Origin of the sequence: Tardiphaga robiniae (assembly GCF_001618955.1) — a bacterium.
GTDB classification, from domain to species: Bacteria; Pseudomonadota; Alphaproteobacteria; order Rhizobiales; family Xanthobacteraceae; genus Tardiphaga; species Tardiphaga robiniae_A.
Map to the genome: position 1 here is coordinate 1 of NZ_LVYV01000054.1, position 56,410 is coordinate 56,410.

A 56,410-nucleotide genomic window follows, 5' to 3' on the forward strand; every position below is an offset into this window, starting at 1 on the left:
ATCTTCAACCACTGCGCCTCGTTCAATTCGTAGCGCTTCGTCGCCATCACATGCTCCGTCCAAATCACGGAACCCTATGAATCAGCGATTAGACCTCTTGGGAATCCTCAATGTCGATTGGCCCTAGGCCAGATTTCTGGACCGCCGGATCGAACCGGCGGTCTTATTTCCTCAACAAACCTTCAGCAGACTCGACACGGTGAAGTGCGCGCCGAGCCGGACTGAACCACGAGGAAATGGATTTGTCTTTTCGGAACGACGACACATCGGGGGACGCGGAACGCCCATCAGGGATCCCTACGGTCAACCCCTGGGCCGCACGTCCCGCCGAGCCGCCTGCCCCATCGCAGCCCCCGCCGCCCGAGGCACCGCGCAGCAAATGGTTCAACTGGCCCTCGGTCGCATTCGCGGTCGTGATATTCGGCGGCATCGGCACGCAGGCCTATCAGGAGCTCTCCAAACCGGAGGCCTGGGCCTATTGGAAAGACCTCTATATCTCGCCGAGCATGGCGTCTTCGGAGGTCGCAAGTCTTGATCCGGGCAATTCGGGCCGTGGCCGTCCGGCGCTGGCGATCACGGGTGAAATCGGCCCGGCCACTGCGAGCTGGTTTCGCGAAAAGCTCGATGAAGCCAAACTCGCGCCCGGCGATACCGTGCTGCTGTCGTCTCCGGGTGGAAATGTCGGCCAGGCCATCATCATGGGCGAGATCATCCGTGCGCGCGGGCTGACTACGGCGGTGGGCACGGTGGATTCGGCGGGCCGCATCAAACCGTCCTACTGCGCCAGCGCCTGCGTGATGACCTATGCCGGCGGCAAGGCCCGCATCGGCGTGGAAGGCTCGCGGCTGGGCGTTCACCGCTTCGTGTCGCCCAAGCCGGGGGCAGATCCTGTTGCGTCCGCGCAGCGCACCATGGGCTATGTGCTCAGCTACATGACCAAGATGGGCGTGGCCTCGTCGGTCGTGGAAGCCATGTCAGCCACCGAGAAAATCCGCTGGCTCGGCACCAGCGAGGCCGCCGCCATGAACCTCGTCACCGATCCGGCCAGGAAGTCGTGATACCCCCGGGCCTGCGCCTGGCCCAACAAAATTTACCACCTTGAAAGGTGCATCATCGGTAGAGGCGGAAAACCGCGCCTTTACCGAATTCTTTAATCCCATCAACGGACGATATCGTCTAAGACGAGGACGCGGCTCGCAATCCGCGCCGCCTCCAGAACCACGCCATGAGCGGTTTCGGCCCAACTCAGGGCCAGAATTCCGAAGCGAACGCGCGTGCAGCTGTATCTCCCGATCGCCGACATTCCGATCAATGTGTTGCTCATCCTGGCGATGGGCGCTGCAGTCGGCTTCGTCTCCGGCATGTTCGGGATCGGCGGCGGATTCCTGATGACACCGCTGCTGATTTTCGTCGGCATCGCACCTGCAGTCTCGGTCGCCTCGGTGGCAAGCCACATTGCAGCCTCGTCTTTCTCCGGTGCGTTGTCCTATTGGCGGCGCCGCGCCATCGATCCCGCGCTTGCGAGTGTGCTTCTGACCGGCGGTGTGGTCGGCACGGCGCTCGGGGTGTGGGCCTTCACGCAGCTGCGCAATCTCGGCCAGCTCGACCTCACCATCTCGCTGTCCTATGTGATCCTGCTCACCGCCGTCGGCAGCTTGATGTTCTGGGAGGGCCTGCGCGCGCTGCTGCGCATACGGCGCGGTGATCCCGTGAACTTGCGCCGGTCCGGCAGCCATAGCTGGGTTCACGGCCTGCCGCTCAAAATGCGGTTCAAGCGCTCCAAGATCTATCTCTCGGTGATCCCGGTGATCGCCGTCGGCCTCCTGATCGGCTTCATCGGCGCCGTGATGGGCATCGGCGGCAGCTTTATCCTGATCCCGATCCTGATCTACTGGCTGCGTATTCCAACTTCGACGGTCATCGGCACATCCATGGTGCTGACGCTGGTCACCATGATGATCGCGACATTGCTGCACGCCGTCACCAATCATCTGGTCGATGCGGTGCTGGCCCTCATCCTGATGGTCGGCGGCGTCACCGGCGCACAATTCGGCGCCCGCGCCGGGCAAAAGATTCGCGGCGAGCATTTGCGCCTGCTGCTGGGCCTGCTGATCCTGGCGGTCGGCGTCCGCTTCGCCGTGGAACTGGTCGTTCGCCCCGCAGATCTGTTCACGATCCGCGAGACCGGAGGCGTCGCTCCATGATACGCGCGCTCCCGATCATCGCCGCACTCGGCATCGGAATGCTCGCTCCGGCCCGCGCCGAACAACTGATTGTCTCGGTGTCGAACCATCGTGTGACCGTGACGCCGAATTATGCCGGCGAGGAACTGGTGCTGTTCGGCGCTGTCGAGAAAGACGACAAGACACCGCCCGGCCGCAACAACTACAATCTCGTCGTCACCGTCAACGGGCCGCGCACCGACCTCATGACCCGGCGCAAGGAACGTCGCTTCGGCATCTGGATCAACACGGATTCGCGCCAGTTTCTGCAGGTGCCGTCCTATCTCGCTGTGTTTTCCAACCGTCCTATGGACGCCATCGCGCCTGCCGACGTACAGCGCCGCCAGCAGCTCGGAATCAACAACGTCCTGCTGACTCAGCGCGTCGGCACCGACTATGCCGACGTTGTCGCCACTGACCCGTTCCGGAGCGCCTTTGTGCGACTGCGCAAGGAACACGGACTGTATCGTGAGGAGACCTCAGCGGTGACATTCCTGACACCGACGCTGTTCCGAACCAGTATTCCCCTGCCCGCCGAAGTCCCCATCGGAACCTACGATGTCGAGATCAAACTGTTCGCCGACGGTGCGCTGATCTCGAAAGCGGAGACGGCCTTCGACATCGTCAAGGTCGGCTTCGAGCAGTTCGTCGCCAATGCCGCGCGCAATCACGGTTTCATCTACGGGCTGCTCACCGCCGCGATGGCACTGATGTCCGGCTGGGCCGCGTCGATTGTGTTCAGGCGGGATTAAAGAAAGATTCCGGCGACCATCGCCACCACACTGATGGCCATTGCTGCAGTCGACAACCAACCGAGCCAGTGCAACGGCCCCTTGATCACAAAATCACCCATCACATCCTTGCGGCGTGACATCACCATCAGCAGCACCATCACCGGCACTGCCAGAACGCCGTTGATGACGGCGCTCCAGTACAGCGCCGAGATCGGGTTGATCGAGGTGAAATTCAGCGCGATCCCGATCACGGCGGACAGAGCCAGCACCGAGTAGAACGCCACAGCCTCGCGCGGTTTACGATCAAGACCGACCAGCCAACGCTGGCCCTCGCCCACGGCATAGGCAGTCGAGCCCGCAAGCACCGGAATCGCCAACAGACCCGTGCCGACAATGCCGAGCGCAAAGATCCACTCCGCGAATACTCCGGCGATCGGACGCAAGGCTTCAGCCGCCTGCGCCGAACTCTCGATATCCGTCTTGCCGGAGGCATTGAGCGTAGCCGCAGCCGTGATGATGATCGACACCGCGATCAGGTTCGAAAATGCCATGCCGACGATCGTGTCGGCGCGAATGCGCGAAAACTCCATCGCCGCACCAATCGGCCTCTCGAGCAACGGAGCCTTGGCGGGATCGATACGTTCGTCCTCCGCCTCCTGCGAGGCCTGCCAGAAGAACAGATATGGCGAAATCGTCGTCCCGAGAATGGCGACTATGGTGGTGAGATACGAGCCGCTCCAGGTGATTTGTGGCAGCAGGATGCCTGTGAGAGCCGCGCTCCAGTCGACCTTCACCACCGCAAGCGCGGCGACATAGGAGAACAGGCAGAGCGTCAGCCACTTCAGCACAGAAACATAGCGCTTGTAGTCGAAGAAGATTTGCGCGCCCACCGAGAGCACGCCGAACAGAACGACATAGACGATGCCGTGACCTCCAACGAGCAGCTTGGTGGCGTCGGCCATGGCGCCGAGATCGGCTGCGATGTTGACGGTGTTGGTGATGAAGAGCAGCGACACGATGAGATGAAGCAGCGATTCCGGATAATGCCGGCAGACATTGCCTGAAATGCCACGGCCTGTGACGCGGCCAACGCGTCCGGAAATTTCCTGAATCGCGACCATCAGCGGAAAGGTCAGCAGCATGGTCCAGCCGATGCCGTAACCAAGTTGTGCCCCGGCTTGGCTATAGGTGCCGATGCCGGAAGGATCGTCGTCGGAGGCGCCGGTGATCAGACCAGGGCCAAGCCGTTTCAGAAAGCCTTTCGGACCAGTAGCCTCTGCCTCCTGATCATCAGGCTTCTCGCTGGACTGGTCCGACATCTGATCCCTGCCATCTCACCGCTCGGCAACGTGCCGTCGCAGCTAACGTTCCGAGTCAGGAACTGGCAATGGGCTAGATGAAGGTCCGCACACCCGGCTCGAGGATACGCAGACGGGCACCGAAGCCGAGCGTATCGAAGGATGCGCGCAGGTCGCCGGCGGTCTGTTTGAAATGCGCCCATCCATCGGTGTGGACCGGCACAATCGTCGCATCGGGAAACGCGCGCGCCGTCTCGATCGTGTCGTTGGTGTCCATGGTGAGGTGGAATGGCCCGCGGGTTTGCGCCGCGCCGGCAAAGGGCAACACCACGCCGGCTGGAAAACGCCGCGCGACCTCGGCGACGCCATCGAACCAGACAGTGTCGCCTGTAATGTAGATCGGCCTGCTCCCCGGCGCATTCGAGCTCAGCACGAATCCGATGACATCGCCTGACAGCGGCTCGATTCCGGCCGGGCCATGACGCGCGGGCGTCGCGGTGATCGTCAGCGATCGACCATCCTTGCCTGTAAGCTCGGTGCTGTCCCATGGCGCGAGACCTTTGACATCCCCACCGAGGCGCCTGGCGCCCGCAATGGTTGTCAGCACGCGCGGCGCGTGGCGCAGGAAATCGCGCCCGGAATTATCAAGGTTGTCGGAGTGCTGATCGTGACTGAGCAGCACCGCGTCAACCGCGCCGACTTGCGCGGCGGAGATCGCGGGACCGACGAGTTTTTCCAGCGTGACATGCGGCAGCTTGTAAGCGCCCGGATGATCGAAAGTCGGATCGGTGAGCAGCCGGAAGCCGTCGAATTCAATCAGCGCGGTGGGTCCGCCAATCAGAGTGATGGTGAGAGACATGAGCTACTCCTGTCGCAGGGGTGCTGGTGAAGCGGCCGGTCTGGTGACGAGATAGATACCGAGGGCGACCGGGACGATCCCCAGGAGATCACGACTTTCGACATGCTCGCCGAGCACTATCCAGGCGAACAGCATGCCGAGGGGCGGCATCAGGAAGTGATAGGCGCTGGCAGCGGTGGCGCCGCAGGTCTTCAGGAGGTGGAACCACAGCAGATAACCGAGGATAGAACCGCCCAATGTCAGGAATGCAAACGAACCGATCAATCGCGCACTCGGCACGATCGCGCCAATATCGGAAAACGTGAGCGCCACCGGGATCAGCACCACGCCGGCCACCAGATTCTGCACGCCATTGCCGAGCCACAGGCTGCCCTTCGGAGCCAGCAGCTTGAACAGGATCGTCCCGGTCACGATGGACGCGAGCGATGCCAGCGTGAATACAATGCCGTGCGCGCTGTCGGTGCCCACCGATATGCGGTGCCAGACGATCGAGGCGACGCCGGCGATGCCAAGCAAGAGCCCGGCGACCTTGCGTCCGGTGAGCGGCTCCTTCAGCAACAGCGCTGCGAACACAGCCGTAAACACCGGGTTTGCGCTGACGACCAGACCGCCGAGACCGGCGGAGATGGTTTGCAGGCCGGTATAGCCGAGGCCGAGATACAGCGCGTTATTGGCCAGGCCGATGACGGCGTAAGCCGCGACATCGCGCCAGGACAGCGACCAGGCACCGCGGCGCAGGGCGGAAATGCCAAGGATCAGAACACCAGCGAGCGAGAACCGCGCGGCGAGCAAAATGAGTGGCGGGCAATCGGTGACAGCGATCTTCCCAGCGACAAAGGAGAAACTCCAAAGCAGACAGAAGATGCCGATATAGATCGGCAGCGGATTGAAGGCGGCACGGGGAACCGCGACTGACGGCGCGAGGGACATCGGAAATCTCCTTTTCCGCTGGTCTATGCGCCCGCCTTCCCATTTGGAAATTAAATGATATACTTGTTATCAGTTGAAAAACGAATGGACGGCCGATGCTGGATCTCGAACTCCTGCGCAGCTTCGTCTCGGTGGTCGATGCTCGCGGCTTTACCCGCGCCGGCGAGCGCGTTCACCGCACCCAATCCACCGTCAGCCAGCAGATCAAGCGGCTGGAAGAGGATATCGGCCAGCCGCTGCTGAACCGCAGCGGCAAGGACGTGACGCCGACCGAAGCCGGCGAGCGGCTGTTGTCCTATGCGCGCCGGCTGCTGGCGCTGGCAGAGGAAGCCCGCGACGTACTGGCGCGGCCGACCAATGAAGGCGCTGTCAGGCTCGGCATCCCCGAGGATTTCGCGGCCTATCGTCTGACCGAATTACTGGCGAATTTTTCGCGGTCGCGGCCCGGCTTGCGGCTCGACGTGCGCGCCGACCAGAGCACGTATTTGCGCCGCGATCTCGAACGCGGCGAACTCGACCTGGCACTGTTCAAGCGCGCCGCTGGCGAGAAAGGTGGCATCGCAGTGTGGCCCGAGCGGATCCATTGGGTCACGAGCAAGGCGCATCCGATCGACCCCGCCATCCGGTCGGTCCCGTTGATTGGCTTTCCCGCCGGCTGCCTTTACCGGACCCGCGCGATCCATGCCATCGAGGCGGCAGGCCGCAGTTGGCACATGGCCTATACGAGCTCCGGCCTCGCCGGGATCCAGGCCGCGGTCGCCGCCGGACTTGGCCTCAGTATCCTGTCCGACATGGCTATCCAGGCCGACCATCGCATCTTGACGGCGAAAGAAGGCTTCGCGCCGATCGACCAGACTGAAGTGACGCTGATGGCCGCCCCCGATGCGAGCCCGGCAACGCTGCGGCTTGCCGACCACCTCGCCGAGTTCTGCGATACGGTGCAGGCGAAGGCGGCGTAAGGCCGCTCTTTCTTTTAAATACTCGTCGGTTTGCAAGGCCATGGAAGCCATGCTTCAGACACGAGCCTAAGGAGCCCTCCATGCCGGCATCCAACGCTGTTACTGTCGAGGCTCTGAGTCCCACTTCGTTCGAGCCCTTCGGATGGGTGCTCGGCAAAACCGATCCGCTCAAAAAAGACGCGGTCGGTTTTCGAAGCCCGGCGAGCGATTTCTAGCACGAACACTTCTTTGATCCCGGCACGGGAGGCGACACCGAGGTCTTGTGGGTGGAATACCGTGACAACAATCCGCTTGTCTCAAAGCTCGAGGTCCATCACATGACCCAGCAGGCCGTCGTGCCTCTCACGAAAGAGATCGTTCAGGTCCTTTGCTTGAGTGACGTAAACCAGCGGCCGGATTTGTCGACCCTCCGAGCGTATCGCTTGTCTCCCGGCGTCGGAATCTGCATGCGCGCCGGCGTTTGGCACGCAACACGCGCCGACGATGCGACGTGCCTGATGCTGACCCGTCGCTCGACGACGGAGGATCTCATTGACCATCTCGTCAATGATCGCCCGGCGAAGGAGTCCACCATCTCGGAGATCACACCCGTTCACCTCGACACAGACGGCTAGGCGACTGCATCGACACGCATCGCGTGTTCGCTAACAGCAGCGCGATGCGGCGATGGCGTGCATGCGCCGGTCGCCGAGCACGTGAGCGACGAAGCCGAGAGTCTGGAAGATTCGCGCAAATGCCGCATCGCGGATGTTGAGCCCGCCGGTATAGGCGCCGAAGGCCGGCATCACCGCGCGGGTGCCGTCGCTCGCAAAGCAACGCCGTTCGACCGCGCGACCGCGCGTGCTGACGCGCGCCTTTGGATGCAGGTGACCGGCAATCTCTCCGGCAGCACCAGTCGGCTCATGACGGAAGGTGATCGGGCCGATGGCGACTTCTTCAGCGACGGTGCCGCCGAGATCCGGCGGCAATGCAGGATCGTGATTGCCTGAGATCCAGATCCAGTCACGGCGCATCTGCAATGCGGTCAGCAGGTCGCGATTGGCCCGTGACAACCTCTCATGGGCATCGCGATCGTGGAAACTGTCGCCGAGCGCGATCACCGTGCGCGGATCGTGACGCGCGATCACCGCACCAAGGCGGCCGAGTGTCGCGATCGTATCGTAGGGCGGGAGCAGCACGCCGCGATTGGCATAGCTGGATCCCTTTTCGAGATGCAGATCGGACACCACGAGAAGTTTCTGCTCTTCCCAATACAAAGCACCCGACAGATCCGCAGCCAGCGTGACGCCGGCGATGCTGACGGTGCTCATGTCGATTGTATGGGTCTCAACGCGCATGATGTCTTTTAGAACGGATGCGAGATTCGCAAAACCCGTCCTACGATCCCGTCTCTTCGAATCCCGCGGCTTCCCTCACGAGTTCCTCGGCAGCTTCCGCCAGGAGCTCGTCCGAAGCTTCGCCGTATACGGCTTCACGGCCGATTTCCAGCATCACCGGCACCGCAAGCGGCGACACGCGGTCGAGTTCCCGGTGAACGATACGGCCCTGGATGCGCGTCAGCATGTCGCTCAATCGCCGAATGTCCAGCAATCCCGTCGCGGCGTCGGCCCGCGCGGCGCGCAACAGCACATGATCGGGCTGATGCTTGCGCAGCACGTCGTAGATCAGGTCCGTGGAGAACAGCACCTGACGGCGCGACTTCTCCTCGCCGGTGAAGCGCGTATGGATCAGCCCCGAGATCACCGCGCAGGTGCGGAACGTCCGCTTCATCAACGCCGATTCCGCGAGCCAGGCTTCGAGATCGTCGCCGAGCATATCGGGATCGAACAGAGCGGCGAGATCGAGCCTTCCTTGGCGGATCATATGCGACGTGTCGCCAAGGCCCCATATCGCCAGCGCATATTCATTGGCGACGAAGCCGAGCGGCCGTGCGCGGGCGCGTTCAAGACGGCGCGTCAGCAGCATGCCCAATGTCTGATGCGCGAGGCGGCCCTCGAACGGATAGCAGACGAGGTAATGTTTGTCGGCGCGCGGAAACGTCTCGACCATCAATTCGCGCGTGCCGGGCACATGCGAGACATGGGCCTGCAGCGACAACCATTCGCGCACCTGGTCGGGCAGGCCTTTCCAGGCGCGTTTATCATCCAGCAGCTTGCGCACGCGTTCGGCGAGATAGGTCGAGAGCGGAAACTTGCCGCCCATATAGGACGGCACTTTCGCGTCCTTGTCATTAGCGCGCGACACATAGACCTGATCCTCGACCAGGGATTCATAGCGCACGACTTCCCCGCCAAAGACAAAGGTATCGCCGACGACCAGGCCTTCGATGAAATACTCCTCGATCTGGCCGAGCATGCGTCCCCCACGCGCCAACGCACCAGTGACACCCTTTTTGCCTTTTCCGCTGCCTCCGCGCACCAGCCGCACCTTCAGCATCGTATCCTCGACGATGGTGCCGACATTCATGCGATACATCTGGCGCACCTTGGGATTGGTGACGCGCCATCTCCCGGAGGCGTCCTGCTTGATGCGGGCGAAGCGCTCGTAGATTTTCAGCGCATAGCCGCCGGACGCCACGAACTCCACGGTATCGTCGAAATCGATACGCGACAGTTCGGCATAAGGCGCCGCCGAGCGCACTTCGTCATAGAGATCGTCCGCGCGAAACGGTGCCCCGCAGCCACAGCCGAGCACGTGCTGCGCCAGTACATCGAGCGAGCCAGTCCGCAGCGGCGGCGTGTCCTGTGCATTCTCGGCAACAGCATCGATGGCGACGCGACATTCCAGCACCTCAAAACGATTGGCCGGCACCAGCACGGCGCGCGAAGCTTCATCGATGCGGTGATTGGCGCGGCCGATCCGCTGCATCAGCCGCGAGGCGCCCTTCGGCGCGCCGACATTGACGACGAGATCGACATCGCCCCAATCGACGCCGAGATCGAGCGACGAGGTACAGACCACACCTCGTAGTTTGCCGACCGACATCGCGTCCTCGACCTTGCGGCGTTGCGCGACGTCGAGGGAGCCGTGATGCAGCGCTATAGCAAGACCGTCGTCATTCATGCGCCAGAGATCCTGGAACAGCATCTCGGCCTGGCTGCGGGTGTTGACGAAGACCAGCGTCGTCTTGTTGGCCTTGATGAGATCGTAGATCTCGCCGAGCGCGTGGCGCGCCGAATGCCCGGCCCAGGGCAGACGTTCCTTGGTGTCGAGCATCTCGACCACCGGCTCGGCGGCCCCACCGGCGATGACGATATCGGCAGAGACGCTTTCACCAACGGCCTGCGGCACCAGAAAGCGTGCCAGCGATTCAGGCTCGGCGACCGTCGCCGACAGGCCGATGGCCCGCATGTCGGGCGCAAGTTTCCACAGCCGCGCAAGGCCGAGCGACAGCAGATCACCACGCTTCGACGTCACCAGCGCATGCAACTCGTCGAGCACGATGCGCTTGAGTGACGAGAACAGAAACGGCGCGTCGTCGGACGACAACAGCAAGGCCAGCTGTTCCGGCGTGGTTAGCAGAATATCCGGCGGATAGCGCCGCTGCCGCGCCCGGCGCGACACCGGCGTGTCGCCGGTGCGGGTCTCGACCTTGATCGGCAGCTGCATCTCCGCGATCGGTGTTTCCAGATTACGCGCGATGTCGACGGCGAGGGCTTTGAGTGGAGAAATGTAGAGCGTGTGCAGGCCACCGGTGCGCTGAACGGTGCGGCCGGTGGAAACGAGTGTAATCGCGCGCTGTGCCTTCTGCTCCCCTCCCCCTTGCGGGGAGGGGTCGGGGGTGGGGGTGCCACGAACTCCGACCTCGCTTGTGGACCCCCCTCCCCGGCCCTCCCCCGCAAGGGGGGAGGGAGCAGACCGCGCGTCGCTCATGCTTCTGCTCAATTCCACCAGCGTCGGAAGAAACCCAGCCAGTGTCTTGCCCGCGCCGGTCGGTGCGATCAGCAGCGCCGAGCGATCGTCGCGCGCCTTTTCGAGCAGCGCCAGCTGATGCGCACGCGGCGACCAGCCGCGCGTGGCGAACCAGCGCAGGAAATGATCGGGCAACAGGTCGGGTTTGGCGACGGATTTACGGGGCGGCACGCATTAGAACTAGGCACTCTCAGCCGTCATTGCGAGGGCAAGGAAAGTTGCCGTGCAACTTTCCCCTAAGCCCTTGCGACGAAGCAATCCAGAAAACAGCAAGGGAAGACTGGATTGCTTCGCCCGAACGAAATTGGCTGCGCCAATTTCGCCGGGACTCGCAATGACGTGGAGAGACCTGTGGTCTTATTGCGTCACCGACTTGTCGGAGATGATCCAGTCCTTGCCGTCGAACCTCTGGGTATAGAGCGTCGCCATCGGAACATAGGCGTCATTGGTATAGCTGTAACTCACCCCCGGCAGCATTTGCGGAGCGCGGAAGCCGTTCAGGCCGATGGCCTGTTTCAGCACGTTCTCATGGGTGAGCTCGTCGCCGCAGCGGCGCAGGATTTCGGCCATGGACACGGCCTGGCCGTAACCGAAGAAGGCGATCGAATTATCGGCAGACACCGTGGGCAGATATTTCGCGCGTAGCGCTTCGAACGCGACGATATCCGGATCCTTGGCGTAAAGCGGCGAGCCGATATCCTTGCCATAAGCAATCGAGACGATGCCCTTGGCATTTTCCAATCCAGCCGCTTCCAGGATCGATCGGCCGGTGGAGCCCGCCGACAACAACTGCAGCGGTTTCCAGCCGAGTTCGACCACCTTGCGAATCGACTGCGACGTCGCCTTGCCGGTGGTGATGTTATAGAAAACATCGGCACCGGATTTGGCGAGATTGATCAGCTGCGAGTCGATCGTGGGATCGGTGAGATCATAGGTCACCTCGGCGATCACCTTCGCGGTGCCGCCGGCTTTCGCGAGTTCATCCTTGAACGGCCCCAGGAAATCCCGGCCGAAATCATCGTTCTGATAGAGGATGCCGACTTTCGCATTCGGATTCATGCTGACGACGTACTTGGCGAGAATACGCGCCTCGGTCGGATAGAGCGGCAGGCCGGCCATGGTCCATTTGTTGTTCTTCGGATCGTTCCACTTCGACGCGCCGGTGTTGAGCAGCAGCTGCGGCACGCCCTTGGAATTGAGATATTTGTGCACGGCGGTCTGCGGCGCTGTGCCGAGCGAGCCATAGAGTGCGAGCACTTCATCTTGCTCGACGAGGCGACGCGTCGCCTCGACAGCCTTCGGTGCGCTGTAGGAGTCGTCCATCGTGAGGAACTTGATCTTGCGGCCGTTGATGCCGCCCTTCTCGTTCAAGCTCTGGAAATAGGCTTCGCCGACGCGGCCGAGCACGCCATACAGCGAGCCGGGTCCGCTATGCGGAATGGTTTGTCCAATCTTGATTTCAGTGTCGCTGGCGCCCGGATCATATTTCTTGTCGGCGGCGACAGCGGCCGTCACAGTCAGTGGCAACACGACGACGGCGACCCGCGCCGCAGACGCAAATAGTCCCTTGTTCATAGCGTTTTCTCCCTGATGATTTTTGATCCGGCTCTTTGCGAGTCCGATTGGTCGTCTCCATCCCCGGCCTATCACCGGGGATGGTCGTTACTTCTAGAATACGCGCTTACTGGCTGACGGGTTTGTCCGACAAATCCCAATCGGTGCCGTTGAAGGTGCCGACATAGAGCGCCTTGATGGTGGTGTAGTCGGTCGGCGTGAAGCCATAGGTGATCCCCGGCAGGAACACCGGCGCGCGATAGCCTTCCAGATTGGTGGCGTGCTTGAGCACGTTCTCGCGGGTGAGATCGTCGCCGCAGCGGCGCAGGATCTCCGCCATGGTTACGCCCTGCGAATAGCCCTGGAATGCGATGGTGTTGTCGGGGTCGACATTCGGCAGATACTTCTTGCGCAGCTCCTGGAAGGCGATCACGTCCGGATCGTCCTTCCACTTCTCACTGCCGACTTCCTTGGTGTAGGTCATCGCCACGATGCCCTTGGCATTCTCGGCGCCGGCGGCGTTGATGATCGAGCGGCCGCTCGAGGTCGACACCAGGAGGTGCAGCGGCTTCCAGCCGAGCTCCGCGACCTTACGGATCGATTGCGACGTCGCCTTGCCGGTGGAGATATTGAAGAACGTATCCGCACCGGATTTGGCGAGATTGATCAGCTGGGAATCGATGGTCGGATCGGTGAGGTCATAGGACGCCTCGGCGATCACCTTCGCGGAGCCGCCCGCTTCGGCCAGAATCTCCTTGAACGAATTCATGAAGTCCTTTCCGAACTCGTCGTTCTGGTAAAGGATCGCGACCTTGGCATTCGGCCTGGCCTGCATCAGGTAGCGCGCGATGATCCGCCCCTCGGTCGAATAGATCGGCAGGCCCGGCGTGGTCCACTTGAACTCTTTCGGGTTGTTCCAGCGCGATGCGCCGGTGTTCAGCAGGAGCTGCGGGATCTTCTTGCTGTTGAGAAACTTCTGCACCGCCGATTGCGGCGCGGTGCCCAGCGAGCCGAACAGCGCCAGCACCTCGTCCTGTTCCGCCAGCCGGCGGGTGGCCTCAACGGCCTTCGGTGCACTGTAGGCATCGTCCAGCGACATGAAATTGATCTTGCGGCCGTTGATGCCGCCCTTTTCGTTCAGCATCTGGAAATAGGCGGCCTGGGTGCGACCAATCACGCCGTACAGGGAACCGGCGCCGCTATAGGGGATGGTCTGGCCGAGCTTGATCTCGGTATCGCTGGCGCCCGGATCGTATTTCTTGTCCGCCGCAAAGGCCGAATGGGCCAGTATGGAGACAACTGCAGCGAGTGTTGCGGTCCTGAAGACGGACCTGTGGCGCGAAGGCATCTAGTGTTTTCTCCCTGAGACCCGCTTGTGCGGGCGTGTTTTTGTGACCCGCCGCAGCGTTGATCGCGGCTTTGCGGGCTTGCCCTCATCCTCTGCGGGCGCGGCAGGGTTGGCAATCCCTCGCAGGTTGCGTCATGTTTTCCGTGGGTTGGGATATCGACAGGGCCTCGGCGCACCCAAACGTGACGAAATACGCACTGCGCCACGGGTATCTAAACGCTTATTTAACCGGCTTTTTCTGACCGGAGCCCTGCGGTTGCAATGTCGGACAGTGTGGCCGTCCGGATACAGCCAATATGACCCGACTCCCCTATTCTAACGGTTCAAATCTGAATTGGGGTCGACCATGAAACGTATTCTTCTTGCCAGCGCCGCGATCATCGGCACCGCCGTCAGCGCGCAGGCCGCCGACATGGCCGTCAAGGCCCCTTATTACAAGGCACCGCTCGTCTCGGTCTACAACTGGACCGGCTTCTACATCGGCGTGAACGCCGGTGTCGGCATCGGCCGCGACCGCACCACCCACAACCTCAACAACGACTCGCTGTACATCTCGCCGCAGGGCGGCTTCGGCGGCGGCCAGATCGGCTACAACTGGCAGGGCGACTCGCTGCTCGGCCCGATCGTTTACGGCCTCGAAGCCGACATCCAGGGCGCAGGCCTCTCGGGCGGTGGTGCCAGCGTGTCCCCGGGCGTGACTTACGGTCAGAAGTCGGATTGGTTCGGCACCGTGCGCGGTCGCGTCGGCCTCGCGACCGGTCCGGTTCTCAGCTACTTCACCGGCGGTTTTGCTTACGGCAACATCAAGAGCACGATCACCGAAGGCGGCGTGACGGCGTTCTCGGAGAACCGCACTGCAACGGGCTGGACCATCGGCAGCGGCGTCGAAGCAGCGCTCGGCGGCAACTGGACCGGCAAGATCGAATATCTCTATCTGAACCTCGGCAACAAGACGAACGCCTTCGGTGCGCCGTTCGCTGGCCAGTTCACCAACAACGAACTGCGTGAAAACCTCTTCCGTGTCGGTCTGAACTACCGCATCGGCGGCAATAGCGTTTACACCCCGGTGGCCGCGGCCAACTGGACCGGCTGGTATCTCGGCGGCAACGTCGGTTCCGGTACCGGCCGCAACTCGACCACCCTCGGCGCACCGGGCTTCATTCCGGAACAGTTCAGCCTGAACCCGGATGGCATCAATGGTGGTGGTCAGATCGGCTACAATTGGCAGGCTGCCAACTGGGTGTACGGTCTCGAGACCGATATCCAGGCGTCCAGCCAGCGCGACAACAAGACTGTGGTTGTTCTCGGCACCGCCGCTTACGATCAGAAGCTGCCCTGGTTCGGCACAGTTCGCGGCCGTCTCGGCTACTCGGTTGGTTCGAGCCTGTTCTACGTCACTGGTGGTTATGCTTATGGCGGCGTGAAGACCAAGATCAGCTCTGCTGGTGTCGAGCTCGCCAACTTCTCGACCACCAAGAGCGGCTGGACTGCAGGTGCCGGCATCGAGACCCCCTTCAAGCTGCTCGGCCTCTTCGGACCGAACTGGACCTCGAAGACCGAATATCTCTACGTGGATCTCGGCTCAACGTCAGGTTCGTTCCCTGTCGTCCTCGCTGGCGCTGGCGCTACTACACTCACCTCCAGCAGCAAGGTCACCGAACACATCTTCCGCACCGGCCTGAACTATCACTTCAACAGCCCGGTCGTTGCCAAGTACTGATCACGGCGACATCCGCTAAAATCGAAAACCCCGGCCTCGCGGCCGGGGTTTTTGTTTGTGTCTTCGAACAATGCTGTTTCGGGAAAATTAACCACAAGGGAGGCAATATCTAGGTACCGCAATTTTTGCGTCGCGCGGCTACAGACAGCATCTAGTTACCGCTTCATAATTCGACCAGAAATCTGAACTGGATCCCCTTCATGAAAAGCCTCTGCCTCACGACCGCCGCGCTGTTGTCCCTGACCGCCGGTGCACAAGCCGCCGACATGGCCGCGAAGGCGCCGTACTACAAAGCGCCGGTAGTCGCCGTTTATGACTGGACCGGCTTCTATCTGGGCGTCAACGCCGGCATCGGGCTAGGCCGGGATCGCGCCATCCACAACGACGGATTTCTGGGCACCGAATCGACCTACCTGTCACCGCAAGGCGCGCTCGGCGGCGGTCAGGTCGGCTACAACTGGCAGACCGGCTCCACGCTCGGCCCGGTGGTCTACGGCCTCGAAGCCGACATCCAGGGCGCCGGCCTGAGCGATGACCGCACCAATCTGGGCAGCCCGTTCGTGTCGACCACCTACAACCAGAAGATCGACTGGTTCGGCACGGTTCGCGGCCGCATCGGCCTCGCCACCGGCCCCGTGCTCGGCTACGTCACCGGCGGTTACGCCTACGGCAACGTCAAGACCAGCATCGCTTTCGACAATGCCGGGACCGTCTTCTCGACCAACAAAATCCAGAACGGCTGGACCGTCGGCAGCGGCGTCGAAGCGTCGCTGGGCGGCAACTGGACGGGAAAGATCGAGTATCTTTACCTGAATATGGGCAACAACAGCTACGCGTTCGGCCCCCAGACGCTCAACACCGAAGTGCGCGAAAACATCTTTCGCGTCGGCCTGAACTACCGCGTCGGCGGCAGCGCCGTTTACACGCCGGTCGTCGCAGCGGACTGGACCGGCTGGTATCTCGGCGGCAACGTCGGTTCCGGCACCGGCCGCGATCGCAGCAGCATCTCCAAACCAGGTGATCTGCCTGGCGACCCGGCCACGAGCCTGATCTTCAACCTCGCTCCCGACGGCATCAACGGCGGCTTGCAGCTTGGTTATAACTGGCAAGCCGCGAACTGGGTCTACGGTCTGGAAGCCGACATCCAGGCCTCCAGCCAGCGCGACAACAAGACCGTAATCGACTTCGGCAGCCTCGCCTATGACGCCAAGCTGCCCTGGTTCGGCACCGTTCGCGGCCGCCTCGGCTACTCCGTGGGATCGACCCTGTTCTATGCCACCGGCGGTTACGCTTACGGCGGCGTAAAGACCAAGATCAGCGAAGACGGCATCCAGGTGTTCAATGTGTCGACCACCAAGAGCGGCTGGACCGCAGGCGCGGGTATCGAAACCCCGTTCCGGCTGCTCGGCCTGTTCGGACCGAACTGGACCTCCAAGACCGAATATCTTTATGTCGATCTCGGCACGGCCTCGAACACCGTCAACACCACGACCGTCACGACCAACGTCACCGAACACATCTTCCGCACCGGCCTGAACTATCACTTCAACTCGCCGGTTGTGGCGAGGTACTGATCACAGCGACATCTCCGATAGGCAAAACCCCGGCCTCGCGGCCGGGGTTTTTATTTAGTAGGACGCCTGGCGCTCACAGACGTTATTGCCCGGCCGTCATTGCAAGGAGCCCTTGCAACGAAGCGACCGTCTTTTGGCTTCGATTTCTGGATTGCACCAGCAAACTTGCCCTGGCTGACCCCGACGGCGTTAAAGCCGAAGCTTGATCGCGACGGCCACCAGTCCTGGTGCGGCAACGCCGCGTTCCGTGCGAGACGAAACGTGCTCAAGATGAATGAGCGCCAGGCCGGCAGCTGCGATCAGGCCACGCAGATGATCTTCGCTCTGCGCATAACGCAAGCCCGCGCCGAGAGCGACACCGTCGCCGTCATGGGTCTCGGCCGTAAAGGCGAGCAGCCCGTCTGGAACCAGCACGCGCGTAGCTTCTCGCAAAACCGGCGCAAGGTCGTGCAGATAGATCAGCACGTCGGCTGCGATGACCAGCTCGACACTGCTATCTGACCGGCGGCACAAACCCTCGACGATCTCGGCCACTTCAAGCTCGGCATAAAGCCCGGTGGCATGAGCGCGCTCGATCATGCGCGGCGACAGGTCGATGCCGATGACGGCGCCGGTGCAGGCGGCAAAAGCGCCGGCCGCCAGCCCGGTGCCACAACCGAGATCGATGGCGCGGGGGAAGAGCATCGCCCTATCCGTCGCAGCGCATGCGGCATGCACGGCGCCCAACAGGACCGCTGGTCCGCGATAACCGAGCGTATCGACCAGAGCGGCGTCGAACTTGGGCGCGTATTGATCGAACAGCGCCGTCACATAGGTCGCCGGCATGGCCGAGAGATCGTCAGCGCCGAGCCGCATCAACCGCAGACCAGCACCGTTGCGATCACCGGGATCGCTGGCCTGCGCGCGGCGAAACGCGGCGATGGCGGCGGCGGTGTCACCCAGCTGCTCCCGGACCTCCCCGAGCACGAACCATGCGGTGGCAAAGCCCGGCGCCAGATCAGTGGCCTGTTCGAACAGATCGGCCGCCGCCACCAGATCGCCCTGTACCTGCAGGTCGCGCGCATAGTCGAAACGCCGGTCGGCGTTCATATCGCCGGATGACATGAACAAGCGCGCGGGCATGGTGGGAACCGATCGGAGGGCGGGGCGTTCGCAGGATGACTCGAACCAACCCAAGGCGGACCTATATAACCGAGATGCGTCCGCAAGACATCCTTATCCCGGTTCCGGCCGGCCTTTGCTGCAAACCGGGCGGCTTCCATATCGACCCGGTCAGACCGGTCGAGCGCGCCGTGATCACCCACGGCCATTCCGACCATGCCCGCCCCGGCCATGGCGCGGTGCTAGCGACGCAAGAGACCCTCGACATGATGCGGCTGCGCTATGGCGACAATTTCGCCGGCAGCACGCAAGCCATTGCCTATGGCGAGACAATCAAACTCGGCGACGTCATGGTCTCCTGCCACCCCGCCGGGCATGTGTTGGGATCGGCGCAGATGGCTGTGACCTGCAAGAACATCTGCATCGTCGCCTCCGGCGACTACAAGGACGCCCATGATCCAACTTGCACGCCGTTCGAGGTCGTGCCCTGCGACGTGTTCATCACCGAAGCGACGTTCGGGCTTCCGGTGTTCCGCCATGGCGATGCCGCCGACGAAGTGAAGAAGCTGCTGGCCTCGGTCGCGCTGTTTCCGGAGCGCGCGCATCTGGTCGGCGCCTATTCGCTGGGAAAGGCGCAGCGGGTCATCAAGCTGATCCGTCAGGCCGGCTATGATGCGCCGATCTATCTGCATGGCGCGATGGAGAAGATCACGCACTACTATCAGAGCCGCGGCATCGATCTTGGCGAATTACGCCCGGTGAAGGGTGTCAGGAAAGCCGATCTCGCCGGCACCATCACGCTGGCGCCGCCATCAGCCACATCGGATGTGTGGACGCGGCGTTTTCCTGATCCAGTCACCGCCTTCGCGTCCGGCTGGATGCGCGTGCGCGCCCGTGCGCGGCAACGCGGCGTCGAGCTGCCACTGGTGATTTCGGATCACGCGGACTGGGATGGATTATGCGCCACCATCAGCACGACCGGCGCCGGCGAAATCTGGGTCACCCATGGCCAGGAAGACGCGCTGGTGCATTGGTGCCAGAGCCAAGGCCTGACCGCACGGCCTCTTGCGCTGGTCGGCTATGGTGACGAGGAGGAAGAAGAGACACTTCCACCCGGCAAAAGCGCAGACGCATGAACCGCTTTGCCGAACTACTCGATCGCCTGGCCTATGAGCCCGGCCGCAACAACAAGCTACGGCTGATCACGGGCTATTTTCGCGAAGTGCCAGATCCCGACCGTGGCTACGCGCTGGCGGCACTGACAGGTGCGCTGTCGTTCAAGCATGCGAAAGCTGGATTGATCCGCGACCTCATCGCATCGCGCACCGACCCGGTGCTGTTTGAGCTTTCATACGATTATGTCGGCGATCTCTCGGAAACGGTCGCGCTGATGTGGCCGAAGTCTCCGGACATCGCCCATAACAATCCGCCCCCGCCGACGCTCACCGAAGTGATCACCACCCTCCGCACGCTCGGCAAATCCGAGCTACCCGCACAACTCACCCGCTGGCTGGATGAACTCGACGAGACCGGGCGCTGGGCGCTGCTGAAACTTGTCACCGGTGCGATGCGGATCGGCGTTTCGGCGCGGCTGGCCAAGACCGCCGCCGCGGCGCTTGGCGACAAGGACCCGCATGACGTCGAGCTGATCTGGCCCGGCCTCGCGCCGCCCTATGGCGAGCTGTTCGCATGGCTCGAAGGCCGCGCCGAGAAGCCGGTCAATCGCGATCCGGCGCCGTTCCGCCCGGTGATGCTGGCGCACGCCATCGAAGAATCCGACTTCGCCAATCTCGACGCCTCCGACTTCGTTGCGGAATGGAAATGGGATGGCATCCGGGTTCAGGCGGTCAGTGGCAAGGGCGATGACGGCAAGATCGTCACGCGGCTCTATTCGCGCACCGGCGAGGACATCACCGGAAGCTTTCCGGACCTGACGCCATCGCTGCGTTTGTCCGGTGCCATCGATGGCGAGTTGCTGGTGCTGCGCGAGGGCCGCGTGCAGTCGTTCAACGTGCTGCAACAACGCCTGAACCGGAAAAGCGTGACGCCGAAGCTGATGAAGGAATATCCCATTCATCTGCGCGCCTATGATCTGTTGAGCGACGGCGAGACCGATCTGCGCGAGCTGACCTTCGAGCAGCGGCGTGCGAAGCTTGAGATGTTCATCGCGGAGCTCAACGATGAGCGGATCGATCTGTCCGACCAGATCCCGTTCGCAACCTGGGACGCCCTCACCGCGGCACGCGCTGATCCCGCCGGGGCAGGAGCCGGCGAAGATGCCGATGCCGTCGAAGGCGTGATGCTGAAGCGGCGCGATTCCGCCTATCTGCCGGGACGGCCGAAAGGCCAGTGGTGGAAATGGAAGCGCGATCCGCACATCATCGACGCGGTGCTGATGTATGCACAGCGCGGCCACGGCAAACGCTCGTCCTATTATTCGGATTACACCTTCGGCGTCTGGACCGCAGGCGATAGCGGCGAACAGCTGGTACCGGTCGGCAAAGCGTATTTCGGCTTCACCGACGAGGAGCTGTTGCAAATCGACCGCTTCGTCCGCCGCAACACCACCGAAAAGTTCGGCCCGGTCCGCCACGTCACCCACGAACCTGACAAGGGGCTGGTGCTGGAAGTTGCCTTTGAAGGGCTGGCGCGCTCGCCCCGGCACAAGTCGGGGGTCGCAATGCGGTTTCCCCGCATCAGCCGGCTGCGCTGGGACAAGCCGCCACGTGAGGCCGACCGGCTGGAGACGCTGGAGCGCATGCTGAAGGCGGAGACCACAATTGCGCCGCCCAAGCCTGCGACGCCTTGACGGTCCATACTTGACGAACGAGCCGGGTTCCCCATTTGCGTGGGACCACCTATGATCAGCGCGCGATTTGCGCGCAGGAGACCATGATGCAGCCAAATGAGACCCGGGACTTGCCGGCCAACAATGACGGCCTGGCGCGCTTCCTCGGCGGTTCGCCGCTGGCGGTACTCGGCCGGCTGATCCTGCTGTCGATCCTGGTCGGCGTCGTTCTCGCCGCCATCGGCTTCGATCCGTGGAACATCGTCACCAGCATCCGCCGCCTGTTCCAGTGGGTCTATGACCTCGGCTTCGATGCCATCAATGGCCTCTGGCGCTACTTCCTGCTCGGCGCCGTGATCGTGGTGCCGATCTGGCTGATCATGCGGCTGTTCAGCGCCCCCCGCGGCCGCTGAGGCCTCTCTTTCAAAGCTACGGACATCTGACGCTTGTCGACTGACGCCGCTACGCCATCGCAAGCGTTTGAACCTGCCACCACCCGCGACATCTTTGCGATCGCGGGGCCGGCCATGCTGGCCAATCTCACGACGCCACTGCTGGGCATCGTGGCGACCATTGCCGTCGGACGACTAGGCGACGCTACCTTGCTTGGCGGCGTCGCCATGGCTTCGGTGCTGTTCGACTGCCTGTTCTGGCTGTTCGGTTTCCTGCGCATGAGCACGGTGGCCTTCACCGCGCAAGCGCTCGGCGCCGGCGACCAGCACGAGCTGCGCGCGCTGCTGCCGCGCGGCTTCATCATCTCGGCGGTGATCGGCGGATTGCTGATCGTGCTGCAGGTACCGCTCGCGGCCGGACTGCTGACCGCTATGGGCGGCAGCGACGGCGTCACCAGCACTGCACGAACCTATTTCACTATCCGCATCTGGTCGGCACCGCTGGTGCTGGCCAATTTCGTCATCCTCGGCTGGCTGGTCGGCCAGGCCCGCGCCGGTCTTGCACTAACGGTGCAGATCGCGATCAACGCGATCAACATGGTGGCGACAGTGTTGCTGGTGCTCTTCCTCGACATGGGCATCGCAGGTGCCGCCTATGCGGCCATCATCGCCGAACTCTCCGGCTTCGTGATCGGCGCGCTGGTGGCCTGGCGCATCACGGGTGGGCGTCTCACCCAGCCATGGGCCGTACTGCTGGAGCGCGACAGGCTGATGCACATGATGGCGGTCAATCGCGACATCATGATCCGTACCGCTGCCCTGATCGCCGCATTTCTGTTCTTCACGGCACAGGGCGCGCGGTCCGGCGATCTCACGCTCGCCGCCAATGCGGTGCTCAACAACTTCCTGATGATCAGCGCGTTCTTTCTCGACGGTCTCGCCAACGCCGCCGAACAGCTCTGCGGCCGCGCCTATGGCGCACGCAACCGCGTCGGATTCTCCAGCGCCGTGCGTCTCGTTGTCGTCTGGGGTCTCGGCTTCGCTATCGCGCTCAGCGCGATCTATGCCCTCGGCGGATCGGTACTGATCGATACCATGACGTCGAGTCTGGATGTTCGCCGGATCGCGCGCGACTATCTCTGGCTGGTCGCACTGGCGCCGGTGCTCGGCGTCTTCGCCTTTGCCTATGACGGCGTCTTCATCGGCGCCACCTGGGCGCGTGACATGCGTAACCTGATGGTGCTGTCGCTGGTGTGTTTTCTGGCCGCGTGGCTTTTGCTGCGCCCGCTTGGCAATACGGGATTGTGGCTCGCGCTGCTCGTGCACTATATCGCCCGCGGCGGGCTGCAAGCGGTGCGCTACCCGACGCTGCTGCGACGATCGTTCGGGTAACTTCCGTAGCCCGGATGAGCGAAGCGATATCCGGGATCTTTCTTCGCCACATTCGCAACAGCCCCGGATTTCGCTTTGCTCATCCGGGCTACAGGCTCGTCTTCACCCCGGCCAGTCTTCCGCAGTGATCGTCGCCGCATCGGCGCCGACGATTTCCGACAGCGAATCACGGCTGGTGCGCAGCAACGTCGAGGTCAGATCGGCCTTGATGCTGTCGACGAGGCCGATGCCTTTATAGACCAGTGACGAGTACAACTGGATCAGGCTCGCGCCCGCACGGATCTTGGTCAGTGCAGCACCACCGCTGTCGATGCCGCCGGCGCCGATCAGCGGGAACGCGCCTTCGACACGCACGAAGGTCTCCGCCACCATGCGGGTGGACAGCCTGAACAAGGGCCGCCCGGACAATCCGCCCTGCTCTTTCGAGCGTGCCTGTTCGCGCAAGGTCGAGGGACGGCCGATAGTGGTGTTCGCGACGATCATGCCGTCGACACGGCGCGAGCGCGCGACATGGACGACATCGTCGAGGTCGGCAAGGCTGAGATCGGGCGCGATCTTCAGCAGTACCGGAGAATCTCCCGCATTCTTGCGGACGCGCTCACGCGCATCGATCACCCGCGCCAACAGATCGTCGAGCTCGGCGGCCTGCTGCAAATTGCGCAGGCCCGGCGTGTTCGGCGATGACACGTTAACGGTGAAATAGCTCGCCACCGGCGCGAAGGTCTCGATCAGTCGCACATAATCCTGCGTGCGATCAGACGAATCCTTGTTGGCGCCGACATTGACGCCGACGATACCGCCATTCTGCGCACGTGCAGCCAGCCGACGCAGCACGACCTCCGCACCGTCATTGTTGAAGCCGAGCCGGTTGATGACCGCTTCGTCACGCTCCAGCCGAAAGATGCGCGGGCGTGGATTGCCGGATTGCGGCTTCGGCGTCACCGAGCCGATCTCGGCAAAACCGAAGCCGAGACGGAGCAGCGCATCCGGCACTTCGGCATTTTTGTCGAAGCCGGCAGCGATCCCCACCGGATTGGGGAAGTTCAGACCGAATGCACGGACTGCGAGTTTCGGATCATCCGGCCGCGGGCGGGCGTAAGGCAGCATGCGCAACCCGCGGATCGCGAGGCGGTGCGCGTCTTCGGCATCGAGCATGCGCAGCATCGGCAGGGAAAAGGCATCGAAAGCGCGGATCACGATTTGAGCTCCGGAATGTCGTGGTTGCCGTCAGACCGCGCGCGCAGATCCATGACGGCAGTGACGGCGCCGAGATCGAGTTCGCCGTAGAGATGCGGGAACAGATCGCCGCCGCGGGATGGCTCCCAGCGCAGGAAATCACCGAGTGCGTCCGCGTCCACAGCAACCAGAAACAGGCCGGTCTGGCCGAAATAATACTTCCGGAGCGTCTCGGGGAGCTGTGCCGCGGTCGAGAAGTGGATGAAGCCGTCCCGGGCATCGTCGGCACTGCCGCGATAGGTGCCCTGACGCTCGGCCTCGCGCCAGCTCGAGGCCGGACAGATTTTATAGATGGTGCGCAACCGCCCAGACTTCCAATTTGGTTGAATCAGCTGTTTTCGATGTGGTGTGGGCGCCCAGTCGCGGGATTCGATGGCTGGAGCCGACAGTCGACCGTATCGGCGCCCCCCCTCCACTTCAAGGCTGCACATTTTTTTCAAATGCCTGTTGCGAAATCCGTGCATTCACGGCAATAATTCCTAGATTTCGCCACGATTCACCGCCCCGCAGAAATCCGGGCCAAGGGACCGAAACCGATGATGCTCTCGCACGCCCAGATCTGGAACGCCCTCGACCGCCTCGCAGAGCGCAACGGCATGTCACCCTCCGGCCTTGCGAAGAAAGCGGGGCTCGACGCCACGACCTTCAACAAGTCCAAGCGCATCACCAACGACGGCCGCGAACGCTGGCCGTCGACGGAGTCGGTCTCGAAGGCGCTGACCGCAACCGGCGTGACCATCGACAGCTTCGTCACGCTGATCGAAGGCACCAAGCGCATCGTGCAGTCGGTGCCGCTGCTCGGCTTCGCACAGGCCGGCCATGGCGGTTACTTCGACGACGCAGGTTTCCCCGCCGGCAGCAAGGGCTGGGATGAAGTCGGCCTGCCGTCGGTGAACGACGAGCATGCCTATGCGCTGAAGATCTCCGGCGATTCGATGAAGCCCGCTTATCGCGACGGCGACATCATCGTCGTCTCGCCGGAAGCGCAGATCCGCAAAGGCGACCGCGTCGTGGTCAAGACCAAGGACGGCGAGGTGATGGCGAAGGAATTGAAGCGCCGAACCACCAAGATCATCGAACTGCAGTCGCTCAATCCGAACCATGTCGACCGCAGCTTTCCAGCCTCCGACATCGCCTGGATCGCGCGCATCGTTTGGGCGAGCCAGTAACGCTCTTCTTCCCCTCTCCCCCAGCGCAGCATAGCTGCGCGCAGCGGGAGAGGGTGGATCGAACATGCGAAGCATGTTCGAGACGGGAGAGGGGCGGCCACAAGCTCCGAGCCCAGTCGGCCCTCTCCCGCCTTCGCTTCGCTCAGGCACCCTCTCCCACGGCGCGCGGCCGCGCCGCGCTGGGGGAGAGGGGAAGTGGAGCGTCGCTGCTAGCTAGGCACTCCGCGCCAGCGCGCCGTCGATCATGTTGATCGCATTCTGCACGCCATAGACCGCCACGAAGGACCCGAAGCGCGGGCCCTTCTCCTGGCCGAGCAGCACCTGGTACAGCATGTTGAACCAGTCGAGCGAGACGCCGGGCCGGCCATCCTTCGCGAGCTTCTTGTGATCAAGGAACGGCTCGCGGCGGCCGATCTCATAGACCGCGTTCTGGATGTCTTCCGGCGTGGCCTCTGCCGGCAGTTGCGAGAGCGCATCGCGCAGATCCTGCAGCGCCACGCGCTCGACATCAGTGGGCTCGCGGAACGTCTTGGTCGGCGCCACAAAGTCCCGATAGTAGTTGATGGCATAGCCGACCATCGCGTCGAGCCGCGGATGCGTCGCCGCGGAGACGCCCGGCCGATAACGCCGGATGAAGCCCCACAGGGTTTCGGCATTCTCGGCATTCGACGACGACACCAGCGTCAGCAGGAGCTGGAACGTGACCGGCATGTTCGCCACCGGCGGATCGCCGGCATGGATATGCCAGGCCGGATTGGACAGGCGCTGCTTGGGATCCTGCTTCGCATAGCCTTCGACGAATTGCTGGTACTCGTCGACATTGCGCGGAATCACGTCGAAGAACAGCCGCTTGGCCGCCTTCGGTTCGCGATACATGAACAGCGACAATGACTCCGGCGACGCGTAGCGCAGCCACTCGTCGATGGTCAGGCCGTTGCCCTTCGACTTGGAGATCTTGCCGCCCTTGTCGTCGAGGAAGAGCTCATAGTTGAAGCCTTCCGGCGGCGTGCCGCCAAGCGCAGCGCAGATCTTGCCCGACAGCTTTACGGAATCGATGAGATCCTTGCCGGCCATTTCATAGTCGATGCCGAGCGCCGCCCAGCGCATCGCCCAGTCGGCCTTCCACTGGCACTTCACATTGCCGCCGGTGACCGGCGTCGTGACTTCTTCGTTAGTGTCAGGATCGACATAGGTGACGGTGCCGGCAGCCACGTCGCGCCGGATCATCGGCACCTGCAGCACGACGCCAGTGGTCTTGCTAATGGGAAGGAACGGCGAATAGGTCGCGCGGCGATCCGGGCCGAGGGTCGGCAGGATGATGTCCATGACCTTGTCATAGACTGCGAGCATCTTCAGCAGCGTCGCATCGAACCGGCCGGATGTGTAGTAGTCGGTCGACGAGGCGAATTCGTAGTCAAAGCCGAACTGATCCAGGAAGACGCGCAGCCGTGCATTGTTGGCCGCGCCGAAGGACGGATATTCGTTCGAGAACGGATCCGGCACCCGCGTCAGCGGCTTGCCGAGATGCGATGCCAGCATGTCCTTGTTCGGCACATTGTCCGGCACCTTGCGCAGGCCGTCCATGTCGTCGGAGAAGGCAATCAGCCGGGTCTTGATCTTGTCCTCGGTAAGCACGCGAAAGGCATGGCGCACCATGGTCGTGCGCGCAACCTCGCCGAAAGTGCCGATATGCGGCAGGCCGCTTGGGCCGTAGCCGGTCTCGAACAGCACTTCGTCTTTCGGCGTTTTCTTCAGACGCGCCACCAGCGCCTTCGCCTGCTCGAACGGCCAGGCGTTGGAAGTCTCGGCGAGCGCGCGCAGCTCGCTCGGGCTCATGGTGGGGTCTAGCGTGGACATCGTGTTTTGGGCCTCCGGGCCGCGGAACCTAGCGGCTCCGCACGAAAATGCCAAACCGCGAATTGAGAGAGTTAGAAGGGGCTGACCGAGAAATAACGCAGCCACAAATCGGTGTAGCGGCCTTTCTCCCAGACCCGGAACAGGGCCCAGTTCAGCGCCTGGCGCAGCGTGTCGTTACCCTTGCGGACGGCAATGCCGATGCCCTCACCGAAAAAGCGGCTTTCGATGAAGGGCCCGCCGCTGAAGGCGCAACAATCGCCGGAATCGCTGCCGTTGATCCAGAAGGCAAACGAGATCGCATCGCCGAAGATGAAATCGACCTCGCTGCGTTTCAGCGCCTGGCGTAGCGCATCGTCGCTTGGGAAAGGCACCAGCACCGCATCGGTGAACATCGCCTTCAGATAGGCCTCATGGGTCGAGCCCGCGATCACGCCGACCTTCTTGCCCTCAAGATATTCCGGGCGAATCTCCGGCATCACGGCGGATTTGCGGGCCACGAAGCGCGCCGGCGCGCGGTAATAGGGATCGGTGAAATCGACGCGGGCACGGATCTGCGGCGTCACAGCCATGGAGGCAATGATGGCGTCGCCGCGGTTGCTGGAGATGGCATCGAGCAGCGTCTCGAAGCGGCGCATCTGCACCGTGCAGGTGACCTTGATCTCCTCGCAGAGAAGCCGCGCGAGATCGACGTTGAAGCCCGCCGGATTGCCGTCGGGGCCGGTGAAGTTGAACGGCGGATAGTCGGTCTCGGTCAGGAAGCGGATCACGGTGATGCGCGACAGGTCAGGCCGGTCCGGACGGCGACGCGGATCCCAGAAGCCCGGCACGGCCTGCGGACCCGGCTGGCTGACGGCCTGAGCCGAGGTCTGTGCCAAAGCGGGCGCTGCCGAAAACAGCGACATCCATGCGGCCAGCAGCATGCCAAGCGCCAGCGCAGTTGCGCGACATCGTGTCAGCGGTATTTGGTTGCTGGAATTAACCATCTGTGGTTGCATAGGGGTGCGTCCGGATCGCGGTCTTATAGACCATCCCGCGCGAGACGCGAGTAGCGTTTGTGAGTGTGAGGGCGTTGCATGGGGGTGCAGCAATCTTTCCGGGATCGACCGCGCGTCTGGCGTCAGCCAGCCGCCGCAATAGGCCAGCCTCTCAGCTCCCTCGGTTGGACGTCTTCCTCCACCGCGCCGAACTACAGGGCGCCAGACCACCGCGACAGCCCGGCCAGCGAACTCGACTGCCTGCGTGGCATACTCCCGGTCCCGCTTCTGCACGCCGCGGAGCGCCGGAGCCGCGAGCTCAATCTGGGCGCCGATCAGATCCTGATCCAATGGGGCGTCATCAGCGAGGAAAAGTATGTCGCGCATCTGGCGCGCCACCTTGGCGTCGGCTTCGACGATCTCTCGACAGTCGGGCGCGCTCACTGCCCCTTGGCGGATGCTGACCTCCCGGGGATCGCAGAGTTCGGCATCCTGCCCCTCCAGGAGGATGACACACTCAACTGGATCGTCACGCCGCGTGCCTTTACGGCACGGCGCCTGACGCGTTTCTCCACCACATATCCATCACTTATCGCGCGCATTCGGCTGACCACACGGCGTCACCTGCATCAATATCTGACCGAGCAAACCGGCGACGCGCTTTCGGATATCGCCGCCGAAGGCCTGCTGCAGATGCAACCTGCCATGTCGGCCAAGTCGGCCATCGGTTGGCGCAAAGGATTGCAGCCGGCGCTTCTGCTGCTGGTATGCGCGGTTCTCGCGCTTCTGCATCCGACACTGACGATGGATCTGATCGGCGGCCTGGCGGCGATCTGGTTTCTCGCCTTTTCGCTTCTCAGGCTGACTTGCGTGCTGGTTCCGCCGCAGCCGGAGCAACAGTTTCCGCCGCTGCGCGACGATCAATTGCCTATCTACTCAGTGGTCGTCGCGCTCTATCGCGAGGAAGCGTCCGTTCCGGGTCTGCTGCGGTCCCTGCAAAGGCTGAACTATCCCCCGGAGAAGCTCGACATCATTCTGGTGCTCGAGCCCGACGATCTGCGGACCCGCGCGGCGGTTGCCAGAGCCCGGCCAGGACCGCAGGTTCAGGTCCTGCTCGCACAGGCGACGGGTCCAAAGACCAAGCCGAAGGCGCTGAATGTTGCACTCCCCTTCGTGCGCGGCAGCTTTCTGACCGTGTTCGATGCCGAAGACGATCCCGACCCCGGCCAATTGCGCGCCGCGCTCGACATGTTTCGCCAGCACAACGACGACGTCGCCTGCGTTCAGGCGGGACTGCATTTCGACAATCTGACGCACAGCCTGCTGTCGCGCATGGCGGCAGTCGAATATGCCGGGCTGTTCGCGGTCTTCCTGCCCGGGCTGGTCGCCCTGGGCATGCCATTACCCCTTGGCGGCACCTCCAATCATTTCCGCACGGAGACCTTGCGCTGCATCGGCGGCTGGGATGCCTATAATGTCACGGAAGATGCCGACCTCGGGATCCGCCTGGCGCGACTGGGCTATCGCTCCCTCACCATTCCATCGGTCACGCTTGAGGAAGCACCGATCGCGTTCGGCGCGTGGCTGCGACAACGCTCACGCTGGATGAAAGGATGGATGCAGACCTGGGCCGTTCACATGCGCGATCCCCGCCGATTGTGGGACGAAGCCGGCGCGCGGGGATTCCTCGCACTCAACATCGTCTTCGGCGGTAATATCCTGACGTCTCTGGCCTTTACGGTGCTGGTGGTCAAACTTGTCGCCTGCCTGCTGCTTGCCGATAGCACCCTGCTGTTTGGCGACCGGTTGTCGTCACTGCACGTGCTGGCTATCGCCTGCGGCTTCATCGCGACCTGCATCCTGGGCCTCACCGGTCTGATGCGCCGTGGCCGTCTGCGCGATGGCTGGATCCTGGCCCTGACGCCGATTTATTGGGGGTGTCTCTCGATCGCGACCTGGCGCGCCCTGTGGCAGTTCTGGACCCGGCGCCATCACTGGGAAAAGACCGAGCACGGTCTCGTGCATCGGACCGGGACGATGGCCGCCGGAACGAACTCTCGTGGACGGACTCAGAGGTAGCGCTTGAGATCGGCGACTGCCTCTTCCGGCTTGCGCTTGATGTTGAACGGCGCGACGAAATTGCCGTCGCGGTCCATCAGATAGATCAGCGCGGTGTGATCCATCGTGTAGTCGCCGTCCTTGGTCGGCACCTTCTTGGCATAGACGCGGTAGCCGGAAATCACCTTCGCCACCGCATCGGGCGCGCCGGTCAATCCCTTCAGATGCGGATCGAAGCTCGTCAGGTAGTCCTTCATGATCGCCGCCGTATCGCGCTCGGGATCGACCGAAACGAAATAGGTATTGATACGATCGGCGTCCTTGCCCATCGCGCGCAGCACTTCCGACATTTCGAACAGCGAGGTCGGGCAGATGTCCGGGCAATGGGTAAAGCCGAAGAAGATCAGCGTCGGCTTGCCCTTCAGGCTCTGCTCGGTGACGGTCTGGCCGGACTGATCGGTGAGCTGGAACGGACCGCCGATCGAGGCCGGTGCAGCGACATTGCGGAAACCGCCCGTCAGCCACAGCACGACCAGCAATCCCGCCGCGAGGCTGCCAGCGAAGGCAGCAATAATGACGAGCGGCCGGGTGGTTCGATCAGTCATGGAATGTCCCCTGAATTGCCCTTGGCAGCCGATCACATGCAGGCGGCGATGCCGGTCTTGATCATCTCGAAAAATACGGCCGTGCCGTAATGTGCCCACAGCCCGATTGCACCCACCAGAAGGAGCGCCACAAAGGCCGCGGCCGATGCGACGATCACCGACGCCACCCGTGACGGCCGCTCGGACGCGGGCATCGTGCTCTTAGGCGTCAATAAAGGCTGCACCATCAGACGATCTCAAAACGGCCAAGGCCCGAGATCATTCAGGAGCCTGCCATCCAGGTTCCAGATAGGCTGAGATGACGGCGCGGGCAAGCGCTCCCGGCGCCGCAGGGCATCACGTCATGCTGATGGAATAAAAACCAGATCGGCCTAGCGCGCGCTGGAGGCGTGGGCGTCCATGTAACAGGGCTTGTACATGCCCATCAGCTGGCGGCCGCGCAGGAAGATCATCTGCGTCTTCAGCCCGCCACGCCTGGAGATCCAGCGCCGGATCTGCGTCGGATACATCGAATACAGCATCTGGGTGGCTTCCGGATTGGTCACCGCGCGACCATTGGCACCCATGTCCCAGGCCGCATGAAAGCCGAGATTGGCATTGGAGGTAACGCAGATCCGGTCACGCGGAACCGCGCCGAGCACAATCGTGCAGGCCGAGGCGCACAGGCCATCGATGATCACGGTTTCGCCGGAAGTGCGTAATCCCTGATACCTGTCGACATAGGTTCCGATCCGTCCGCCACGATCATCCGCGATCCGAACCACCGCGTGACTTGCCCCGACGCCCGCGAACAGCAAGACCGCCGCCAGCAAACCCGTAACGAACTTCATGTCCAGCCCCAAAACCTGTCGATCCCGAATCTGACTGCCCTAGTGATGCAGGGCATGGTCAGCGTGTTGCCAGATCGTGGCTTTGTCCAGACGAGCATGACGCTTCCAATGCGATTCAAATCGAGTGTTGCGCGCGGGATGCACCTCGTTCCCTTGCGGTATCAATCTGAAACAGTGCCGCCCCTCGCGCGCAATTTCCGTTGACCAAAGTTCCCGCGCCGACTTCAATCTCCATTAACAAAATGGGGGAAACAGTATGGCCGCTGATGCGGATGTCATCGTCGTCGGTGGCGGACTCGCGGGCCTCGTTGCGGCCACGGAAATTGCTGACGCCGGCAAGCGCGTTGTCGTGGTCGATCAGGAAGGCGAACAGAATCTCGGCGGCCAGGCCTTCTGGTCGTTCGGCGGTTTGTTCTTCGTCGACTCTCCGGAACAGCGGCGCCTTGGTATCAAGGACTCTCATGACCTGGCGATGCAGGACTGGCAGGGCACGGCCGGCTTCGATCGCGATGAGGACCTGTGGCCACGGCGCTGGGCCGAAGCCTATGTCGCTTTCGCCGCCGGCGAGAAACGCAATTGGTTGCGCGCCATGGGTCACCGCGTGTTTCCAGTGGTCGGCTGGGCCGAGCGCGGCGGCTATGACGCGATGGGCCACGGCAATTCGGTTCCGCGCTTTCATGTCACCTGGGGCACCGGACCGGGCATCGTCGAGCCGTTCGAGCGCCGCGCGCGCGAGGCGCAGAAGAAGGGACTGCTGACATTCAAATTCCGCCACCGCGTCGATGCGCTCAGCGTCACCAACGGAACCGTTGATGGCGTGAGCGGCGCGATCCTTGAGCCAACGAATACAGAGCGCGGCGAAAGCAGCTCGCGCAACGTGATCGGCGACTTCTCGCTGCGTGCGCAAGCCGTGATCGTCGCCTCCGGCGGCATCGGCGGCAATCATGATCTGGTGCGGCAGAACTGGCCGAAGCGTCTCGGCGAACCGCCGAAGCGTATGATCTCCGGCGTGCCCGCCCATGTCGACGGGCGCATGATGGGCATCACGGAAACAGCGGGCGCGCGGCTGATCAATCGGGATCGCATGTGGCACTATGTCGAGGGTATCGAGAACTGGAATCCGATCTGGCCGAAACACGGCATCCGGATCCTGCCCGGCCCATCGTCGATGTGGTTCGACGCCACCGGCAAGCGGCTGCCGGCGCCGCTGTTTCCGGGCTCCGATACGCTCGGCCAACTGCAATATATCCAGTCCACCGGCTATGATTATTCATGGTTCGTGCTGACGCAGGCGATCATCAAGAAGGAGTTTGCGCTCTCGGGCTCCGAGCAGAATCCGGATCTCACCGGCAAGAGCTGGCTGATGACCGCGCGCCGCGCCACCAACAAGGGCGCGCCGGCGCCGGTCGAAGCCTTCAAGGATCACGGCATCGACTTTGTGGTGCGCGACAATCTCGACGATCTCGTCAGCGCAATGAATGCGCTCACCGGTGACAATCTGCTGAAGTTCGACGAGATCCGGACGCAAATCGAGGCGCGCGACCGCACCATGGCCAATCCCTACGTCAAGGACGCGCAGGTGATGAACATCCACAATGCGCGCAAATATATCGGCGACCGCCTGATCCGGACCGCGAAGCCGCATCGCATTCTTGATCCCGCGCAGGGGCCGCTGATCGCCGTGCGGCTCAACATCCTGACCCGCAAGACACTGGGCGGCTTCGAGACCGATCTGGACTCGCGCGTGTTCGGCAGCAACGGCCAAATCATGCCGGGGCTTTACGCGGTCGGCGAAACCGCCGGCTTCGGCGGCGGCGGCATGCACGGCTATCGCTCGCTGGAAGGCACGTTTCTGGGCGGATGTTTGTTCACGGGGCGGACGGCGGGACGCGCGGCAGCGAAAGCGGTGGTGTGACCGCTTCGCCGGTCACAGCCACCCGTTGCGCCTGAATCGGAAATACATGTAACCGCAGATCGCGGCGATCCCGCCAATCACGACGTAATAGCCGTAGGTCCATTTCAGCTCCGGCATGTGTTCAAAATTCATGCCGTAGATTCCGGCAATCGCCGTCGGCACCGCCAGGATCGCCGCCCAAGCCGCGAGCCTGCGGGTAATTTCGGTTTGCTGCGACTGCCCCGACATCAGGCTCGCCTCGAACGCAAAGGCAAGGACTTCGCGCAACGAATCGATATCCTCTTCCGCCCGTTTGACGTGATCCAGCACATCGCGGAACAGCGGCTTCATTTCATCGTCGATGAACAGAATATCGATATGTTCGAGTCGGTGACAGACATCGACCAGCGGCCCGACCGCACGGCGCAGGCGCAGCAGATCGCGGCGCAGCTTGTAGAGCCGCTCGAATTCGGCCCGCGTCAGCATGCGGTGCAACACGCCATCTTCGAGCTCGTCGATCTCGGACAAAATGGATTCGATGACAGGACGATAGTTGTCGACGATGAAATCGAGGATTGCATAGAGGATGTAGTCTTCGCCGCGCGTCAGGTTTGCCGGGCAGGCCTCGCAACGTTCGCGCACTGCCGCATAGGACGTCGAGGCGCCATGGCGCACGGACACGACGTAGCCTTTACCCAAGAAGATATGCGTCTCGCCGAAAGCAACAGTCTGATCGACCAGTTGCGCCGTTCGCGCGACGATGAAGAGCGCTTCGCCATATTGCTCCACCTTGGGATGCTGATGCGACTTCAGCGCGTCCTCGATGGCGAGCGGATGCAGATCGAATTGCGCGCGCAGTTTTTCGAGCAGTTCAAGGGACGGTTCAAACAGTCCGATCCAGACCACATGGCCCGGCTTCTGCGCCCAGACGCCCGCCTCCTCGACGGGGATATCAGCAACACGGCGGCCATTGGCATAGACGCTGGAGGCGACAACGCCGGGGACATTGCCCGCGATTGCAGCTGAGAGGGGAAACGTCATTCAAGAACCTTGTGTTGTGCGAACAGCAACGGGCGCCTTTGAAGAACGGCGGGGATGCCAAACCGTTCAATCGCCATGCGGCACCGATCATCTGGAATGAATGAAGGGGCTGGAGCGGACGGAGGGAATCGAACCCTCGTATGCAGCTTGGGAAGCTGCCGTTCTACCATTGAACTACGCCCGCATCGTCGCGTCATCTGATCTAGCCGAGACCGGCCGATCCGCCAAGCGGATTGATGGCAGCCGGTTACAGTTTCCTTGCACCGCACACCCGGCCGCACCCTTCGAAAGGTAAGCGCTCAAAAGATTCCAGATGACGGTTTCAAATCGCCTGCTAACATCGCCTTCGGGATGGCTGGGCACGGATACACAACCTTCGACACGTCGGTGGGCCGATGCGGTATCGCATGGGGCGATGCCGGCATTGTTGGTGTGCAATTGCCGGAAGCGCGCGAGATCGAGACCCGGCGCCGCCTGCTGCAGCAATTTCCCGATGCGCGCGAATTCCGGCCGCCGGCCGATGTCGACTACGCCATCGAGGGCATCGTGGCACTGCTGCGCGGCCAAGCCGTCGACCTCGTCGATGTCCCCGTTGATATGTACGGTCTGCCGCTGTTCAATTGCCGCGTCTATGAGGCGATCCGGATGATCCCGCGCGGTGAGACCCGCACCCATGCGGAGATTGCAGCAAAGCTCGGCGCCAGCGGCGCGGTCTATTCGGTCGGCCAGGCCATCGCGCGCAATCCGTTTGCGATCCTCGTACCATGCCACCGCGCACTGGCCGTTGCGGGCCAGACCAGCGGCTTTGCCGGCAATGGCGGCATCATCACCAAGTCGCGACTGCTCTCGATCGAGGGCGCGCTGGCCGGCCGGACGATCACCCTGTTCGACGCCCTGCTGTCGGTTGCCCCATTGCGCCCGCACGGCTAAATTGAGCCCATGCAGGCGACCACGCTGTTCCAGGGCAACGCGATCACCGTCACGGACTATCGCTGTACGGCGGGCCCGGACGACCAGCCGTTTTCCGAACAGCACGCCGGCCATTCGCTCTCCTATGTTCGCAAGGGCAGCTTTGGCTGTCGCTGCCGCGGGCAATCGCACGAACTCATCGCCGGCGCGCTGCTGATCGGGCACCCCGGAGACGAATATACCTGCCATCACGAGCATCATGGCTGCGGCGACGAGTGCCTATCCTTCGCCTTCGCGCCCGAACTGGTCGAGACGATCGGCGATGCCAGGACCATCTGGCAGCAAGGGGCCTTAGCGCCGCGCGCCGAATTGATGGTGCTTGGCGAGCTCGCGCAGGCCAGCGCGGAGGCGCACAGCGATCTCGGGCTCGACGAGATCGGTCATGCGTTTGCCGCGCGTTTTGTCGACGTCGTGTCGGGCGAGCCACGCAGGCGTGTGAACGGCAATGCACGGGACCGCCGGCGCGCGGTCGAGGCCGCACTGTGGATCGACTTCCATGCGAGCGAGGAGATCGATCTCGATGCGGTCGCCCGTCAGGCCGGATTGAGTCCGTTTCATTTCCTGCGCCTGTTCCGGAATGTGCTCGGCGTGACGCCGCACCAGTATCTGGTGCGCGCGCGGCTGCGGCGGGCCGCAAACCTGCTGGTCGAGAAAGACCGCGCCATCACCGACATCGCCTTCGATGTCGGCTTCGGCGATCTCTCGAATTTCGTCCGCAGCTTCCATCGCGCTGCCGGCGTCTCGCCCCGCGCCTTCAGGCAGGCCTCGCGCGGCGACCGCAAGATTTTCCAAGAACGGCTGGCCGTGCACTGAGTAGCTTGCCGTCCTGATCAACCGGGAGGCACAGCATGGCATCGATTCACAAAGAGATTTTCCTCGGCGCATCGGCCGACGATGTCTGGTCCGCACTGGCCGACTTCGGCGCGCTGCACACCCGGCTGGTGCCGGGCTTCGTCACCGACACCAAGCTGGACGGCGACGCGCGCATCGTGACGTTCGCCAACGGCTCCATCGCACGCGAAAGACTGGTCGATTGCGACCACGACCGACGGCGCCTCGTCTATGCCATCGTCAACGAGCGCATCACCCAGCACAGCGCATCGGCACAGGTATTTGCCGATGGACCCGCCCGCTGCCGGTTTGTCTGGACGGCCGACGTGCTACCGAATGAGATCGCGCCTTACATGAGTGAGCAGATGGATCTCGGCCTGGCGGCGATGCAGACCCAGTTCGGGAAAGCCGCGCGATGACTGCATCGTTTCTCGATGCGCTCGCAGCGGACGGCCCTGCCCCGGATCGCATCGGCCAGATGGATCTCTATGGCTGGCTGATTGGCGCCTGGGATCTCGATGTGGTCAGGTATATGCCGAACGGCGGAGAGCGCCGGCGCAAGGGCGAATGGCATTTCGGCTGGGTGCTGGAAGGCCGCGCCATCCAGGACGTCTGGATCGTGCCGCCGCGCGGCCAGTTGCGCGACGGCGACGCCGCAGCAAATGCCTACTCGTATGGAAGCACGCTGCGGATCTACGACCCGCGTATCGATGCCTGGCAGATCCAGTGGACCGATCCCGTGATGCAGAATTTTCTCACCATGACCGGCCGCAGGCACGGCGACGACATCATCCAGCTCGGCCGCGACAGTGAAGGACGCCCGATCCGCTGGAGCTTCTCGCAGATCACGCCGCGCTCGTTTCTGTGGCGCGGCGAGACCTCGCATGACGACGGCGCGACGTGGCGGCGCGACGTGGAATTTACTGCAAGACGCTCGAGCCAGGCTGGACACTCGAGCCGAACAGAGCCGAAATCAGGAATGCGCTGAGCGAGTGAGTGGAGACCGCAACCGTGCCGTAGAGTTCAGGATTGCTCTTCAGATTCATCGTTGCCTTCCAGTTTTTTTTGCAACGCTGTGATGACCTGGTGGACTGTCTTGATGTCCTTGAGCAAGAGCCCGTCCGAAAGGTTGTTGATCCACGGAGTCTGCAAGCGCATTGAAGCGTCGAAAGCCTGTCTTCCCTTGTCGGTCAGAATGACAAGTTGCGCCCGGCGATGATGCGGGTTGGTCTCGAATGCGACAAGCCCCTCCTCATGCAGGTCGTTAACGATCCGCTGCACGTTTTGGCGATTGGCGCCGAGGTCGCGAGCAAGCCACGCCACCGGCTGAGGGCGTTCGGCAGTGATGATAGCGCCAAGGATCTGCCAGCGGGCGCTCGTCAGGCCTAGCTCGGCGACCAGCCTGTCTCCCGCGGCGAGCATTCGGCTGTTGAGCCGGAACAGGTCGAGAATGAGATCGGTCAAGGCATCGCCGGCAGGTGTTCGCTTACTGTTTCGCATTGTCATCCTATCTCTATATTGACATTATGATGTCAATATATTATGTATCTATCTTACCATATTGACACTATGAAACCATAGGAGGTCGTTTATGTCGCGTATGCGTCCACTTGATCCTGCCTTCCCGATCGACCGTCAGATCGCCATCGATGCCAATTCTGTCGTGCTCGTAAACATCTTCACGCTCGACAAGGTAGACGAACAGACCTTCCTCGACGCCTGGCAAGCCGATGCGGCGTTCATGAAGCTACAGCCGGGCTTCATCTCGACACAGCTTCACCGCGCGCTTGGCGAAAGCCCTACCTATCTGAACTGTGCCGTCTGGGAATCGACCTCCGACTTCCGAGCTGCGTTCACGCATCCGGAGTTCAGGGCAAAGCTGTCGAGCTATCCGTCCTCGGCCGTTGCTTCCCCGCACCTGTTCCAGAAGGTTGCAGTGCCAGGCATCTGCGTCGGGTAACCGAGCGAGCGGAAAGAAAACATGACCAAGATCATCCATCCGGTCGCAGGCACGATCGCACTCCTCACGATTGCGATCTTCTGGCTTTCGACGGTCTTTAGTGAGCTCTTGGCACCTCCGGCGATCGTGGTCGCGGTGAAGACGGCCATACCATGGGGCTTTCTGCTGCTCGTTCCGGCGCTGATGGCAGCGGGAGGCTCAGGCTTTGCCGTGGCAAATGGGCGCCGGGCTGGTCTGGTTGGCGCGAAGATCAAGCGCATGCCGCTGATTGCTGCCAACGGTATCCTGGTTTTGATTCCTTCTGCGCTATTCCTCGCGTCCAAGGCGAAGGTGTCCGAGTTTGATGCCACTTTTTACGTGGTGCAGGCGCTCGAACTGGCTGCGGGTGCAGCCAACATCACGTTGCTCGGCCTGAACATGCGTGATGGGTTCAAGATGAAAAATCGACTCCGCCACCGGCTCGCATGAGCACTCAAGGCAGCACAAAAGCCAACTCATCCAAGCTCACGACAGCACGGGCCGAACTTCTGGCACGGGGCCAGCCTTCGGTCCCCACGGCGTCAGCAGCACGCTGAGTGCCGACAGCACGCCGAGCAGCACCATGGACGCCGCCGCGAGCCAGAAAAAGCTTGTGGCCGAGGCATCGATAGACAGCAACCACCAGCCTCCAACGCTGACGAAGACCAGCCGTGCGGTTTGCGCTAGCACCGGGCCGAGCACCTTGGCGGCGCCCTGCGAGGCAAAATAGGCCACCGTGGACAGCCCCAGAAAGGCATACATTGGCGCACAGGTGGCCAGATAGGTCCGGCTTGCCGCGCGTACACCGGCATCATTGGTGAACAGACTGACCCAGGCATCGGGGAAGATCGCGATCAGTGTGCCGAGCAGACCGACAACACCGAAGGCGATCACGCTGCCAGTCCAGGTCACGCGGCGCGCACGCGCGATGCGGCCAGCGCCGATTGCCATGCCGACAATCGGCACCGAGGCGATACCCACCGCGAAAGCCAGCGTGCTCAGCATGAATTCGAGCCGCGCACCGATGCCGTAGCCAGCCAGCACCGCGGTGCCGTATTGCGCCAGCATATGGGTGAAAATCAGGAGAGTCAGAACGCCCTGTAGCGGATTGAAACAGGCGATGGCACCCACTTTCAGAATATCGAAGAACATTCCGCGCTGAATGCGAAAGCCCTTGATCTGAGGCCGGACTCGCGCACGACCGGAAAAGACATACCAGCCCATGACGCCTGTGCCGATCGTGAATGCAATCAGCGTGCCCGCCGCGACGCCGGGCATGCCGAATTGCGGGATCGGACCGAAGCCGAGGCCCAGCACGCCACCGAGAACCACTTGCAAGGCGGCCCCCGCCATCTGCATGGCGGAGGGCATCTTCATGTTGCCGGTACCGCGCAGGATCGCCGCGAAGGTATTCAGCAGCCACGGGATCACGCCACCAGCGAAGAAGACGGTGATGTAGCCCTGCGCCTGGCTCAGCACATTGCCGCGGCCACCAAGCAGTTGCAGCAGCATGGAGCCGAAGGTCAGCATGCCGACCGTGAAGGTGAGGCCGAAGCAGATGGCGATCAGCAGCGCATGGCCCGCCAGCGTATCGGCGCGCGCGCGGTCGCCGGCGCCGAGCGCGCGCGCGATGGCCGAGGACACGCCACCGCCCATGGCGCCGCCGGACATGGTCATGGTCAGCATCACGAAGGGAAACACCAGCGCCATCGCCGCCAATGCTTCGGTGCCGAGCCGGCCGACATAGGTGGTCTCGAAAATAACGACGACGGCGCCTGCCGTCAGCGCAACGACATTGGGCCAGGCCAGCCGCAGGATGGTCGGCAGAATGGGATGATCCAGCAGGGGGTTTTTGGCGGGCGCCTTCAGGCTCGGGAGCGGCTGCTTGTCGGCATCGACCAATCGGGGTTCGGCGACGACAGCGTCGGACATGCATTCTCCCTGAGCTTCCGGTCTTGCCTGCCGGACACCTCGTTCCTAGCACCGATCGCGGACAATGCCATGCGCGACACACGCATGGGGGATGTTCGATTTGCACTGCAGTATCAAGGGTCGAGGCGCTAGCCGATCGACCAGATGAACGGGAGCGCACCACCTCGTGCCGGCGTCATCGCGATGGGTATATTGCGGCCGCATCCGGCGGCGAGGCCCTCGACCAGTCCCTGCAAGGCCTTCGCGCAGGCGGCATTGTTGTCAGCGACGCCATCCATCAGTTTCCAGCTCTGCTGCCGGATCTCGAACTGGCCCTCGGACTTGCTGATCTCCACGATGTCGTCCTGCGCTGCGAACAGAACGCCGAGGAATTCCGCGAAAGCCTTGGCGTCTCCGCGCTGCAGGCCGAAGTTTGCTGCGATCTCGTCGAAATACTGCATGCCGATCAGCTTGCCCGTGAGATGCAGCAGATAACCCGCATCGACCGGGCCGAACAGTTGAACCGCCACAGGCGTTGCGGTCCGCACATATTCCATGGCGTAGTTGCGATAGGCTTTTTCCAGCCGGGCTTTTGGCCAGCTATCGACGGGCAGCGCCGGCGCCTTCGCGGGATCGAACAACGGCGCTTCCAGATGGCGCGCGAACACCAGACGCTGATCGATATCGAGATCGTGGTCGTATTCGCAGTAATAGCCTTCGAGCCCATCCTGGCCATCGACGCTCTGCTTGGTGCAGACGAAGCCCATGCGAGGATTGCCGAGCGACACGCCGTTATTGGCGTGCCAGCCGCGCAGCATCGCGCGGGAGACTTCGCCGGGCACACCGCAGATTGCCGTGCCACGCCAGATCCAGCGCGGCGATGGATAGCGAATCCAGGCCTTGCGATCGCTCTCATACATGTACTCGACTGACACGCCGCCGATCCAGTTCGAGAGATAGTGATACTGGGCCGCTGCGACCGCCGGCGGCAGGCCGGACAGACCGAGCTTCGCGAGGCCGGGCAGAAAGCGCTCCTGCTGCTGCCGGCGGAAGATGCGGAACATGAATTCCGCGGCGTCTGCGGTGCCGCGGCGCGTGACCGTGGTCAGGATCAGACCAGTGAAATAGGCGTGATAGAGATCGGCAACGCTACGCCAGCGCGTCCATGTGGCTTCGTCGCTCGTATTTGTCGGTCCGGCCATCGTTTCTTCCCTGATTATTGGGAAGGACCATAGCCGCGCATCACTCCGGCTTCACATGAAATTCATGCAGGGAGGTCGAACGTTCCTGCATTGGCCGCATTAGATCGTTTCAGTCACAAGGACATTCCATGCGCCAGAAATTCCTGCTTTCCGCCTGTCTCGTCGCCCTGGCGCTTCCACTGGCCGGATGCAACGAGAAATCCACCATCGCATCCGGCGAGGATTTCGGACCGTCGCCGAAGCTTGTAGAGCCCAACAAGTCGCTTATTCCAACGGTCAATGTCTCCAAGGCCGTCGGGTGGCCCGCCGGTGCCAAGCCGAAGGCTGCGGAAGGCATGACGGTCAACGCCTTTGCTAAAGGCCTCGACCATCCGCGCACAGTCTATGTGCTGCCCAATGGCGATGTGCTGGTGGCAGAAAGCAATGCGCCGCCGAAACCGGAAGATGGCAAGGGCATCAGGGGCTGGGTCATGAAACTGGTGATGGGCCATGCTGGCGCTGGCACACCGACAGCAAATCGAATTTCGCTGCTGCGCGACGCGGACGGCGACGGCGTCGCCGAGACCAGGACAGCGTTTCTCGAAGGGCTCAACTCACCCTTCGGCATGGTGCTGGTGGGCGACGAATTCTTTGTCGCCAATGCCGATGCCGTCGTGAAGTTTCCCTACAGGACTAATGATACCAGGATCACAACGCCTGCCGTGAAGGTGGCTGACCTGCCCGGCGGCCCGATCAATCACCACTGGACCAAGGATCTCACGGCGAGCCCCGACGGCACCAAGCTTTACGCAACCGTCGGCTCCAACAGCAATGTCGGCGAGAACGGCATGGACGCCGAGAAGGACCGCGCCGCGGTGCTGGAGATCGATCGTACCAGCGGCGCCTCGCGCGTATTCGCGTCTGGCCTGCGCAATCCCAACGGCCCATCGTGGCAGCCGCAGAGCGGCACGCTCTGGGTCACCGTCAACGAGCGCGACGAGATCGGCAGCGACCTTGTGCCGGACTACATGACCTCGGTGAAGGATGGCGGCTTCTATGGCTGGCCCTACAGCTATTACGGTCAGCATGTAGATGTCCGCGTGCAGCCGCCGCGCCCTGATATGGTCGCCAAAGCCATCGCGCCGGATTACGCACTCGGCGCGCATACCGCGTCGCTAGGCCTGACCTTCAACACCGGCGATCTCTTCCCCGCGAACATGAAGGGGGGCGCCTTTGTCGGTCAGCACGGCTCGTGGAATCGGCGCCCGCAAAGCGGCTACAAGGTGATCTTCGTGCCCTTCACCGACGGCAAGCCCTCGGGCAAGCCGCAGGATGTGCTCACCGGCTTCCTCAATGACAGTGGCGAAGCGCAGGGCCGTCCGGTCGGCGTACGCATCGACAGCAAGGGCGCGCTACTGGTGGCCGACGATGTCGGCAATACGATCTGGCGCGTGACGCCGTCGGGCGCGAAGGCGGCGTCGCTGCAATAGATCAGGTGACCGGCGCGGGGTTGAACAGCACCAGATCGTTGTGCAGACCCCACTTGTCCGCCCAGACCTGCTTGCGGCCACTGGCGACATCGAGGATCAGCTGGAACAGCTCCCAGCCGGCTTCCTCGATGGTCATCTCGCCGCTGGCAATGCGGCCGGCATCAAAATCGATCAGGTCCGACCAGCGTTTCGCCAGCTCAGTCCGCGTCGAGACCTTGATCACAGGCGCCTGCGCCAACCCATAGGGCGTGCCGCGTCCCGTGGTGAATATCTGCATCTGCATGCCGGCGGCGAGCTGCAGCGTGCCGCAGACGAAATCGCTTGCCGGTGTTGCTGCAAACAGCAGTCCCTTCGTCGTCGCGCGCTCACCCGGGCCAATCACGCCGCTGATCGCGCTCGAACCGGACTTGACGATGGAGCCCAATGACTTTTCGACGATATTGGCAAGACCGCCCTTCTTGTTGCCGGGCGTCGTATTGGCGCTGCGATCGGCGCCGCCCCGCGCCAGATAGGAATCGTACCAGTCCATCTCGCGTATCAGCGCACGGCCGACGTCCTCGTTGACGGCACGGCGCGTCAGCAACTCGATAGCGTCGCGCACTTCGGTAACTTCGGAGAACATCACCGTGGCGCCGGCGCGCACCAGGAGATCGCTGGCGAAGCCGAGCGCCGGATTGGCGGTCACGCCGGAAAACGCGTCGCTGCCACCGCATTGCAGACCGATTACCAAATCGGACGCCGGGCAGGTCTCGCGCTTGCGCTGATTGAGAATTTTCAGCCGCGCTTCCGCCATGGTGGTGATGGTATCCACCATATCGCCAAAACTCTGGTTACTCTCGTCCTGCAGCCGCATCATGCTGCCGGGATCGTCCTTCGGCAGCAAACGCTCCGGCGCGAGCTTCTCGCAGCCGAGGCCGACCACCATCACCTCGCCGCCGAAATTCGGATTGCGCGCGATGTTCTGCAGCGTCCGGATCGGGATATAGGCATCCGGCGCATTGATGGCGACGCCACAGCCATAGCCGTGAGTAACGGCGACGACGTCATCGACATTCGGATAGCGCGGCAGCAGCTCGGCCTTGATCTTCTTGAGCGCAAATTCGAGCGTACCGGCGACGCATTGCACCGAGGTGCTGATGGCGAGAATGTTCTTCACGCCGACGGATCCGTCGCGATTGCGAAAGCCTTCGAATGTGTAATCATTCAGTGGCGGCTGCGGTTCAGGAACTGCGTTGGCGATCTCAAGGCTGTCGAGATCCGGCGCATCGGGCATATGGATGCGCGCTTCCTCGACCCATTCGCCGGCCGAAATCATATCCAGGGCATAGCCAATGATTTCGCCGTAACGGATGATGGGCGCATCCTTGGCGATATCGGAGAGCGCCACCTTGTGACCCTGCGGCACAAAGTTACGCAGTTCCAGGCCACCGGTCATCATGGTGCCCGCAGGCAGGCCAAAATCATTGACGATGATGGCGACATTGTCGCGCGCATTCAGTTTGATGTAGCGCGGCGCATATGCATCTGCTGCCAGCGTGGTGGCCATCGCCTTGTCCTTCCCAAATCTGCCGGCATTCGCGCCAGTCTCGCTGCAGAGCAGTAGCACAAAAGATGACGGTGTCGCGCACTTGACCGACACGCTCTGCAGCCCGAATGATGATCTTGAAATGGGCCGGCGCGCCCGAATTCATGCAGAAATGGGATGAACGTGCGTCTTTTCGTCTTCGGGCTCGGCTACAGCGCAAACCGCTTCATCGCGCAGCATGGCGGACAATTCACGGGGATTGCCGGCACCATCCGCACGGCCGGCAAATCGGCGGCCTTGGCGCGAGCCCGCGATATCGAGACGCTCGTCTTCAACCCGGACGTCGCCGATCCCCGCATTGCCGATCGTCTCGCAAATGCCGATGCACTGCTCGTCTCGATCCCGCCCGGCGCAGATGGCGATCCCGTGTTGCATGCCTTCGGCGCGCGGATCGCCGCCAGCGGCATCCGCCGCATCGTCTACCTCTCCAGCGTCGGGGTTTATGGTGATCATCAGGGCGCGTGGATTGACGAAACTGCCCCGGTCTTCGGCGAGGGCCGGCGCAAGGCACGCATCGATGCCGAAGCCGGCTGGCGCGCCGTGGCTGGTGATCGCACCACGATCCTGCGCATCGCCGGTATCTACGGCCCCGGCCGCAATGCGCTGGAAAACCTCAAAGCCGGCAAGGCCCATCGCATCGTCAAGCCGGGCCAGGTGTTCAACCGCATCCATCTGGATGACATCGCGACGGCCATCGCTGCGGCCTTCAATTACGCGAAGACCGGCATCTGGAATCTGTGCGACGACGAGCCGGCACCGCCGCAGGACGTCGTGACATTCGCCGCATCGCTGATGGGAATCGCTCCACCACCCGAGCAGAATTTCGATGACGCCGAGATGAGCCCGATGGCGCGCAGCTTCTATGCCAGCAGCAACCGCATCTCGAATGCACGGCTGAAACGCGAGCTCGGCGTGGAGCTCGCGTTTCAGACCTATCGCGAAGGCCTTACGGCGCTGTGGCAGCAGCGCGAGGTCTAGGCAGCGAGTGATCTGCGGACTACCGGCCGGTCATCGCCTCCAGCCTGTCCGGATAGCGGTTGCCCTGCACCGTGATCTTCGCAGCAGCATGGTCGATGTCCTGCAGATCGCCAGCCGTCAGTTCGACAACCGCAGCACCGAGGTTCTCTTCGAGCCTGTGTAGTTTCGTCGTGCCCGGGATCGGCACGATCCACGGCTTCTGGGCCAGCAGCCATGCCAGCGCGATCTGCGCGGGCGTCGCCTGCTTGCGCCCGGCGATCTCGCCAAGCAGATCGACAAGGGCCTGATTGGCCTTGCGCGCTTCGGGCGTGAAGCGCGGGAGGATATTGCGGAAGTCCCCGCTGTCGAGCGTCGTGCTCTCGTTCATGGCGCCCGTGAGAAAGCCCTTACCGAGCGGGCTGTAGGGCACGAAGCCAATTCCGAGTTCTTCGAGCGTCGGCAGCACTTCCTTTTCGGGACTGCGCGTCCATAACGAATACTCGCTCTGGATCGCAGTAATCGGCTGTACGGCATGGGCGCGGCGAATTGTCGTCACGCCCGGCTCGGACAGGCCGAAATGCTTGACCTTGCCCTCAGTGATCAGGTCCTTCACCGCGCCGGCCACATCCTCGATCGGCACGTCGGGATCGACGCGGTGCTGGTAGAAGAGGTCGATCGCATCGATCTTCAAGCGCTTGAGGGAGGCTTCGGCGACCTCGCGAATATGCGCGGGGCGGCTATCGAGACCGACCTGCTGGCCGGTTGCGGGATCGAGCCTGAAGCCGAATTTGGTGGCGATGACGACCTGATCGCGGACCGGCGCGAGCGCCGCACCAACGAGTTCTTCATTGGTGAACGGACCGTAGACTTCGGCGGTATCAAAGAACGTGACGCCGCGTTCGACGGCTGCGCGGATCAGTGCGGTCATTTCTGTTGTGTCGGCCGGAGGCCCGTAGCCGAAGCTCATGCCCATACAACCGAGACCGATGGCCGAGACTTCCAGTCCGCTGCGTCCGAGTTTGCGTGTCTTCATGTCAGATCTCCTGTGCCATCCGGCCAATGAGCGGCTCCCGCGATGGTGGGATGTTGCCGCCGACATGCGACATCTGGAGATCGTGCGCCCATGAGACTAGATGATATAATCTGCACGCACTTATCAGCCGGATTCATGAATGCCCCGCCAGACAATCGACGACCTCCTTGCTTTCTTCGCCGTCGCGAAAGAAGCGAGCTTTACGCGCGCAGCCGCCAAGCTCGGCGTCTCGCAATCCGCCCTCAGTCACACCATTCGCGGTCTCGAGGAGCGCCTCGGACTACGGCTCCTCACCCGAACGACGCGCAGCGTTGCGCCGACCGAGGCTGGCGAACGCCTGATCCGGACGATCGGCCCGAAGCTGGAAGAGATCGACGCCGAGCTCGCGGCTGTCACGGAGCTAAGAGAGAAGCCGGCCGGCACCATCCGCATCACCACAGGTGAGCATTCCGCCGAGACGATCATCTGGCCCGCCCTCGCGAAGCTGCTGCCGCGCTATCCCGACATCAAGGCCGAGCTCGTCGTCGATTACGGCCTCATCGATATCGTTGCGGAACGCTACGACGCGGGCGTTCGCCTGGGCGAACAGGTCGCAAAAGACATGATCGCCGTCCGCATCGGACCGGACTTTCGCATGGTCGTGGTCGGCGCACCGTCCTACTTCGCACAACGACCGCTGCCGAAACGCCCGCAAGACCTCACCGCACATGACTGCATCAATATCCGTCTACCGACCTTGGGTGGTCTCTATGTGTGGGAATTCGAGAAGCGCGGGCGCGCATTGAAAGTGCGCGTCGACGGCCAGATGGTGTTCAACAACATGTCGCTGCGCGAAAAGGCGGTTCTGAGCGGATCGGGGCTGGCCTATTTGCCGGAGGATCGCGTGCGCGATCACATTGCCTCAGGCCGGCTTGTTCAGGTGCTGAGCGATTGGTGCCAACCGTTCTCGGGATATCATCTCTATTATCCGAGCCGCAGACAGCCCACGTCTGCATTCGCGGCGCTGGTTGACGCGTTGCGTTACCGCGGCTGACCCGCGATCGATGTCAGGTTCCAGCGCCGCAATCTGAACATCATCGAAGCGAAATTGCGCATTGCGAATAGTTCCGACATCAATCTGGGCAATGCTGTGTCAGAAGCACGACATAGCCTCTGAATTTGCCTTTTTCGTTTGAAGCGCTGTTGCACGCGTGTGACAGCAATCACTGCGCAATAGTCTAGGTTGCCTTCGTCATCCCCGTTGGGATTGAGAAGGAACACCTGATGAAGAAGCTTCTACTGTCTACCGCTGCTCTGGCCCTCGTCGCCTTGGCTGCTCCTGCGTCTGCTGCTGACCTCGCTGCGCGCCCCTACACCAAGGCTCCGGCCTATGCTCCGGCTGTTCCGATCTACAACTGGACCGGCTTCTACATCGGTGGTCACATCGGCGGCGCGTTCCCGGGCAACGACAACAACCTGCTCGGCGGCAGCAATGACGGCACGTTCATGGGCGGTGTGCAGGGTGGTTACGACTACCAGTTCGCGCCGAACTGGGTGTTCGGTCTCGAAGCCAACTACAGCTTCCTGTCCACCAGCAGCAACTTCGACAATCGCGGCCTCGGTTCGGTCACCGGTCGTGTTGGTTACACTTGGGGTCCGGCACTGCTCTACGTGAAGGGCGGTTACGCCTGGGCTGACTCGCGCTTCACCAACGGCTTTGCCGGCGATGGTGGCCGCGATGGCTACACGGTTGGCGGCGGTCTCGAATACCTGTTCACCCAGAACTGGTCGGGCAAGGTCGAATATCAGTATTACGACTTCGGCAACGTCAACTTCATCACGCCGACCCTCGCCGTTGGCGGTTTCAAGAACGACGAGCACACGATCAAGGCTGGCCTGAACTACCGTTTCAACCTGGGCAACTTCGGCGCAGGCTTCGTTCAGTAAGCCTGACGATCTATCGTCTACTTCGTCTCCAGAAAAAACTTAGGCCCGCAGCGATGCGGGCCTTTTTTCTTGCTTGCTCGGAACGGTGAGCGATCAGACTTTGAAATGCTTCGAGAGCTTCAGGCTCTGGCCCTGATAATTCGAGCCTATACGCTGGCCGTAGAGGGCATCCGGACGATCCAGCATGCGCTCATAGACGAGACGGCCAACGATCTGGCCGTGTTCGAGAATGAACGGAACTTCGCGCGAGCGCACTTCCAGCACGGCGCGCGAACCTTTGCCGCCGGCGCCGTCATGACCGAAGCCGGGATCGAAGAAGCCGGCATAGTGGACGCGGAATTCGCCGACCAGCGGATCGAACGGCACCATCTCGGCGGCGTAATCCGGCGGCACCTGCACCGCTTCCTTGGAGGCGAGAATGTAGAACTCGCCGGGATCGAGGATCAGCGTGCCGTCCTTGCGCGCCGAGATCGGCTCCCAGAATTCGTTGACGCTGTAGCCACCGCGACGATCGATATCGACCACGCCGGTATGACGCTTGGCGCGGTAGCCGACGAAGCCCGAGGCGTTCTCGCCGGAGAGATCAACCGAGAGCGCGAGGCCATTGTTGAGATCGGCCGTGTCGCTGTCGACCAGTGGCTCCTGCGCGTGGAGTTCTTCCAGCGCTTCGGTATCGAGCACCGCATCGCCGACACGGAAACGCACCTGCGACAGGCGCGAGCCTTCGCGCAGCAGGACTGGAAATGTCTTCGGGCTGATTTCGGCATAAAGCGGCCCGTGATAGCCCGCACCGATCACATCGAACCGTCTGGTGCCATCAGCAATCACCCGAGTGAACACGTCGAGGCGCCCCGTGGAGCTCTTCGGATTGGCAGCCGCGAAGATGTTCGGCGGCAGCGCCAGGCTCTCGATCAGCGGCACGATGTAGACGCAGTTGGTTTCGAGCACCGCACCGTCCGACAGGTCGATCTCGTGCAGCTTCAGCTCGTCGATGCGCTCGGCGACCGTCGAATTCGGCCCCGGCAGGAAGCTGGCGCGCACGCGATAGGCGATGGAGCCGAGCCGCAGATCGAGGCTGGCGGGCTGAATCTGGCTCTCGACGAAGGGATATTCCGGCAGGATCAGGCCGGCATCAGCCATCGCCGCAATCATGCGGTCGGGCAGAATTCCATCGGCATCGGGGGCAAGCGTAAACGGCACTGATCTGATCCTTACAGGTCGTCTTTCAGCAAGAATACACTGAAAAATCGCGACTTTACCGGTTATCTCAGCCCCGCCTTGACGAAAAGGGCAAGCGGGAATATGGACATCACTTATCCCGTGGTGATTTGAGCCGGCCGGCTTGCAGCCACGTAAAATAAGTCGCTAAACAGGCCGGGGGCACATGTCCTTCCAGCATGCGATCCCGGCCTGAGGACGTCCGTCCAGGCCGGTTTTTTGTGCCCGTGTCACGCGGGTACGTTGGAGGTTACATGTCTGAGAAGTCCTATCGCCCCGAAACCCGGCTTGTTCATTCCGGCGCGCTGCGCTCGCAATATAACGAGACGTCCGAAGCCCTCTTCCTGACGCAGGGCTTCATCTACGAGACCGCAGAAGCCTGCGAGGCGCGGTTCAAGGGCGAAGACCCCGGCTTCATCTATTCGCGCTTTTCGAATCCGAATACGTCGATGTTCGAGAGCCGCATGATCGACCTCGAAGGTGCGGAGGCTGCACGCTCGACGGCCACCGGCATGGCCGCCGTGACCACCGCCATTCTCGCGCCGCTGCGCATGGGCGATCACGTCGTCGCCGCCAAGGCGCTGTTCGGATCGTGTCGCTACGTCATAGAGGAACTGTTGCCGCGCTATGGCATCGAATTCACCCTGGTCGATGGCCTCGATCTCGACCAGTGGCAGAAGGCAATGCGGCCGAACACCAAGTCGCTGTTCCTGGAAAGCCCGACCAATCCCACGCTCGACGTGCTCGACATATCAGCCATCGCGGACATCGCCCATGCCGGCGGTGCGCGACTGATCGTCGATAACGTGTTCGCGACGCCGCTCTGGCAGAGCCCGCTCGCGCTCGGTGCAGATGTCGTCGTGTATTCGGCGACCAAGCATATCGACGGACAGGGCCGCTGCCTCGGCGGCATCATCCTGTCGTCGAAGGACTTCATCGACGAGCACATTCACAACTATCTGCGCCAGACCGGCCCTTCGATCTCTCCCTTCAATGCGTGGACGCTGGTGAAGGGGTTGGAGACGCTGGCGATCCGCGTCGAGCGGCAAACCCAGACGGCTGCGGCGATCGCGGATGTGCTCGCCCAGCATCCGAAGATTTCGCGGCTGATCTATCCGGGCCGCGAGGACCATCCGCAGGCGGCAACGGTGAAGAAGCAGATGCGCGCCGGTTCGACACTGATCGGCTTCGAGGTAAAGGGCGGCAAGGCAGCGGCGTTCCGCGTCCTTAACGAGCTGAAAGTGGCCCGCATCTCCAATAATCTCGGCGACGCGAAGAGCCTCGTCACGCATCCGGCGACGACGACGCATCAGCGCCTGCCGCTGGAGGCGCGACTCGAACTCGGGATCACGGAAGGTTTCATCCGCTTCTCGGCGGGCCTTGAGCATCGTGACGATCTGATCGAGGATCTCGAAGCGGCGTTGGCGAAGGCGTAAGGCTATTGTCGTCCCGGCAAGCGAGCCTGCGAGCGCAAACCGGGACCCATAGCCTCCGTCCTATCGTTAGAAGAAGGCGGCATCAGCCCTGTTACTCATCACCAACTCGGTGTGTATGGGTCCCGGATCGACGTTCGCTGCGCTCACTTGTCCGGGACGACAGTGTATTACAGCGGCTTCTGCGCTTGCTGAATCTGTGGCTCGTTGATGCCAAGCTTCACCTGGCCGACCGACTTGATGATGTTGTCGCCAAGCAACTGCGCGAAGCAGGCATAGCCCCAATCGTTCATATGCAGGCCGTCGGCAATAACGAAGCTGTCGAACGACATCTGCTGGCCTTCGTGCCATTCCTTCATCACTTCGAAGCGCGGGAAGATGCCGACCTTGCGCAGTTCGGCCACCTTGTGCAGCAGCGAGACCATCTTGCTGGTACCTTCGGGACGCGTATTCACCAGCGGTGAATATTGCGGATCGACCAGCACCAGATCGGCGCCTGCGGCCTGGATGCGAGCTACGCCGTCTTCCACCATCTTGCTGGTTTCGCCGGGATCGAGATTGCGCAGCACCGCATTGGTGCCGACCTGCCAGATCACGAGGTCAGGCTTCGAATTGATCACTTCGCTCTGCAGCCGCGCCATCATTTCCGGCGCATCTTCGCCGCCCTTGCCGCGATTGAGCACGGTGATATTGGCCGACGGATAGGCGCGGTGTAGCTGCGCTGCGAGGCGGTTCGGATAGGTGAATTCGGGCGCCGTCGAACCGTAGCCTTCGGTGGAGGACGAGCCGAACGCAACGATGACCACAGGCTTGCCGGCAACAAGCTTGCTGGCCACATGCGGCAGCGCGCCCATCGCCTTCATGCCGCCCTTCGGCGTACGGCACGGGACGCGGCTCAGAATATCGGTCGCGGTCTTTGCGACTTCCTTGACCTTGTCGATGGCCTTCGCAGCGACGCCCCTCTTCGCGGCGTCCGCGGGATCATTCACCGCAACGCTCTGGTCAGCGCCCTTGCTGTCAGCCGGGGCGGCCTGCGCCGCTTCGGCGTACGCGACGGACGATGAGATCGGGAATGCGAGAGTCGTAGAGGCAGCAAAGGCAGCGACGACAGCAAGGCGAGACAGATGACCGACGAAACTCATTAACGCTGAATCCTCAAATCCGCTGCTTTGATCTTGGCCGCATCGACGACAAAGGTCGAAAGCGCCCGGCCAAGACAATCATGCACCCGCTTCGCCAGCTCCATGCCGGGCGACGCGCTGAACAGGTCAAAATCACCGCTCTCATTCCAGTGCCGCATGATGGCGAAACGGTCGAACAGCGGAACGTCGTGCTGCTGCGCCACCACACGCATATTATCTAGGTAGGCGGAGCCGGAAATCATCGTCTCCGTGCGCGGACTGTACTGCAGATTCATTAAAATGACGTCAGTTCCGGCCTTTTGCATGGCGGCAACGCCCTCATCCAGGGCGTTCCGGAAGTCCTCGGCGTCGGCCTGTTTCATGGCATCCACGGTTCCGGTCTGCCAGATCACCAGGTTCGGCTTCTTGTCCGTCACCAGCTGTTCCAGGGTCGGGGCCATTTCCTCGGCGGTCTTCTTGACCTGCAGTTCCAGCGCCACGTTCACCTCAACACCCGGCAGCTTCTCCTTCAGATAGGCCTGCAGGCGGCTCGGATAGGCTGCAGAGTGATCTGAGACGCCAATGACCGAGGATCGGCTGCCAATGACCAGAATATCGAGCTTTCCGCCCGGTTTTGCCGCAGCCTCGACCTTGGGCAGGGTGCTTTCGGATGTCAGGAGGTAGGCGGGAACCTCACAGGTATGCGCGGGCGGTTCGGCCCGGACAGGAGCCGCCACCAGCAGGCAAGCCAGCATCGTGAGCCGCAGAACGGCCTTCATGCTTCTCCTCCTGCGAGATCCGCGTCGGACCGTTTGGCGCGGGATCCGCCTTTGACAGTGACGTTCTTGTACCACGAAAACACCCAGGCGGCGGTTGACATAACAACGATGCCGAGGAAGCTGACCAAGGCATGCATGCCAGCCCCGCCGGCAACCTCAGCCAGCACGAAATGGCCGGCAAAGGCCAGGAATACCCCGATACAGAAGATTTCGAGGGAGTGCTGGCCGCACAGCACCATCGGCCGCAGCCAGACCGATTTCAGCCCCGGCCAGTCCTTGGGCAGGAAGCGGACCGTCAGCGCCGCCAGCGCCAGGAAGTGGGCGAAGCGCAGCACGTCGAGATCGGTCTTGTTGATGGGATACATCCACTGCTCGATGATCTTCGGCAGCAGATGGTGGATTTGCGGAATGTACCAGGTCAGCGTCACCCAGAACGCCGCCAGAAGATAGGCCACGCAGAGCCACAGCGTGATGTTGGACGACAGTATCCGCGACATCCTGACGGCGCCGCCCAGCGCGCACCAGGCACCGAACACGAACAGCAATTGCCAGGCGAACGGATTGAAGGCCCAGACGCCGTTCGGATAGGCCGTCAGATGCAGGTCGAATTCCCAGGTCAGCGCATAGAGACCAACCGACAGCGCCAATGTGAGATCGGCGCGGCGCCGCATCAGCCAGAGGATCGGCGGCAGGAACAGCATGAGGACGATGTATAGCGGCAACACGTCCATGTTCACCGGGCGAAATTTCAGCAACAGCGCCTGAACGATGGTCACATCGGGCTGTTTGAGAAAATCGAGAATTCCCATTTCCTCGGTATAAAGCGGGTTCTCGAACCGCGTCGCGACATAGGAGATTTCCGCGAGGAAGATCGTGAACAGGAAGACGTGGGCGACATAGATCTGCCAGACGCGCTTGAAGATGCGCGCGCTGGCGACCAGCGTGCCCTGCTCCAGCATCGCGCGGCCATAGACGAAAGCGGCGGTATAGCCGGAGATGAAGATGAAGATCTCGGTGGCGTCGCTGAAACCGTAATTGCGGATCGTCAGCCAGGTCAGGATATTCGGCGGCAGGTGATCGATGAAGATCAGCCACAGCGCCAGCCCGCGAAACAGATCGAGGCGCAATTCACGCTCGGTGCCTGCGACGGGAAACGACACGGCATCGGCACGCGTCGAGGCGTGCGACGCGGACACGTGGGAGGACGCATCTACGTGCGGCTGGCCGGCAATCGGTTCGGCAACAGAGGTCATTCAGCACCGCTCAACGGGAATCGTCGCATGATGAAAATCGACCGCCCCACAACACGCAGGCCATTTGCATGGGACGATCCGTCACGTCATAGCCAAATCACGGATCGATTATGCGGTAACTATGTTGAAACCGCGATGGGTTGCTACCGTTCCGCGTAGCACTCCACGCCGAATTTCCCCGGATTTGGCCGGTAACGTGTTTTTCGCTATGCTTGCGACGCATTTTGAACGATGACACCGCCATGTACCGCGCCATAACACGACAGATCGAAGTCACCGTCGAACCAAATTTCATGCCGGAGCGCTCGTCGCAGGAGAAGCGACAGTTCTTCTGGTCCTATACGGTCGTCATCACCAATGCCGGCAAAGAGACCGTGCAGCTGAAGACCCGGCACTGGATCATCACCGATGCGTCCGGCCGCATGCAGGAAGTGCACGGCGAGGGCGTCGTCGGCGAACAGCCCGTGCTCGGCCCCGGCGAACGCTTCGAATACACATCGGGCGTGCCGCTGCCGACGACCTCCGGCTTCATGGAAGGCACCTATCAGATGGTGACCGATACCGGCGAGCCGTTCGAGATCGACGTGCCGCTGTTTTCGCTGGACGGACCGGACGGGAAGCGCGTGCTGAATTAGGGGCTGAGGCTCGTTCTTTTCCCTCCCCCGCGCTTGCATGGGGTCTGGCGGACGGTTCGTCCGCCATGGGTGGCGGCCGAAGGCCGGTCGGGTGGGGGTGGTGCTATACGCGTCGAGCTCGCGGAGGCACCCCACCCCGGCCTATCGGCCGCCCCTCCCCACTGCGCATTGCTTGAGGGAGGGATTCCTCTGGCGCCTAAGCGTCGTTGCAGATGTGAATGTCAAACAGCCACTGCTCTTCAGACATGCGTCATCGCCCCCATTGTTTGCGGCGCGGGGGCGCCGTCGTCGCTTGCATTCCCGCCCCCTTGTGAGAGGGCGTGCGGAACGCCAGGTGCCCGTTGCACCCTTGGGCCTGATGCGAATGCGGTCTTCCGCATGGGGTAATGCATCAGGACTTTCGGAGGCGCCGAGCGAGTGCCCGACGTTCCGCCTGCGGTGTTTTTCGGTTGCTTGCGCTTCGCCATGGCGAACGATCCGATCACCAAAATTACAGTCCCAAGGCGAAGGGACAGGGTGCCTCAAGCGAGTAAGCCGAACGCGTTTCGATTTGGTCGTCCGTCACACTGTCCAGGATTCTTTCCATCCCAAGGTCGGCCGTCTCCTTGCCAGTGGCAGTGCTGGCGCAGATCCGTCCTGCCCTAAGACAGACGTCACCCATGAACCGCGTAACGCCGCATCTCCGGCGTCCACCGCATCCCACCCCGCGAACGTGACGATCGCGATCGCCCCTCTCGGTGGGGCAGGACGAAAGGGAATATAAACCTGATGGGGATGTTGTCAACGGGAGATAGGAAAAAATGTTTGGGTGCTGTCTTGCCGCCCTCCACTCGTCATTCCGGGGCGCGGCCGGCACTTGCCGGACGCGAACCTCAGCCACTCCACTTGGAGTGGCTGAGAATCCCGACATGAGAGTTACCGTAGAGCCAAGCACTCCGGGATTCCGGGTTCGCACTACAGCGGCTCCGCCGCTTTCGTGCGCCCTCAGGCAAACCAATTGGTTTGCCGGGGAATGACGAGTGTGGATCGAGATTCCCCACCATACCAACTGGTGTACCGGAGAATGACAGCGGGGCGTGACGCGGGCGAACGCCCTATTCCACGCCCGCTTCCTGCGGTGTGAACTCATACACCGACGAACAGAACTCGCAGGTCACGACGACCTTGTCGTCCTTGACCATATCGGCGCGATCCTGCGGCTCGAAGCTCTTCAGCATGCCGGACACGGCATCGCGCGAGCAGGAACACTCCGCGCGCAGCGGCGATGGTGCGAACACGCGGACGCCGCGCTCGTGGAACAGGCGATATAGCAGCCGCTCGCCGGATAGATCGGGATCGATCAGTTCCACATCCTCGACGGTCCCGATCAACGACTGGCCTTCGACCCAGGCGTCATCTTCCGGCACGGCATCGGCGCTCACGCCGTCCGGCACGTCGCCAGCATGGAGATCGCGCTGCACGCGCTCCGGCGCCTTCGGCAGGAATTGGAGCAGCATGCCGCCGGCGCGCCAGCGATGTGTCGGGCCGCCCTCCTCACCGCTGCGCCATTCCTCGCCCACGGCGAGGCGCACCTTGGTGGGTATCTGCTCGGAGCGCAGGAAGTATTCATGCGCGGCATCTTCCAGCGTACCGCCGTCAAGCGCGACGAGCCCCTGATAGCGGC

At 62.4% G+C, this 56,410-nt stretch carries 53 protein-coding genes, 1 tRNA gene and 1 riboswitch (1 of these 55 cut by a window edge); of the genes, 27 read left to right on the plus strand and 27 right to left on the minus strand.

All coding sequences use genetic code 11. The annotated features are described in order from the left end of the window. Positions 1-236: 236 nt before the first annotated feature. From A4A58_RS25480 to A4A58_RS25490, 3 genes are all read left to right on the plus strand, one after another. Positions 237-1,058, plus strand: a complete 822-nt coding sequence (locus A4A58_RS25480) for a hypothetical protein (protein WP_068737504.1) — start codon at positions 237-239, stop codon at positions 1,056-1,058. 216 nt (positions 1,059-1,274) lie between these two features. Further along, on the plus strand, positions 1,275-2,204 hold the full coding sequence (locus A4A58_RS25485; protein ID WP_068737506.1) for a sulfite exporter TauE/SafE family protein: 930 nt from the start codon (positions 1,275-1,277) through the stop codon (positions 2,202-2,204). Further along, the gene (locus tag A4A58_RS25490) at positions 2,201-2,974 is read left to right on the plus strand and encodes a TIGR02186 family protein (protein ID WP_068737508.1); all 774 of its coding nucleotides are present in this window, start codon (positions 2,201-2,203) and stop codon (positions 2,972-2,974) included. The genes A4A58_RS25485 and A4A58_RS25490 overlap by 4 nt, the downstream gene beginning before the upstream one ends. Here the strand turns inward: A4A58_RS25490 and A4A58_RS25495 are convergent. From A4A58_RS25495 to A4A58_RS25505, 3 genes are all read right to left on the minus strand, one after another. Continuing rightward, complete coding sequence (locus tag A4A58_RS25495) at positions 2,971-4,275, minus strand: NRAMP family divalent metal transporter (protein ID WP_068737510.1); 1,305 nt, start codon at positions 4,273-4,275, stop codon at positions 2,971-2,973. The genes A4A58_RS25490 and A4A58_RS25495 overlap by 4 nt on opposite strands. Positions 4,276-4,348: 73 nt before the next feature. Further along, positions 4,349-5,113, minus strand: a complete 765-nt coding sequence (locus tag A4A58_RS25500) for an MBL fold metallo-hydrolase (protein WP_068737513.1) — start codon at positions 5,111-5,113, stop codon at positions 4,349-4,351. Between the two features lie 3 nt (positions 5,114-5,116). Then, a complete protein-coding gene (locus A4A58_RS25505) occupies positions 5,117-6,043 on the minus strand; it encodes a DMT family transporter (protein WP_068737514.1) in 927 nt (308 codons plus the stop codon). Between the two features lie 95 nt (positions 6,044-6,138). Between A4A58_RS25505 and A4A58_RS25510 the strand changes: the two genes are divergently transcribed. From A4A58_RS25510 to A4A58_RS31295, 3 genes are all read left to right on the plus strand, one after another. After that, positions 6,139-7,002 (plus strand): LysR substrate-binding domain-containing protein, encoded by an 864-nt coding sequence (locus A4A58_RS25510; protein WP_068737516.1) that lies wholly within the window; start codon positions 6,139-6,141, stop codon positions 7,000-7,002. A gap of 80 nt (positions 7,003-7,082) precedes the next feature. Beyond that, complete coding sequence (locus A4A58_RS31710) at positions 7,083-7,217, plus strand: hypothetical protein (RefSeq protein WP_283804910.1); 135 nt, start codon at positions 7,083-7,085, stop codon at positions 7,215-7,217. A 51-nt stretch (positions 7,218-7,268) separates the two neighbouring features. Next, entirely contained in the window at positions 7,269-7,616 is a 348-nt protein-coding gene (locus tag A4A58_RS31295; RefSeq protein ID WP_283804911.1) for an ureidoglycolate lyase, read from the plus strand. A gap of 30 nt (positions 7,617-7,646) precedes the next feature. Here the strand turns inward: A4A58_RS31295 and pdeM are convergent, their stop codons facing one another. From pdeM to A4A58_RS25535, 4 genes are all read right to left on the minus strand, one after another. Next, on the minus strand, positions 7,647-8,339 hold the full coding sequence (pdeM, locus tag A4A58_RS25520; RefSeq protein ID WP_068737518.1) for a ligase-associated DNA damage response endonuclease PdeM: 693 nt from the start codon (positions 8,337-8,339) through the stop codon (positions 7,647-7,649). Positions 8,340-8,379: 40 nt separating this feature from the next. Then, positions 8,380-11,085: a ligase-associated DNA damage response DEXH box helicase gene (locus A4A58_RS25525; protein WP_068737520.1), complete on the minus strand. Its 2,706-nt coding sequence runs from the start codon at positions 11,083-11,085 to the stop codon at positions 8,380-8,382. A 186-nt stretch (positions 11,086-11,271) separates the two neighbouring features. Continuing rightward, on the minus strand, positions 11,272-12,489 hold the full coding sequence (locus tag A4A58_RS25530) for an ABC transporter substrate-binding protein (protein WP_081422065.1): 1,218 nt from the start codon (positions 12,487-12,489) through the stop codon (positions 11,272-11,274). A 106-nt stretch (positions 12,490-12,595) separates the two neighbouring features. Continuing rightward, positions 12,596-13,816, minus strand: a complete 1,221-nt coding sequence (locus tag A4A58_RS25535) for an ABC transporter substrate-binding protein (RefSeq protein WP_068737522.1) — start codon at positions 13,814-13,816, stop codon at positions 12,596-12,598. Between the two features lie 346 nt (positions 13,817-14,162). On the opposite strand from A4A58_RS25535, the gene A4A58_RS25540 reads away from it, so the two are divergent. Further along, on the plus strand, positions 14,163-15,536 hold the full coding sequence (locus A4A58_RS25540; RefSeq protein ID WP_068737524.1) for an outer membrane protein: 1,374 nt from the start codon (positions 14,163-14,165) through the stop codon (positions 15,534-15,536). Between the two features lie 200 nt (positions 15,537-15,736). Continuing rightward, complete coding sequence (locus A4A58_RS25545; RefSeq protein WP_068737526.1) at positions 15,737-17,110, plus strand: outer membrane protein; 1,374 nt, start codon at positions 15,737-15,739, stop codon at positions 17,108-17,110. Between the two features lie 189 nt (positions 17,111-17,299). On the opposite strand, the gene A4A58_RS25550 is transcribed toward A4A58_RS25545, so the two are convergent. Beyond that, positions 17,300-18,232: a class I SAM-dependent DNA methyltransferase gene (locus A4A58_RS25550; protein ID WP_068737528.1), complete on the minus strand. Its 933-nt coding sequence runs from the start codon at positions 18,230-18,232 to the stop codon at positions 17,300-17,302. Between the two features lie 74 nt (positions 18,233-18,306). Here A4A58_RS25550 and A4A58_RS25555 point away from each other — a divergent pair, with 74 nt between their 5' ends. The 4 genes from A4A58_RS25555 (at position 18,307) to A4A58_RS25570 (ending at position 22,783) form a co-directional block, all read left to right on the plus strand. Further along, on the plus strand, positions 18,307-19,347 hold the full coding sequence (locus A4A58_RS25555) for a ligase-associated DNA damage response exonuclease (protein ID WP_068737530.1): 1,041 nt from the start codon (positions 18,307-18,309) through the stop codon (positions 19,345-19,347). After that, on the plus strand, positions 19,344-21,020 hold the full coding sequence (locus A4A58_RS25560; protein WP_068737532.1) for a cisplatin damage response ATP-dependent DNA ligase: 1,677 nt from the start codon (positions 19,344-19,346) through the stop codon (positions 21,018-21,020). The genes A4A58_RS25555 and A4A58_RS25560 overlap by 4 nt, the downstream gene beginning before the upstream one ends. Before the next feature lie 86 nt (positions 21,021-21,106). After that, complete coding sequence (locus A4A58_RS25565; RefSeq protein WP_068737958.1) at positions 21,107-21,412, plus strand: DUF6460 domain-containing protein; 306 nt, start codon at positions 21,107-21,109, stop codon at positions 21,410-21,412. A gap of 114 nt (positions 21,413-21,526) precedes the next feature. Further along, positions 21,527-22,783, plus strand: coding sequence for an MATE family efflux transporter (locus A4A58_RS25570; RefSeq protein WP_081422087.1), 1,257 nt, complete (start codon positions 21,527-21,529; stop codon positions 22,781-22,783). Between the two features lie 102 nt (positions 22,784-22,885). Here A4A58_RS25570 and A4A58_RS25575 read toward each other — a convergent pair whose 3' ends face one another. Both A4A58_RS25575 and A4A58_RS25580 read right to left on the minus strand, forming a co-directional pair. Further along, positions 22,886-23,980, minus strand: coding sequence for a quinone-dependent dihydroorotate dehydrogenase (locus A4A58_RS25575; protein WP_068737536.1), 1,095 nt, complete (start codon positions 23,978-23,980; stop codon positions 22,886-22,888). Then, positions 23,977-24,321, minus strand: coding sequence for a DUF952 domain-containing protein (locus A4A58_RS25580; RefSeq protein WP_068737537.1), 345 nt, complete (start codon positions 24,319-24,321; stop codon positions 23,977-23,979). The genes A4A58_RS25575 and A4A58_RS25580 overlap by 4 nt, the downstream gene beginning before the upstream one ends. Positions 24,322-24,558: 237 nt before the next feature. Here A4A58_RS25580 and A4A58_RS25585 point away from each other — a divergent pair, with 237 nt between their 5' ends. Next, a complete protein-coding gene (locus A4A58_RS25585; protein ID WP_068737960.1) occupies positions 24,559-25,188 on the plus strand; it encodes a S24 family peptidase in 630 nt (209 codons plus the stop codon). Positions 25,189-25,401: 213 nt separating this feature from the next. On the opposite strand, the gene A4A58_RS25590 is transcribed toward A4A58_RS25585, so the two are convergent. After that, positions 25,402-27,045 carry a lysine--tRNA ligase gene (locus A4A58_RS25590; RefSeq protein ID WP_068737539.1) on the minus strand — a complete coding sequence of 548 codons (1,644 nt, stop codon included), beginning with the start codon at positions 27,043-27,045 and terminating at the stop codon, positions 25,402-25,404. A gap of 71 nt (positions 27,046-27,116) precedes the next feature. Further along, positions 27,117-28,028: a transporter substrate-binding domain-containing protein gene (locus A4A58_RS25595; protein ID WP_433993656.1), complete on the minus strand. Its 912-nt coding sequence runs from the start codon at positions 28,026-28,028 to the stop codon at positions 27,117-27,119. A gap of 90 nt (positions 28,029-28,118) precedes the next feature. On the opposite strand from A4A58_RS25595, the gene A4A58_RS25600 reads away from it, so the two are divergent. Next, entirely contained in the window at positions 28,119-30,098 is a 1,980-nt protein-coding gene (locus A4A58_RS25600) for a glycosyltransferase (RefSeq protein WP_068737544.1), read from the plus strand. Here A4A58_RS25600 and A4A58_RS25605 read toward each other — a convergent pair. From A4A58_RS25605 to A4A58_RS25615, 3 genes are all read right to left on the minus strand, one after another. Further along, a complete protein-coding gene (locus tag A4A58_RS25605; protein ID WP_068737546.1) occupies positions 30,089-30,682 on the minus strand; it encodes an SCO family protein in 594 nt (197 codons plus the stop codon). The two genes, A4A58_RS25600 and A4A58_RS25605, sit on opposite strands and share 10 nt — an antisense overlap. A gap of 32 nt (positions 30,683-30,714) precedes the next feature. Further along, a complete protein-coding gene (locus A4A58_RS30510) occupies positions 30,715-30,876 on the minus strand; it encodes a hypothetical protein (RefSeq protein ID WP_244499871.1) in 162 nt (53 codons plus the stop codon). Positions 30,877-31,053: 177 nt separating this feature from the next. Then, positions 31,054-31,512, minus strand: coding sequence for a hypothetical protein (locus A4A58_RS25615; RefSeq protein ID WP_068737550.1), 459 nt, complete (start codon positions 31,510-31,512; stop codon positions 31,054-31,056). Between the two features lie 256 nt (positions 31,513-31,768). Between A4A58_RS25615 and A4A58_RS25620 the strand changes: the two genes are divergently transcribed. Beyond that, entirely contained in the window at positions 31,769-33,427 is a 1,659-nt protein-coding gene (locus A4A58_RS25620; RefSeq protein WP_068737551.1) for an FAD-binding dehydrogenase, read from the plus strand. Positions 33,428-33,439: 12 nt separating this feature from the next. Here A4A58_RS25620 and corA read toward each other — a convergent pair whose 3' ends face one another. Both corA and A4A58_RS25630 read right to left on the minus strand, forming a co-directional pair. Then, positions 33,440-34,447, minus strand: a complete 1,008-nt coding sequence (gene corA, locus A4A58_RS25625; RefSeq protein WP_068737553.1) for a magnesium/cobalt transporter CorA — start codon at positions 34,445-34,447, stop codon at positions 33,440-33,442. Positions 34,448-34,557: 110 nt separating this feature from the next. Then, positions 34,558-34,631 (minus strand) — tRNA-Gly (locus tag A4A58_RS25630). 167 nt (positions 34,632-34,798) lie between these two features. On the opposite strand from A4A58_RS25630, the gene A4A58_RS25635 reads away from it, so the two are divergent. From A4A58_RS25635 to A4A58_RS25650, 4 genes are read left to right on the plus strand one after another with little or no spacing between them, the layout of a single operon-like run. Further along, positions 34,799-35,377 (plus strand): methylated-DNA--[protein]-cysteine S-methyltransferase, encoded by a 579-nt coding sequence (locus A4A58_RS25635; protein ID WP_068737555.1) that lies wholly within the window; start codon positions 34,799-34,801, stop codon positions 35,375-35,377. Positions 35,378-35,386: 9 nt separating this feature from the next. Then, positions 35,387-36,229, plus strand: a complete 843-nt coding sequence (locus A4A58_RS25640) for a helix-turn-helix domain-containing protein (RefSeq protein ID WP_068737557.1) — start codon at positions 35,387-35,389, stop codon at positions 36,227-36,229. 35 nt (positions 36,230-36,264) lie between these two features. Beyond that, complete coding sequence (locus tag A4A58_RS25645) at positions 36,265-36,666, plus strand: SRPBCC family protein (RefSeq protein ID WP_068737559.1); 402 nt, start codon at positions 36,265-36,267, stop codon at positions 36,664-36,666. Next, positions 36,663-37,235, plus strand: a complete 573-nt coding sequence (locus A4A58_RS25650) for a hypothetical protein (protein ID WP_068737561.1) — start codon at positions 36,663-36,665, stop codon at positions 37,233-37,235. The genes A4A58_RS25645 and A4A58_RS25650 overlap by 4 nt, the downstream gene beginning before the upstream one ends. 35 nt (positions 37,236-37,270) lie before the next feature. Here the strand turns inward: A4A58_RS25650 and A4A58_RS25655 are convergent, their stop codons facing one another. Then, positions 37,271-37,747: a MarR family winged helix-turn-helix transcriptional regulator gene (locus A4A58_RS25655; RefSeq protein WP_068737962.1), complete on the minus strand. Its 477-nt coding sequence runs from the start codon at positions 37,745-37,747 to the stop codon at positions 37,271-37,273. A 91-nt stretch (positions 37,748-37,838) separates the two neighbouring features. Between A4A58_RS25655 and A4A58_RS25660 the strand changes: the two genes are divergently transcribed. Both A4A58_RS25660 and A4A58_RS25665 read left to right on the plus strand, forming a co-directional pair. Continuing rightward, positions 37,839-38,207: an antibiotic biosynthesis monooxygenase family protein gene (locus A4A58_RS25660; protein WP_068737563.1), complete on the plus strand. Its 369-nt coding sequence runs from the start codon at positions 37,839-37,841 to the stop codon at positions 38,205-38,207. Positions 38,208-38,228: 21 nt separating this feature from the next. Next, entirely contained in the window at positions 38,229-38,675 is a 447-nt protein-coding gene (locus A4A58_RS25665; protein WP_068737565.1) for a hypothetical protein, read from the plus strand. A 36-nt stretch (positions 38,676-38,711) separates the two neighbouring features. Here the strand turns inward: A4A58_RS25665 and A4A58_RS25670 are convergent, their stop codons facing one another. After that, complete coding sequence (locus A4A58_RS25670) at positions 38,712-40,157, minus strand: MATE family efflux transporter (RefSeq protein WP_068737567.1); 1,446 nt, start codon at positions 40,155-40,157, stop codon at positions 38,712-38,714. 128 nt (positions 40,158-40,285) lie between these two features. Further along, complete coding sequence (locus tag A4A58_RS25675) at positions 40,286-41,338, minus strand: hypothetical protein (RefSeq protein ID WP_068737569.1); 1,053 nt, start codon at positions 41,336-41,338, stop codon at positions 40,286-40,288. Positions 41,339-41,466: 128 nt separating this feature from the next. Here A4A58_RS25675 and A4A58_RS25680 point away from each other — a divergent pair, with 128 nt between their 5' ends. Continuing rightward, the gene (locus A4A58_RS25680) at positions 41,467-42,807 is read left to right on the plus strand and encodes a PQQ-dependent sugar dehydrogenase (protein ID WP_068737571.1); all 1,341 of its coding nucleotides are present in this window, start codon (positions 41,467-41,469) and stop codon (positions 42,805-42,807) included. 1 nt (position 42,808) lies between these two features. Here the strand turns inward: A4A58_RS25680 and garD are convergent, their stop codons facing one another. Continuing rightward, positions 42,809-44,353: a galactarate dehydratase gene (garD, locus tag A4A58_RS25685; protein WP_068737964.1), complete on the minus strand. Its 1,545-nt coding sequence runs from the start codon at positions 44,351-44,353 to the stop codon at positions 42,809-42,811. Positions 44,354-44,515: 162 nt separating this feature from the next. Here garD and A4A58_RS25690 point away from each other — a divergent pair, with 162 nt between their 5' ends. Then, on the plus strand, positions 44,516-45,370 hold the full coding sequence (locus A4A58_RS25690; RefSeq protein WP_068737966.1) for an NAD-dependent epimerase/dehydratase family protein: 855 nt from the start codon (positions 44,516-44,518) through the stop codon (positions 45,368-45,370). A 19-nt stretch (positions 45,371-45,389) separates the two neighbouring features. On the opposite strand, the gene A4A58_RS25695 is transcribed toward A4A58_RS25690, so the two are convergent. Next, positions 45,390-46,382 (minus strand): aldo/keto reductase, encoded by a 993-nt coding sequence (locus tag A4A58_RS25695; protein ID WP_068737573.1) that lies wholly within the window; start codon positions 46,380-46,382, stop codon positions 45,390-45,392. A gap of 139 nt (positions 46,383-46,521) precedes the next feature. On the opposite strand from A4A58_RS25695, the gene A4A58_RS25700 reads away from it, so the two are divergent. Next, positions 46,522-47,415, plus strand: a complete 894-nt coding sequence (locus A4A58_RS25700; RefSeq protein ID WP_068737575.1) for a LysR family transcriptional regulator — start codon at positions 46,522-46,524, stop codon at positions 47,413-47,415. A 230-nt stretch (positions 47,416-47,645) separates the two neighbouring features. After that, a complete protein-coding gene (locus A4A58_RS25705) occupies positions 47,646-48,308 on the plus strand; it encodes an outer membrane protein (RefSeq protein WP_068737577.1) in 663 nt (220 codons plus the stop codon). A 93-nt stretch (positions 48,309-48,401) separates the two neighbouring features. On the opposite strand, the gene A4A58_RS25710 is transcribed toward A4A58_RS25705, so the two are convergent. After that, positions 48,402-49,508: a 2'-deoxycytidine 5'-triphosphate deaminase gene (locus tag A4A58_RS25710; protein WP_068737579.1), complete on the minus strand. Its 1,107-nt coding sequence runs from the start codon at positions 49,506-49,508 to the stop codon at positions 48,402-48,404. A 110-nt stretch (positions 49,509-49,618) separates the two neighbouring features. Then, a riboswitch (SAM riboswitch) is annotated at positions 49,619-49,698 on the plus strand. An 82-nt stretch (positions 49,699-49,780) separates the two neighbouring features. Between A4A58_RS25710 and A4A58_RS25715 the strand changes: the two genes are divergently transcribed. Then, positions 49,781-50,962, plus strand: a complete 1,182-nt coding sequence (locus A4A58_RS25715) for an O-succinylhomoserine sulfhydrylase (protein ID WP_068737581.1) — start codon at positions 49,781-49,783, stop codon at positions 50,960-50,962. Positions 50,963-51,129: 167 nt separating this feature from the next. Here the strand turns inward: A4A58_RS25715 and A4A58_RS25720 are convergent, their stop codons facing one another. From A4A58_RS25720 to A4A58_RS25730, 3 genes are read right to left on the minus strand one after another with little or no spacing between them, the layout of a single operon-like run. Continuing rightward, positions 51,130-52,101, minus strand: coding sequence for an SGNH/GDSL hydrolase family protein (locus A4A58_RS25720; RefSeq protein WP_068737583.1), 972 nt, complete (start codon positions 52,099-52,101; stop codon positions 51,130-51,132). Next, entirely contained in the window at positions 52,101-52,859 is a 759-nt protein-coding gene (locus A4A58_RS25725) for an SGNH/GDSL hydrolase family protein (RefSeq protein ID WP_068737585.1), read from the minus strand. The genes A4A58_RS25720 and A4A58_RS25725 overlap by 1 nt, the downstream gene beginning before the upstream one ends. After that, positions 52,856-54,112 carry an OpgC domain-containing protein gene (locus A4A58_RS25730; RefSeq protein WP_068737587.1) on the minus strand — a complete coding sequence of 419 codons (1,257 nt, stop codon included), beginning with the start codon at positions 54,110-54,112 and terminating at the stop codon, positions 52,856-52,858. The genes A4A58_RS25725 and A4A58_RS25730 overlap by 4 nt, the downstream gene beginning before the upstream one ends. 242 nt (positions 54,113-54,354) lie before the next feature. On the opposite strand from A4A58_RS25730, the gene apaG reads away from it, so the two are divergent. Then, a complete protein-coding gene (gene apaG / locus A4A58_RS25735) occupies positions 54,355-54,747 on the plus strand; it encodes a Co2+/Mg2+ efflux protein ApaG (protein WP_068737589.1) in 393 nt (130 codons plus the stop codon). Between the two features lie 1,094 nt (positions 54,748-55,841). On the opposite strand, the gene A4A58_RS25740 is transcribed toward apaG, so the two are convergent. Then, positions 55,842-56,410, minus strand: partial view of an Hsp33 family molecular chaperone gene (locus A4A58_RS25740; RefSeq protein ID WP_068737591.1) — the 3' portion only. The gene runs 430 nt beyond the window's last position; 569 of the gene's 999 nt are visible here — the last part of the coding sequence; its start codon lies off the right edge, out of view; the stop codon is at positions 55,842-55,844.

Bases quoted from the DNA above. Each gene is read 5' to 3' on its own strand.
- A4A58_RS25480 (WP_068737504.1), top strand. From the start codon at position 237: ATGGATTTGTCTTTTCGGAACGACGACACATCGGGGGACGCGGAACGC.
- A4A58_RS25490 (WP_068737508.1), top strand. From the start codon at position 2,201: ATGATACGCGCGCTCCCGATCATCGCCGCACTCGGCATCGGAATGCTC.
- A4A58_RS25495 (WP_068737510.1), bottom strand. From the start codon at position 4,275: ATGTCGGACCAGTCCAGCGAGAAGCCTGATGATCAGGAGGCAGAGGCT.
- A4A58_RS25500 (WP_068737513.1), bottom strand. From the start codon at position 5,113: ATGTCTCTCACCATCACTCTGATTGGCGGACCCACCGCGCTGATTGAA.
- A4A58_RS25505 (WP_068737514.1), bottom strand. From the start codon at position 6,043: ATGTCCCTCGCGCCGTCAGTCGCGGTTCCCCGTGCCGCCTTCAATCCG.
- A4A58_RS25510 (WP_068737516.1), top strand. From the start codon at position 6,139: ATGCTGGATCTCGAACTCCTGCGCAGCTTCGTCTCGGTGGTCGATGCT.
- A4A58_RS31710 (WP_283804910.1), top strand. From the start codon at position 7,083: ATGCCGGCATCCAACGCTGTTACTGTCGAGGCTCTGAGTCCCACTTCG.
- pdeM (WP_068737518.1), bottom strand. From the start codon at position 8,339: ATGCGCGTTGAGACCCATACAATCGACATGAGCACCGTCAGCATCGCC.
- A4A58_RS25530 (WP_081422065.1), bottom strand. From the start codon at position 12,489: ATGAACAAGGGACTATTTGCGTCTGCGGCGCGGGTCGCCGTCGTCGTG.
- A4A58_RS25535 (WP_068737522.1), bottom strand. From the start codon at position 13,816: ATGCCTTCGCGCCACAGGTCCGTCTTCAGGACCGCAACACTCGCTGCA.
- A4A58_RS25540 (WP_068737524.1), top strand. From the start codon at position 14,163: ATGAAACGTATTCTTCTTGCCAGCGCCGCGATCATCGGCACCGCCGTC.
- A4A58_RS25545 (WP_068737526.1), top strand. From the start codon at position 15,737: ATGAAAAGCCTCTGCCTCACGACCGCCGCGCTGTTGTCCCTGACCGCC.
- A4A58_RS25550 (WP_068737528.1), bottom strand. From the start codon at position 18,232: ATGCCCGCGCGCTTGTTCATGTCATCCGGCGATATGAACGCCGACCGG.
- A4A58_RS25555 (WP_068737530.1), top strand. From the start codon at position 18,307: ATGCGTCCGCAAGACATCCTTATCCCGGTTCCGGCCGGCCTTTGCTGC.
- A4A58_RS25560 (WP_068737532.1), top strand. From the start codon at position 19,344: ATGAACCGCTTTGCCGAACTACTCGATCGCCTGGCCTATGAGCCCGGC.
- A4A58_RS25565 (WP_068737958.1), top strand. From the start codon at position 21,107: ATGCAGCCAAATGAGACCCGGGACTTGCCGGCCAACAATGACGGCCTG.
- A4A58_RS25570 (WP_081422087.1), top strand. From the start codon at position 21,527: ATGCTGGCCAATCTCACGACGCCACTGCTGGGCATCGTGGCGACCATT.
- A4A58_RS25585 (WP_068737960.1), top strand. From the start codon at position 24,559: ATGCTCTCGCACGCCCAGATCTGGAACGCCCTCGACCGCCTCGCAGAG.
- A4A58_RS25590 (WP_068737539.1), bottom strand. From the start codon at position 27,045: ATGTCCACGCTAGACCCCACCATGAGCCCGAGCGAGCTGCGCGCGCTC.
- A4A58_RS25595 (WP_433993656.1), bottom strand. From the start codon at position 28,028: ATGGTTAATTCCAGCAACCAAATACCGCTGACACGATGTCGCGCAACT.
- A4A58_RS25600 (WP_068737544.1), top strand. From the start codon at position 28,119: ATGGGGGTGCAGCAATCTTTCCGGGATCGACCGCGCGTCTGGCGTCAG.
- A4A58_RS25605 (WP_068737546.1), bottom strand. From the start codon at position 30,682: ATGACTGATCGAACCACCCGGCCGCTCGTCATTATTGCTGCCTTCGCT.
- A4A58_RS30510 (WP_244499871.1), bottom strand. From the start codon at position 30,876: ATGCCCGCGTCCGAGCGGCCGTCACGGGTGGCGTCGGTGATCGTCGCA.
- A4A58_RS25615 (WP_068737550.1), bottom strand. From the start codon at position 31,512: ATGAAGTTCGTTACGGGTTTGCTGGCGGCGGTCTTGCTGTTCGCGGGC.
- A4A58_RS25620 (WP_068737551.1), top strand. From the start codon at position 31,769: ATGGCCGCTGATGCGGATGTCATCGTCGTCGGTGGCGGACTCGCGGGC.
- corA (WP_068737553.1), bottom strand. From the start codon at position 34,447: ATGACGTTTCCCCTCTCAGCTGCAATCGCGGGCAATGTCCCCGGCGTT.
- A4A58_RS25635 (WP_068737555.1), top strand. From the start codon at position 34,799: ATGGCTGGGCACGGATACACAACCTTCGACACGTCGGTGGGCCGATGC.
- A4A58_RS25640 (WP_068737557.1), top strand. From the start codon at position 35,387: ATGCAGGCGACCACGCTGTTCCAGGGCAACGCGATCACCGTCACGGAC.
- A4A58_RS25645 (WP_068737559.1), top strand. From the start codon at position 36,265: ATGGCATCGATTCACAAAGAGATTTTCCTCGGCGCATCGGCCGACGAT.
- A4A58_RS25650 (WP_068737561.1), top strand. From the start codon at position 36,663: ATGACTGCATCGTTTCTCGATGCGCTCGCAGCGGACGGCCCTGCCCCG.
- A4A58_RS25655 (WP_068737962.1), bottom strand. From the start codon at position 37,747: ATGCGAAACAGTAAGCGAACACCTGCCGGCGATGCCTTGACCGATCTC.
- A4A58_RS25660 (WP_068737563.1), top strand. From the start codon at position 37,839: ATGTCGCGTATGCGTCCACTTGATCCTGCCTTCCCGATCGACCGTCAG.
- A4A58_RS25665 (WP_068737565.1), top strand. From the start codon at position 38,229: ATGACCAAGATCATCCATCCGGTCGCAGGCACGATCGCACTCCTCACG.
- A4A58_RS25670 (WP_068737567.1), bottom strand. From the start codon at position 40,157: ATGTCCGACGCTGTCGTCGCCGAACCCCGATTGGTCGATGCCGACAAG.
- A4A58_RS25675 (WP_068737569.1), bottom strand. From the start codon at position 41,338: ATGGCCGGACCGACAAATACGAGCGACGAAGCCACATGGACGCGCTGG.
- A4A58_RS25680 (WP_068737571.1), top strand. From the start codon at position 41,467: ATGCGCCAGAAATTCCTGCTTTCCGCCTGTCTCGTCGCCCTGGCGCTT.
- garD (WP_068737964.1), bottom strand. From the start codon at position 44,353: ATGGCCACCACGCTGGCAGCAGATGCATATGCGCCGCGCTACATCAAA.
- A4A58_RS25695 (WP_068737573.1), bottom strand. From the start codon at position 46,382: ATGAAGACACGCAAACTCGGACGCAGCGGACTGGAAGTCTCGGCCATC.
- A4A58_RS25700 (WP_068737575.1), top strand. From the start codon at position 46,522: ATGCCCCGCCAGACAATCGACGACCTCCTTGCTTTCTTCGCCGTCGCG.
- A4A58_RS25705 (WP_068737577.1), top strand. From the start codon at position 47,646: ATGAAGAAGCTTCTACTGTCTACCGCTGCTCTGGCCCTCGTCGCCTTG.
- A4A58_RS25715 (WP_068737581.1), top strand. From the start codon at position 49,781: ATGTCTGAGAAGTCCTATCGCCCCGAAACCCGGCTTGTTCATTCCGGC.
- A4A58_RS25720 (WP_068737583.1), bottom strand. From the start codon at position 52,101: ATGAGTTTCGTCGGTCATCTGTCTCGCCTTGCTGTCGTCGCTGCCTTT.
- A4A58_RS25725 (WP_068737585.1), bottom strand. From the start codon at position 52,859: ATGAAGGCCGTTCTGCGGCTCACGATGCTGGCTTGCCTGCTGGTGGCG.
- A4A58_RS25730 (WP_068737587.1), bottom strand. From the start codon at position 54,112: ATGACCTCTGTTGCCGAACCGATTGCCGGCCAGCCGCACGTAGATGCG.
- apaG (WP_068737589.1), top strand. From the start codon at position 54,355: ATGTACCGCGCCATAACACGACAGATCGAAGTCACCGTCGAACCAAAT.